At 31.5% G+C, this 52,656-nt stretch carries 49 protein-coding genes and 1 pseudogene; 22 read left to right on the forward strand and 28 right to left on the reverse strand.

Translation table 11 applies throughout. The features are described 5' to 3' along the window. Positions 1-982 (forward strand): annotated as a pseudogene (locus tag DG508_RS21320) (hypothetical protein); the annotation flags it as partial. Then, the gene (locus DG508_RS10185) at positions 982-1,650 is read left to right on the forward strand and encodes a hypothetical protein (RefSeq protein WP_108868042.1); all 669 of its coding nucleotides are present in this window, start codon (positions 982-984) and stop codon (positions 1,648-1,650) included. The pseudogene DG508_RS21320 and the gene DG508_RS10185, both read left to right, overlap by 1 nt. A gap of 57 nt (positions 1,651-1,707) precedes the next feature. Here the strand turns inward: DG508_RS10185 and DG508_RS10190 are convergent, their stop codons facing one another. Further along, a complete protein-coding gene (locus DG508_RS10190; protein ID WP_108868043.1) occupies positions 1,708-2,778 on the reverse strand; it encodes a hypothetical protein in 1,071 nt (356 codons plus the stop codon). Positions 2,779-2,996: 218 nt separating this feature from the next. Here DG508_RS10190 and DG508_RS10195 point away from each other — a divergent pair, with 218 nt between their 5' ends. The 6 genes from DG508_RS10195 to DG508_RS10220 all read left to right on the forward strand — a co-directional run bounded on the left by DG508_RS10195 (position 2,997) and on the right by DG508_RS10220 (position 8,272). Further along, the gene (locus DG508_RS10195; protein ID WP_108868044.1) at positions 2,997-3,899 is read left to right on the forward strand and encodes an ABC transporter ATP-binding protein; all 903 of its coding nucleotides are present in this window, start codon (positions 2,997-2,999) and stop codon (positions 3,897-3,899) included. Between the two features lie 5 nt (positions 3,900-3,904). Further along, the gene (locus DG508_RS10200; protein WP_108868045.1) at positions 3,905-4,738 is read left to right on the forward strand and encodes an ABC transporter permease; all 834 of its coding nucleotides are present in this window, start codon (positions 3,905-3,907) and stop codon (positions 4,736-4,738) included. Positions 4,739-4,911: 173 nt separating this feature from the next. Then, positions 4,912-6,918 carry an excinuclease ABC subunit UvrB gene (gene uvrB, locus DG508_RS10205; RefSeq protein WP_108868046.1) on the forward strand — a complete coding sequence of 669 codons (2,007 nt, stop codon included), beginning with the start codon at positions 4,912-4,914 and terminating at the stop codon, positions 6,916-6,918. Positions 6,919-6,968: 50 nt separating this feature from the next. Further along, positions 6,969-7,313: a 5-carboxymethyl-2-hydroxymuconate Delta-isomerase gene (locus DG508_RS10210; protein ID WP_108868047.1), complete on the forward strand. Its 345-nt coding sequence runs from the start codon at positions 6,969-6,971 to the stop codon at positions 7,311-7,313. Positions 7,314-7,345: 32 nt separating this feature from the next. After that, complete coding sequence (locus tag DG508_RS10215; RefSeq protein WP_108868048.1) at positions 7,346-7,669, forward strand: winged helix-turn-helix transcriptional regulator; 324 nt, start codon at positions 7,346-7,348, stop codon at positions 7,667-7,669. 81 nt (positions 7,670-7,750) lie between these two features. Next, a complete protein-coding gene (locus DG508_RS10220) occupies positions 7,751-8,272 on the forward strand; it encodes a flavodoxin family protein (RefSeq protein WP_108868049.1) in 522 nt (173 codons plus the stop codon). 118 nt (positions 8,273-8,390) lie between these two features. On the opposite strand, the gene DG508_RS10225 is transcribed toward DG508_RS10220, so the two are convergent. Then, entirely contained in the window at positions 8,391-10,775 is a 2,385-nt protein-coding gene (locus DG508_RS10225) for a TonB-dependent receptor (RefSeq protein ID WP_108868050.1), read from the reverse strand. Positions 10,776-11,038: 263 nt separating this feature from the next. Here DG508_RS10225 and DG508_RS10230 point away from each other — a divergent pair, with 263 nt between their 5' ends. Together DG508_RS10230 and DG508_RS10235 are read left to right on the forward strand one after the other, a co-directional pair. After that, a complete protein-coding gene (locus DG508_RS10230) occupies positions 11,039-12,124 on the forward strand; it encodes a sensor histidine kinase (protein WP_108868051.1) in 1,086 nt (361 codons plus the stop codon). Then, positions 12,121-12,879 carry a LytR/AlgR family response regulator transcription factor gene (locus tag DG508_RS10235; protein WP_108868052.1) on the forward strand — a complete coding sequence of 253 codons (759 nt, stop codon included), beginning with the start codon at positions 12,121-12,123 and terminating at the stop codon, positions 12,877-12,879. Before DG508_RS10230 ends, DG508_RS10235 begins: the two co-directional genes overlap by 4 nt. Before the next feature lie 46 nt (positions 12,880-12,925). On the opposite strand, the gene DG508_RS10240 is transcribed toward DG508_RS10235, so the two are convergent. From DG508_RS10240 to DG508_RS10255, 4 genes are all read right to left on the reverse strand, one after another. Then, positions 12,926-13,108, reverse strand: coding sequence for a type II toxin-antitoxin system antitoxin (locus DG508_RS10240; RefSeq protein ID WP_103867112.1), 183 nt, complete (start codon positions 13,106-13,108; stop codon positions 12,926-12,928). A gap of 3 nt (positions 13,109-13,111) precedes the next feature. Next, positions 13,112-13,966 (reverse strand): SPFH domain-containing protein, encoded by an 855-nt coding sequence (locus DG508_RS10245; RefSeq protein WP_108868053.1) that lies wholly within the window; start codon positions 13,964-13,966, stop codon positions 13,112-13,114. Between the two features lie 194 nt (positions 13,967-14,160). Then, on the reverse strand, positions 14,161-14,595 hold the full coding sequence (locus DG508_RS10250) for an Hsp20/alpha crystallin family protein (RefSeq protein WP_108868054.1): 435 nt from the start codon (positions 14,593-14,595) through the stop codon (positions 14,161-14,163). 306 nt (positions 14,596-14,901) lie between these two features. Beyond that, positions 14,902-15,303, reverse strand: coding sequence for a TerB family tellurite resistance protein (locus DG508_RS10255; protein WP_108868055.1), 402 nt, complete (start codon positions 15,301-15,303; stop codon positions 14,902-14,904). Positions 15,304-15,417: 114 nt separating this feature from the next. Here DG508_RS10255 and DG508_RS10260 point away from each other — a divergent pair, with 114 nt between their 5' ends. Both DG508_RS10260 and DG508_RS10265 read left to right on the forward strand, forming a co-directional pair. After that, positions 15,418-15,684: a DUF1456 family protein gene (locus DG508_RS10260; RefSeq protein ID WP_103867311.1), complete on the forward strand. Its 267-nt coding sequence runs from the start codon at positions 15,418-15,420 to the stop codon at positions 15,682-15,684. A gap of 81 nt (positions 15,685-15,765) precedes the next feature. Beyond that, positions 15,766-17,364, forward strand: coding sequence for a class I SAM-dependent methyltransferase (locus DG508_RS10265; RefSeq protein ID WP_108868056.1), 1,599 nt, complete (start codon positions 15,766-15,768; stop codon positions 17,362-17,364). Between the two features lie 168 nt (positions 17,365-17,532). Here DG508_RS10265 and DG508_RS10270 read toward each other — a convergent pair whose 3' ends face one another. The 4 genes from DG508_RS10270 to DG508_RS10285 form a co-directional block, all read right to left on the reverse strand. Next, on the reverse strand, positions 17,533-17,868 hold the full coding sequence (locus DG508_RS10270) for a hypothetical protein (RefSeq protein ID WP_108868057.1): 336 nt from the start codon (positions 17,866-17,868) through the stop codon (positions 17,533-17,535). A 135-nt stretch (positions 17,869-18,003) separates the two neighbouring features. After that, the gene (locus tag DG508_RS10275) at positions 18,004-18,510 is read right to left on the reverse strand and encodes a cupin domain-containing protein (RefSeq protein WP_108868058.1); all 507 of its coding nucleotides are present in this window, start codon (positions 18,508-18,510) and stop codon (positions 18,004-18,006) included. A gap of 80 nt (positions 18,511-18,590) precedes the next feature. After that, entirely contained in the window at positions 18,591-19,784 is a 1,194-nt protein-coding gene (sucC, locus tag DG508_RS10280; RefSeq protein WP_108868059.1) for an ADP-forming succinate--CoA ligase subunit beta, read from the reverse strand. 152 nt (positions 19,785-19,936) lie between these two features. Beyond that, the gene (locus DG508_RS10285; protein ID WP_108868060.1) at positions 19,937-20,572 is read right to left on the reverse strand and encodes an LON peptidase substrate-binding domain-containing protein; all 636 of its coding nucleotides are present in this window, start codon (positions 20,570-20,572) and stop codon (positions 19,937-19,939) included. A gap of 154 nt (positions 20,573-20,726) precedes the next feature. On the opposite strand from DG508_RS10285, the gene lysA reads away from it, so the two are divergent. Continuing rightward, positions 20,727-21,956 carry a diaminopimelate decarboxylase gene (lysA, locus tag DG508_RS10290; protein WP_108868061.1) on the forward strand — a complete coding sequence of 410 codons (1,230 nt, stop codon included), beginning with the start codon at positions 20,727-20,729 and terminating at the stop codon, positions 21,954-21,956. A gap of 146 nt (positions 21,957-22,102) precedes the next feature. On the opposite strand, the gene DG508_RS10295 is transcribed toward lysA, so the two are convergent. The 4 genes from DG508_RS10295 to guaA all read right to left on the reverse strand — a co-directional run bounded on the left by DG508_RS10295 (position 22,103) and on the right by guaA (position 27,025). Then, positions 22,103-22,330 (reverse strand): DUF3820 family protein, encoded by a 228-nt coding sequence (locus DG508_RS10295; protein ID WP_103866827.1) that lies wholly within the window; start codon positions 22,328-22,330, stop codon positions 22,103-22,105. Between the two features lie 18 nt (positions 22,331-22,348). Further along, positions 22,349-22,885, reverse strand: coding sequence for a DUF922 domain-containing protein (locus tag DG508_RS10300; RefSeq protein ID WP_108868062.1), 537 nt, complete (start codon positions 22,883-22,885; stop codon positions 22,349-22,351). Between the two features lie 401 nt (positions 22,886-23,286). Further along, on the reverse strand, positions 23,287-25,443 hold the full coding sequence (locus DG508_RS10305) for a LysM peptidoglycan-binding domain-containing protein (protein WP_108868063.1): 2,157 nt from the start codon (positions 25,441-25,443) through the stop codon (positions 23,287-23,289). Positions 25,444-25,495: 52 nt separating this feature from the next. Then, entirely contained in the window at positions 25,496-27,025 is a 1,530-nt protein-coding gene (gene guaA, locus DG508_RS10310) for a glutamine-hydrolyzing GMP synthase (protein WP_108868064.1), read from the reverse strand. Between the two features lie 197 nt (positions 27,026-27,222). Between guaA and DG508_RS10315 the strand changes: the two genes are divergently transcribed. Then, complete coding sequence (locus DG508_RS10315) at positions 27,223-27,768, forward strand: pyridoxamine 5'-phosphate oxidase family protein (RefSeq protein ID WP_108868065.1); 546 nt, start codon at positions 27,223-27,225, stop codon at positions 27,766-27,768. A 41-nt stretch (positions 27,769-27,809) separates the two neighbouring features. Here DG508_RS10315 and bshC read toward each other — a convergent pair whose 3' ends face one another. After that, positions 27,810-29,405: a bacillithiol biosynthesis cysteine-adding enzyme BshC gene (bshC, locus tag DG508_RS10320; RefSeq protein ID WP_108868066.1), complete on the reverse strand. Its 1,596-nt coding sequence runs from the start codon at positions 29,403-29,405 to the stop codon at positions 27,810-27,812. A 213-nt stretch (positions 29,406-29,618) separates the two neighbouring features. On the opposite strand from bshC, the gene DG508_RS10325 reads away from it, so the two are divergent. Both DG508_RS10325 and DG508_RS10330 read left to right on the forward strand, forming a co-directional pair. After that, positions 29,619-32,108 (forward strand): M14 family metallopeptidase, encoded by a 2,490-nt coding sequence (locus DG508_RS10325; RefSeq protein ID WP_108868067.1) that lies wholly within the window; start codon positions 29,619-29,621, stop codon positions 32,106-32,108. An 11-nt stretch (positions 32,109-32,119) separates the two neighbouring features. After that, positions 32,120-34,300 carry a M3 family metallopeptidase gene (locus DG508_RS10330; protein ID WP_234418215.1) on the forward strand — a complete coding sequence of 727 codons (2,181 nt, stop codon included), beginning with the start codon at positions 32,120-32,122 and terminating at the stop codon, positions 34,298-34,300. Positions 34,301-34,400: 100 nt separating this feature from the next. On the opposite strand, the gene DG508_RS10335 is transcribed toward DG508_RS10330, so the two are convergent. Beyond that, on the reverse strand, positions 34,401-35,015 hold the full coding sequence (locus tag DG508_RS10335; RefSeq protein WP_108868068.1) for an FMN-dependent NADH-azoreductase: 615 nt from the start codon (positions 35,013-35,015) through the stop codon (positions 34,401-34,403). Between the two features lie 161 nt (positions 35,016-35,176). Here DG508_RS10335 and DG508_RS10340 point away from each other — a divergent pair, with 161 nt between their 5' ends. Then, positions 35,177-35,539, forward strand: coding sequence for a winged helix-turn-helix transcriptional regulator (locus tag DG508_RS10340; RefSeq protein WP_108868069.1), 363 nt, complete (start codon positions 35,177-35,179; stop codon positions 35,537-35,539). Between the two features lie 642 nt (positions 35,540-36,181). Here the strand turns inward: DG508_RS10340 and DG508_RS10345 are convergent. From DG508_RS10345 to DG508_RS10360, 4 genes are all read right to left on the reverse strand, one after another. Further along, the gene (locus DG508_RS10345; protein WP_103866845.1) at positions 36,182-36,592 is read right to left on the reverse strand and encodes a hypothetical protein; all 411 of its coding nucleotides are present in this window, start codon (positions 36,590-36,592) and stop codon (positions 36,182-36,184) included. 330 nt (positions 36,593-36,922) lie between these two features. Next, the gene (locus tag DG508_RS10350) at positions 36,923-37,264 is read right to left on the reverse strand and encodes a hypothetical protein (RefSeq protein WP_159090789.1); all 342 of its coding nucleotides are present in this window, start codon (positions 37,262-37,264) and stop codon (positions 36,923-36,925) included. Positions 37,265-37,623: 359 nt separating this feature from the next. Next, a complete protein-coding gene (locus DG508_RS10355; RefSeq protein ID WP_108868071.1) occupies positions 37,624-38,388 on the reverse strand; it encodes an SH3 domain-containing protein in 765 nt (254 codons plus the stop codon). Positions 38,389-38,595: 207 nt separating this feature from the next. After that, positions 38,596-39,066 carry a hypothetical protein gene (locus DG508_RS10360; protein ID WP_108868072.1) on the reverse strand — a complete coding sequence of 157 codons (471 nt, stop codon included), beginning with the start codon at positions 39,064-39,066 and terminating at the stop codon, positions 38,596-38,598. Between the two features lie 244 nt (positions 39,067-39,310). On the opposite strand from DG508_RS10360, the gene DG508_RS10365 reads away from it, so the two are divergent. The 3 genes from DG508_RS10365 (at position 39,311) to DG508_RS10375 (ending at position 42,199) form a co-directional block, all read left to right on the forward strand. Continuing rightward, the gene (locus DG508_RS10365; protein ID WP_108868073.1) at positions 39,311-40,066 is read left to right on the forward strand and encodes a CPBP family intramembrane metalloprotease; all 756 of its coding nucleotides are present in this window, start codon (positions 39,311-39,313) and stop codon (positions 40,064-40,066) included. Positions 40,067-40,370: 304 nt separating this feature from the next. Then, a complete protein-coding gene (locus DG508_RS10370) occupies positions 40,371-41,066 on the forward strand; it encodes a hypothetical protein (RefSeq protein ID WP_108868074.1) in 696 nt (231 codons plus the stop codon). Between the two features lie 134 nt (positions 41,067-41,200). Further along, positions 41,201-42,199, forward strand: coding sequence for an AraC family transcriptional regulator (locus tag DG508_RS10375; protein ID WP_234418216.1), 999 nt, complete (start codon positions 41,201-41,203; stop codon positions 42,197-42,199). An 86-nt stretch (positions 42,200-42,285) separates the two neighbouring features. Here the strand turns inward: DG508_RS10375 and DG508_RS21375 are convergent, their stop codons facing one another. The 3 genes from DG508_RS21375 to DG508_RS10390 form a co-directional block, all read right to left on the reverse strand. After that, a complete protein-coding gene (locus tag DG508_RS21375; protein ID WP_255412554.1) occupies positions 42,286-42,408 on the reverse strand; it encodes a hypothetical protein in 123 nt (40 codons plus the stop codon). A 141-nt stretch (positions 42,409-42,549) separates the two neighbouring features. Beyond that, the gene (locus DG508_RS10380; protein ID WP_108868076.1) at positions 42,550-43,263 is read right to left on the reverse strand and encodes a YARHG domain-containing protein; all 714 of its coding nucleotides are present in this window, start codon (positions 43,261-43,263) and stop codon (positions 42,550-42,552) included. Positions 43,264-43,906: 643 nt separating this feature from the next. Next, the gene (locus tag DG508_RS10390; RefSeq protein WP_108868078.1) at positions 43,907-44,407 is read right to left on the reverse strand and encodes a TlpA family protein disulfide reductase; all 501 of its coding nucleotides are present in this window, start codon (positions 44,405-44,407) and stop codon (positions 43,907-43,909) included. Between the two features lie 356 nt (positions 44,408-44,763). On the opposite strand from DG508_RS10390, the gene DG508_RS10395 reads away from it, so the two are divergent. After that, positions 44,764-45,102 (forward strand): winged helix-turn-helix transcriptional regulator, encoded by a 339-nt coding sequence (locus DG508_RS10395; protein WP_108868079.1) that lies wholly within the window; start codon positions 44,764-44,766, stop codon positions 45,100-45,102. A gap of 264 nt (positions 45,103-45,366) precedes the next feature. On the opposite strand, the gene DG508_RS10400 is transcribed toward DG508_RS10395, so the two are convergent. Further along, on the reverse strand, positions 45,367-45,855 hold the full coding sequence (locus DG508_RS10400) for a hypothetical protein (protein WP_108868080.1): 489 nt from the start codon (positions 45,853-45,855) through the stop codon (positions 45,367-45,369). A gap of 632 nt (positions 45,856-46,487) precedes the next feature. Between DG508_RS10400 and DG508_RS10405 the strand changes: the two genes are divergently transcribed. Beyond that, complete coding sequence (locus tag DG508_RS10405) at positions 46,488-47,702, forward strand: M949_RS01915 family surface polysaccharide biosynthesis protein (protein ID WP_108868081.1); 1,215 nt, start codon at positions 46,488-46,490, stop codon at positions 47,700-47,702. Positions 47,703-47,884: 182 nt separating this feature from the next. On the opposite strand, the gene DG508_RS10410 is transcribed toward DG508_RS10405, so the two are convergent. From DG508_RS10410 to DG508_RS10425, 4 genes are all read right to left on the reverse strand, one after another. Next, positions 47,885-49,318: a DUF3526 domain-containing protein gene (locus DG508_RS10410; RefSeq protein ID WP_108868082.1), complete on the reverse strand. Its 1,434-nt coding sequence runs from the start codon at positions 49,316-49,318 to the stop codon at positions 47,885-47,887. Between the two features lie 2 nt (positions 49,319-49,320). After that, positions 49,321-50,727: a DUF3526 domain-containing protein gene (locus tag DG508_RS10415; RefSeq protein ID WP_108868083.1), complete on the reverse strand. Its 1,407-nt coding sequence runs from the start codon at positions 50,725-50,727 to the stop codon at positions 49,321-49,323. Then, positions 50,724-51,491: an ABC transporter ATP-binding protein gene (locus DG508_RS10420; protein ID WP_328515274.1), complete on the reverse strand. Its 768-nt coding sequence runs from the start codon at positions 51,489-51,491 to the stop codon at positions 50,724-50,726. The genes DG508_RS10415 and DG508_RS10420 overlap by 4 nt, the downstream gene beginning before the upstream one ends. A 161-nt stretch (positions 51,492-51,652) precedes the next feature. Then, positions 51,653-51,961 carry a hypothetical protein gene (locus tag DG508_RS10425; protein ID WP_108868084.1) on the reverse strand — a complete coding sequence of 103 codons (309 nt, stop codon included), beginning with the start codon at positions 51,959-51,961 and terminating at the stop codon, positions 51,653-51,655. Positions 51,962-52,656 lie beyond the last annotated feature (695 nt).

The following is a 52,656-nucleotide window of genomic DNA, read 5'->3' on the forward strand; positions in this document are numbered from 1 at the left end:
GGATTATGCTGTACCTATACTTAGTATGAGAAAAGATCAGACTATTACCCTGCAACTAGATCATACCACCCGTAGTAGAAACGAATACAGTACTGTGCAGATAGAACCTCATCCTGATTTTGATATACACCCTACCGATATTATAGATGCCAAAGAAGTAACCATACGCTGCCTCAATAATGCTACTAATCTCTCACAAATTAAGATTACCGCAGATAACAATCCCGCAGGTATGCTAGAGATATATCACCCTAAACCCAAATCTATACAACTAAGATGGGTGTTTGTAGAGATCAAAGGGGGATTAGTAAACCCTGATAAAGATGAATTAGGAAAAAAAATTACAAAACAAAAACTAGAAAGTTATCTAAAAAAAGCCCTAATCCCTGCCTTAATTGACTTAGATATTGTTAATGAGGAAGCAGATATACTGGATATCCATAAACTAAGAGCATTAACTGCCAAAAGTAAGCTAGATCAAAAAGGAAACTATATCAAGCAATCTCTAGCTGAGTTTGATACTACATTTCAAAAAGGCGATCGTATCAAATTTACTGAGGCTGATAAAACTACATTTCTTAGAGAGTTGCATCATCTTTATAAAGCCGATACCATAGGTACCACTAATGTTGCGAATGAGATTATTCTATTTCTTACCAACCTAAAGTGTAGAATCCCTAATAACAATGATGCTTATGATTATTCTAATGGGATCAGTTTAACAGCAAGTGGGGTCTCTGCTATGTTTATAAAAAACGAAAAGATACAATCTGCTGTAGAAATCCCTCATGAGGTCTTGCATGCTATAGGACTACCCCATACCTTTATAGAAAAAGATAAAAAGGGCAAAACAATAAATAAAGGGCAAAAACATACCTTTACAAAAAAGAGTACCAAAAATTATATGGATTATAGTAGTATCAAAAAACAAACCCATAAATGGCAGTGGGATCAATTATATAACAGTAAATACACAAAGTAATGAAAACATATTGTATTACAATTATAACCATCTGTATATGTATTACTGCCTGTGATAGTACCAAACAGTTTACTACCAATGATACATTATGTAATTATGACGACCCTATATTTACGATTACCCAAGAAGAAATGACCTTTGATATAGATAGATATAAAAAGCAATTAAAAAAAGGAGGGAATATAATTATTGAAAATAATGATAGCTATACTAATATTATATATCAATGGAAAGGAGACAGTGTTATAACAAACAAACAAACAGATAAACAGGCAAACATAGAAAAAACCATAAAATATGATACTAAAGGTCAATCTTTAGTATCATATTTTATGTATCATTCAATACTTATAAATAAAGCAACCTATTACGATAATATCGGCAACATCAATAAAGTAATAGATCATAGGCAAGCAGATAAATACCCTATTTGTTATAAAGAAGCTCTAAAGATTACAGAAGGTTTAAAAAGAAAGAGAGATTCTATATTTGCTATTACCAGAGATAGCTTGGTAACTGATGTAAAAAAGACTTATGTATGGAAAGTCTTTATAGATGAGCCACAAGACCCAGAGGTTACACAACATGCCAAATCATGGTGCTATGTAATCAATGCACAAACTGGTAAAGTAATAAAAAAAGTAAAGGTTACAGCAAACCCTGGGTAAAATCAAATCCGTTCTATATAAAACTTCTAATAACTCAAGGTATATATTTAAGGAGGTTTAGTCCCCTTCTAACAAACGCTTCATGTTTACATTTTCATAATTTCGTCGCACAAAATCCATTGCTGTTTTTAGTACCTCTCCCATAGATTTACTACGTCTAAATTTTAAATCCAGAGTAAAATTGTACAAATGTTCTCTTAATTTTTTTACGTTCTCTTCTGTAGAGATAGCATCTTTACACATACATGCTACCAAAGTTTCATAACGAGATCTTGATGTAAGTACTCTTTTTGCCAAGATAGAACGCTCTTCTTTCTTATACTGTTCGATAGAGTTAGGTTGTAGTTTATTCATTACAATAGCCACCATATCATAATTTTCTTTAAAAAACTGAGGTTGATACACCTTTAATTTTCCTTCATAACACTGTTGATCAAAATCAATAGCTCTAATCTTGTATTCTACATGATCAAAATCATGAATTGGAATAATCACATAATTATAAGATCGCATATCCCCCAGTAATCGCATCTGGCAACGCTCATTAAATTTCACAAATTCTTTTGCTATCTGTGATTTGGCCTGGTCGCTCAAATCTGGCAAAAAGTCCTTGATAAATACATCTCCAGGAATTCCAGCTATGTGTTCTTCTATCAATGTATTTTTATATACCAAAAAGTTAATTCGGTTTGGAGAAAGCATATGTTCTAATTCTAAACCATAGATTCGCGATGCATCTGCCTTTTTTACATAAATATAAGTATAGTTATCATTAAGAATGTTCCTTACTTTTATTCTAAAAGGTTTTGAGTTCCCAAAAGTACAATAATCAATTGCATCAATATTCAAAAACTCTATTGCATCCTCATTACCATCAGAGTGAAGAATTGAGTATGCTTTTTTTAAGCTTGATTCTATTTCTGGGCGTTCATGTTCTTCATAATACACACGTACCCATAATGTATCCTCATCATTACTATCATATACAACTATAGACCCTGAAAACCTAAGTAGATCATCATAAAACACAGGTATTTTAATGGTACGATTGCACTCTTTTAGGTAAGCATCCAGTTTATCATTAATTGGATATGTTGGTTTTTTTTTAGACATTAATTTTTCTTCCATAACCTTCTCATTTCAACAAGCAAGTTACAATAACAAATCAAGAACTCTAAATCAAGTTTACATACTATTTTTTGAAAAATTATTTTGATTTGCAGGTAAAATTAAAACACGATTAAGGTTATTATAGCATCAAAAATCAATACATAACCTCTAGTTTTCTTGTAACAAAACCTTATACTTGTCGTCTTGTTTTATATAACCACCAAAAACAATTACAATTGGAAAATATTCTCACTATAAATAATCTCACCAAAAAATTTGGGGCACTTACTGCCGTCAAAGACTTATCTTTTACTATAAAAAAAGGAAATGTATACGGTATTCTTGGGCCAAATGGAAGTGGTAAATCTACTACCTTGGGTATTGTTCTTAATGTCGTTAATAGTACTTCTGGTAGTTTTACTTGGTTTGACGGAAACACGTCTACACACCAAGCATTAAAAAAGGTAGGAGCTATTATTGAGCGTCCTAATTTTTACCCATACATGACCGCAGAACAAAACCTTAAACTGGTATGTAAAATCAAAGAGGTATCTGATCATAAAATCGATGAAAAGCTTGAAACAGTAGGTTTATTAGATAGAAAAAACAGTAAATTCAAAACTTTCTCTTTAGGAATGAAGCAGCGTCTAGCCATCGCTTCTGCTCTGCTTAACGATCCAGAAATCCTTATTCTAGATGAACCTACCAATGGTCTAGACCCACAAGGTATACATCAGATCAGGGAAATTATTAAAAAGATTGCTGCAAAAGGCACTACCATATTATTAGCTTCTCACTTACTTGACGAAGTAGAAAAAGTATGTAGCCACGTTGTTATCATAAGAAAAGGGGTAAAATTATACTCTGGACCCGTTGATGATATGAATAAAAGTTTTGGGTTCTTTGAGTTAAAAAGTGAGCAAAAATCTGCATTACTCATATGGTTATCAAAACAAAATACTTTTAAAGATTTTAAAGAAGAGGAGGACAACAAAATCACTGCCTTTCTAGCACAAGAATTAGATGCAGAAAGCCTTAACAGGCAACTTTTTGAAGAAGGAATTGTACTTACTCACCTCGTAAAAAGAAAAGAAAGCTTAGAGGAACAATTCTTACAATTAACCAACAATTTAAACTAAAAACCATGCTACGACTCCTTCAGATAGAATTCATAAAACTTTGGAACAATAAATCAAGTAAATTCTTAATCTTATGTTACTTTGGTTTATTAGTCTCGATTGCACTATTTGCATCAATCAAATTTAATATTGGACCAATACGATTTCATCTTGCAGAGATGGGAATCTTTAGCTTTCCATACATCTGGCATTTTAACACCTTTATTGCCGCTCTTTTTAAACTCTTTTTAGCAATCATCATAGTATCTATGGTTGCCAATGAATACAGTAATAAAACTTTAAAACAGAACCTAATCGATGGATTGAGCAAAAAAGAATTTATATTATCAAAGTTTCTTACTGTATTAGCTTTTTCTGCTATCTCTACACTATTTATTTTTGTTGTATCTCTACTCTTAGGCTTATCATTTTCTGATTTTAATGAAGTAGGTATCATCTTTAGAGATTTAGAGTATTTGATCGCTTATTTTATAAAATTAGTTGGTTTTTTCTCCTTTTGCTTATTTGTAGGAATACTTATTAAGCGATCTGCGTTTGCTTTAGGTTTTTTATTTATGTGGTTTATTATAGCAGAAATTTTTCCATACATCTACTTAATGTCTAAGTATTCAAAGGAATTTGCAGATAAAGTATTTGCTTTTTCCCCTTTTGGGTCTATGTGGAATCTAATTGCAGAACCATTCACAAGATTAAATGCCGTAAAATCTATCGCCAGCCAGGTTGGCGAAGAAGTAAATCGTGACTTTGCTGTACATTGGTATGAATTGTTAATCGTATTAGGCTGGACCTCTATTTTTATATTTCTATCGTATTATCTACTCAAAAAAAGAGACTTATAATAATAACATTACGTTAGCTTCTAGAAATAGAGACAGGTTGTATACTTATTTCTAGAAGCTACTATTGCTAGTTATAAATTAATCAATAATTAGTATGGATAAAATAATTATTGATCCATTTTTTTCAAGGAATAAAATGAGTTCAGTATCTTTATTCTGAAAAAGAAAGCTACATGAAGTTCGAACTTGAATCTGAATTCAAGCCTACAGGTGATCAGCCTGAAGCCATCCGACAACTAGTTAATGGTATTGAATCCAACGATAAATACCAAACCCTTCTGGGAGTAACAGGATCAGGAAAAACCTTTACTGCCGCCAATGTCATAAAAAGTGTACAACGACCTACACTTATATTAGCACATAATAAAACACTGGCAGCACAACTCTATTCAGAGTTTAAACAGTTTTTTCCTAAAAATGCAGTAGAATACTTTGTATCCTATTATGATTATTACCAACCAGAAGCCTATATTCCTACTTCGGGAACTTATATAGAAAAAGACTTATCCATCAATGATGAGATTGAAAAATTAAGGCTTAGTGCAACATCTTCTCTTCTTTCTGGCAGAAGAGATGTGCTTGTAGTAGCTTCTGTTTCTTGCCTATACGGTATAGGGAACCCTGTAGAATTTCAGAAAAATGTAATTTCTATCGAATCAGGACAACTTGTATCTAGAACTGCATTGTTGCACCGCTTGGTACAAAGTCTCTATTCAAGAACCGAGGCCGAATTCAAACATGGAAATTTTAGAATAAAAGGAGATACCGTAGATATTTTTCCTAGCTATGCTGATGATGCTTTTAGAATTCATTTTTTTGGAGATGAAATCGAAGAAATTGAAGCCTTTGATGTGCAAACAAATGCTATTATCGAAAAATATGACCGATTGAATATCTACCCTGCTAATATGTTTGTTACCTCACCAGAGGTACTAAATGCTTCTATTGATCAGATTGCTCTTGATCTGGGTAAACAGGTAGAATATTTTAAGGAAATTGGAAAACACTTAGAAGCGAAACGCTTGGAGGAACGCACCAATTTTGATCTAGAGATGATAAAAGAGCTTGGGTATTGCTCAGGAATAGAGAACTATTCTCGATATCTAGATGGTAGAGCTCCTGGTACAAGACCATTCTGCTTATTAGACTATTTTCCCGATGATTATTTGATGATTATTGATGAAAGCCATGTTACTGTACCCCAAACACATGCTATGTATGGTGGTGACCGCTCTAGAAAAGAAAACCTTGTAGAGTATGGTTTTAGACTTCCTGCCGCTATGGATAACAGGCCTTTAAAATTTGAAGAGCTCGAAGCATTACAAAACCAAGTTATCTATATTAGTGCTACCCCCGCTGATTATGAATTACAAAAGAGTGAAGGTATCTATGTAGAACAAATTATCAGACCTACAGGATTATTAGACCCTGTTATAGAGGTTCGTCCAAGCCTTAATCAGATTGATGATTTGATCGAAGAAATGCAAAAGCGAATTGACGTAGACGAACGTATTTTGGTAACAACCCTTACCAAAAGAATGGCAGAAGAACTGGCTAAATATCTTACACGAATTGACATACGATGTAGATATATTCATAGTGATGTAGATACATTAGAACGAGTAGAAATTATGCAAGATCTACGAAAAGGTATTTTTGATGTCCTTATAGGAGTAAATCTATTACGAGAAGGATTAGATTTACCAGAGGTATCACTGGTTGCTATTCTTGATGCTGATAAAGAAGGCTTTTTAAGAAATAAAAGATCTTTGGTACAAACTGTAGGAAGAGCCGCTAGAAATGTAAACGGAAAAGCGATTATGTATGCAGATAAAATTACAGATAGTATGCAAAAAACTATGGATGATACAGAATACAGACGCCAAAAACAAATCGCTTACAATACCAAACATGGCATTACCCCTACTGCGATCAAAAAATCTATGGACAATGCTTTATATGGCAAAAAAATAGAACCATACACATTTGAGCCTGCTCCTACTCTAAAAGCTGCAGAAGAAGAGACCGCATATTACACCAAGGAACAACTTGAATCTCGCATTCGTAATGTACGTACCGCAATGGAAAAAGCTGCCAAAGAATTAGATTTTGTATCTGCTGCTCAATTACGAGATGAAATAAAAATGCTACAAGGCAAAATTCAAGATCAAAAAGTATAAGTACTATTATATACTCAACAATTATCTTTCAATATTTTATATTAAAAAATATGCCTCATTTTATCTTAGATTGCTCAGAACATATTCTTGAATTAAAAACTCCAGAGGAAATTATACAGGCAGTATATAATACAGCTCATGCTACAGGACTTTTTGCCAAAGGAGATATTAAAGTACGAATAAACCCTTATAAATATTATACTATAGGAAACACTAAAAATGATTTTATTCATGTATTCGGAAACTTGATGGAGGGCAGAAATGAAGCCCAAAAAGCCAATCTCTCTAAAAAAGTCATCCAAACTTTAAAAACAATGTTCCCCGATGTTCCTATCCTATCAATCAACCTTAGAGATTTTGAAAAATCTTCCTACTGTAATAAATCAATGGTCTAACACCATTTTATCTGTTATAAAAAATTCATAACATGAGTTCTTATCAACGTAAAACACCATTAAAAAATGATTGCTCAATAGAAAAAACGTTACTTCTTATTTCAGGAAAATGGAAACCTGCAATACTAAGTGAACTTTTAAAAAGAAATCTACGATTAAAAGATATACAGGAGGGGTTACCAGAAGCCTCAAAAAGAGCATTGACTCAGCAGCTAAAGGAGATGATAGAGGATAGTTTGATTCAAAAAAAAGATTTTAATCAATATCCTAAAAAAACCGAATACTCTATAACACCTTTAGGCAATAAACTTACCCCAGTTTTTAAAGCACTGACAGAGTTTGGTGATCAATTGTAATAGTGCAAAATTCACCCCTTATTTGATAATTGATACAAACAAAATAGTTTTGTCTTTCTATAATTATTAAATAAAAAAAAGATGAATCAAAAAGGAGTAATACTACAGGGAAGCTCAAGAAGTAGCGGAAATACCAATGTGATAGCATTATTTATACAAGAAAAAACAGGATTCGATATCATTGATTTAAAACCTAAAAACATCGGTCCTTTTGATTACGATTTAAAAAACAAAGACGATGATTTTATACCTCTCTTTAAAGAGATCGTTGATAAATACGACACACTCATTTTTGCAACCCCAGTATATTGGTACACTATGAGCGGAATAATGAAAAACTTTATGGATAGAATCACTGATTGCTTAAAAACTGAAAAAGAAATAGGGCGAAAACTAAGAGGTAAAAAAATGGGATTGATCAGTTGTGGTTCTGATTCAGAACTAAAAGAAGGTTTCACCATGCCATTTGTAGAAAGCGCAAATTATCTAGGGATGTCTTATTTAGGAGATATTCATACTTGGCTTGAAAATGGTGTAATTACAAGCTCTCTACAACATGAATTACATATTTTTATTGAGAAAAAAATAACGCCATCCAAATAAAGTAGTTAACCTTTAATAATCGTATCAATCAAAAAAAAGCATTAATCATTACAATTAATGCTTTATAAAACAACTATTTAAACAAATAGTGTTTTTCATAATACTACCATAAAAAACATTAAAACTGAAAACGATATCCAAAATCAGGAAAAAATCCAATTTGATCTACTTGATCCACTTGATTCGTCAAACGATTATATCGTCGTGTAAAAATATTCGCATTATTTGTTACATTTTGTAAGTCTATATAAAACTGATGAGAACGTTTCTTTGATGCACTATTTATTTTATATCCAAATTTCACATCCCATCTAACATAGTCATCATTTTGCTTACTAAAAGCACGTTCTTCTTGTAAAACCTCGAAACCCACTAATTGTGAGGCTTCCAAATTTACTGGTGTATAGTATCTCCCTCCAGATACTGTAACCTTAGTATCAAAAAACAAGACATTCTTCTTCGCCTTACCTATTGTAAATTCCTTTCCCGCAAGAAGATTTAACACATACCCATTATTAAAAGGAGTATTACGTTCTATCCCATCACTCCCTTTATATTTACTTTCAAACAATGAGGTAGTCAACAGCCCATAATATCCATCTCTAAAAAATTTTTCTAAAGTCAGTTCTATACCTTGATTATATCCCGTTCCTTCATTTACCAATGATACTCGATCATTTTCAAACCCAAAATCAGCTCCTTCATTTAATGAAGAATAGCTAGATAAAAAAGGCTCTACAGCGGCATTATCAATATCCTGATAATATGCCTCTATTTTACCTCTCCATCCTTTACTTATCTTCACATCATATCCTAACACATAATGAGTACTTCTCACAAAGTCTAAATCTCTATTTGTTTGCTTCAATGCTCCATTAATCTCTTCATTCAAAAACAATAGGGGTAGCGATACTGGTTGATGGTGTATCCCATACCCCAGGCTAAAACGATGATTTTTGTCTATTTTATAATTTATTCCCGCTCTTGGTTCTATCACAAATTGCTCGTTTAAGCTACTGTATTGGCTATGTACACCCGCATTTAATGTTAATTTCTTAGTAAGTCGAAATTGCCCTTGAATATATGGTTGAATAACCGTAAGCCCCTCATCTATATCTATAAAAGTAAACAGATCAGGGTCTCCATCACCATTAATATCTGGCTGTTTTTCTCTGTCTCGTTGCACCGATTCTATTCCAAAATTCTCTATCAAGATTCCTGTTCGCAGTGTACTCTTACTACTCAGTTTAGAATTAAAAAGTGTAGAAAATGTAATTCTTGATTCAGTATTATCAGATTCGGTATATTTTATAATTCGTTCTTCTGCTGTATTTTTATTAATAAAACGATCTGCCTGAAACTCATTTGCTGCAAAAGATCTGGCGATTATAGTTTTCAAAAAAGAAGAATTCCCTATACTTACTTTATGTTTTAACCCAATAACCCCAAAGCCAGAATCTGCAAATGAATTTTCATCTTCGGCAGCAAATAGATCATCCTCATCAATATCATCACCCACAAACTCAATATCAGAAAAACCTACGATTCCAAATAGTGAAAAATTACCTAATTTACTTTTACCAAAATCTATATTAAATGAAACATCGTAATAGTTAGGTATGGCAGATGTACCTCCTGCTCCTATCCCTAATATACTCGTCATAGAGTATCTTCCTGAAACTAAAAACGATCCATTGTTTTTTCCTAAAGGTCCTTCTGCCATTGCTTCTAAACCACTAAAAACTCCTACTTGTCCCGTAAACTCATAGTCATCAATGTTACCTTTGCGAAATCCAAGATCAAACACTCCCCCAATCGCATTACCATATTCTGATGGGAATGCAGATGTAATAAAATCTGAATTTTTTAAAAGATTTGGGTTTAATGCAGAAACAGGGCTTCCAGTAGTTCCCACAGTTGAAAAATGATTTGGACTAGGAATAGGTATTCCTTCTAATCGCCATAATAAACCTACAGGAGAATTACCACGTATTACAATATCATTTCTACTATCATCAGGAGCAGAAACTCCTGCGAAATTTGCAGCTAATCTACCTACATCACTTCTACCTCCAGAAAAACGAGTTACCTCTTCTACTCCAAATTGTCTCGCAGAAACAGAAGTAAGTTTATTTATAGCTTTAGCCTTACTTGTTTCTGAGGTAATAATAATCTCATCAAGCCGATCAAAGGCTTCTGTCAATGACACATTAACTGATGCATCTTTACCAGAGGTCACTACAATATTTGGTAAGGTTACAGATTCAAAACCTATAAAACTCACTCGTATTGTTTGACGCCCCAGTGGCACGTTCTCTAATACAAAATAGCCATCAATATCAGTTATTACACCTATAGCCTCTTCAACATTTAATAATTCGATTGTCGCCCCAGGTAAAGGGGCTTCTGATTGCCTATCAACAACAAACCCTTTTACAATTCCAGTTTGAGCGCTTGTAATATATCCTAGTAATAGAACAAGTATAAAAGTGATTTTTTTCATAATTTGATTACTAATTTTAATCAAAACTGTAATTTCTTTTGGAGTGGTGAAAACAGAAAATATCGAATTGGGATTTTTATGATTGAATTGCCAAAAATAAACTTGAGTGATAGGTTATAGAGTGATACATATAGAATATCTATTTAATCTTTATCTATAACAATTCAATTCTTAATTCGACAATTGAGAGTAACTATAAACAATTAGTACCTATCTGTTATGTATATTTACCGCACTATGTCTAGAAAATTACTAGTAATCAAATGATCTCAAAAACATATCTAAAGAAATTCACATTACGTTTTCTAACTATGAATGTGATTTATTTTCTTGCCAAATCAACTGTTGATCATGATGATACTATTACTGTCATTGACCCTACAAGTATATTTTATTACTGTAGTTCTTTTTTTCTTTTGATGTTGGTTTGGGAAACTAATGATTGGCTAATAAGAAAAGAGACTAAATCTTATTCAGATAAAACTCTTGATATAAATAGTGGAATTAAAATCATTACTACAAACATGGTTATTTTTATTCCGATTGCGGCTTTTATATACTACCTAGGTATTTTCCATTTCAATCATATTTGTGAAATCTATGTTGATACTCCTTGGTTATTATTCAGAATAGATATTCTTAGAGCTATTTTATTAGCTTTTGTTGTTATTATTTTTAATCTTTTTTACTATTCCTTAGAACAAAAAAAAGAGTTAGAGAATAAGATGGATCGATTAAAAAAAGAAATGATCACTTCTAAGTATAAGTCATTAAAAGAACAAATTAGTCCTCATTTTTTATTCAATAGCCTAAACACTCTTACATCTCTAATGTATGAAGACAGAGATCTTGCTTCTGATTTTGTATCAAGATTAGCAACATGTTATCGATATATTCTTGATAATCGAGAAGAAGACCTAGTGAGCCTAGAAAAAGAGCTTAATTTTTTGGATTCTTTTATATTTATGATGAATATTAGGCATGAGGGAGCGTTACGTATTAAAACCAATATATCTATCAACTCAAAAGAATATATAATACCTACATTATCCTTACAAATGCTTGTTGAGAACGCATTAAAACATAATTATTATTCTAAAGAGAAACCTTTAGAAATTAATATTGTTACCACAGATAACCATACTATTATAATTAAGAATAATCTACACATAAGAAAACAAGACAAAGAATCAACGCAACTAGGACTTAAAAACATATCAAACAGATATTCTTTTTACACTGATAAGGAGATCATAATAACGTCTGATAACACACACTTTATGGTTGCCATTCCCTTATTACCAAAAAACATAAAAGAAAGTACAATAGTAAAAGCTTTACAGAAATGACTGCAGTAATTGTTGAAGATGAAAATATTGCCTCAAGGCGTTTAGCCAATCTTATAAAAGAACTGGCTCCAGAAATAGAAATTACCGCCCAGATCACTTCTGTTGAAAACTGGGAAGATTGGTTTAAGAATAATTTATTACCTGATTTACTGTTTCTAGACATTCAATTAAATGATGGATATGGATTTGACATCTTAGATAGTATAGAGGATCACCCTCCTGTAATATTTACTACTGCATTTAATGAATATGCTATAAGAGGTTTTAAGTACAATGGATTAGATTACCTCTTGAAACCTATAGTCAAAGAAGATTTAAAAAACGCATTGGCAAAATACCAGAAAAACATTGCTCGTATTAACAAACCTAAAGTCGAAGATAAATTTGAGCACATCAAAAACTTATTCGCCAAAGAATATAAACGTCGATTTATGGTTAAAATAGGGAACCAATTTAGCACTTTTGATGTAGATGATATTGCTTATTTTAAATCGCATGAAGGGGTTATTTTCTTATATTCTCATACTGGTAAACAATATCCAATAGAATATACTATCGATCAGCTTGAGGATATTCTAAATCCTATTCATTTTTTCAGGATCAACAGGAAATTTATGATTTCTGTAAAAGCAGTAATAGAAATTCATAGTTATTTCAACAGTAGATTACTTATAAAACTACATCCAATTTGTGATGAACAAATTATTGTTTCCAGAGAACGTACTTCTAATTTTAAAAAGTGGCTGGATCTTTAATTGTATATCAAAAAAAACGCCTTTTATAAAAAGGCGTTTTTTATAATCATTCTAATTCTTCTGAACCTGAGTCTTTTTTAGATTTTAATCGTTTAGCATCTTTAAGACTTTTATGGATCATCCATTCTAATTGTCCATTAACACTACGAAACTCATCATCTGCCCATTTTTCAATTAACTTGAAAGTTTCGGGATCAATTCTTAAGACAAACGATTTTTTTTTACTCATATATTATGCATGTAATGTTCCTGCATTAATTACAGGAGTTGCTTCTTTATCTCCACACAAAACAACCATTAGATTACTTACCATAGATGCTTTTTTATCATCATCAAAATCGATAATACCATCAGAAGACAGTTTAGTTAATGCGTCTTCTACCATACCCACAGCTCCTTCTACTATCTTTTTACGAGCCGCTACAATAGCAACTGCTTGCTGTCTTTTCAGCATAGAACTTGCAATTTCAGGGGCATATGCTAAATACCCTATTCTCGCTTCCATCACTTTTATTCCCGCAATGGCAAGACGTTCAGTAATTTCATTTTCTAGAGCTTCATTTACTTCCCTCATACCAGATAACAAAGTAATTTCATGCTCGCCCTCTGCGAAATTATCATAAGGATAAGAACCCGCTAGTTTTCTTACAGCAGCATCCGTTTGTACTCTAACAAATTCTTCATATTGATCCACATCAAAAGCAGCCTTATATGTATCTTCTACCTTCCACACCAAAATTACATTAATCAAAATCGGATTACCAATTTTATCATTTACTTTTACTCGTTCACTATAAAAATTTCTTGCTCGTAATGAAATTCTCTGTTTGGTATAAAAAGGATTTGCCCAAAAGAATCCATTCTTTTTAATTGTTCCTTTATATGCTCCAAAAAGCACTAATACCTTAGAACTATTAGGATTCACAATAAAAAACCCTTTTGCAATAAAAACTACTGCAACCAGTAAAACTAAAAACAAATAATTGGTTAAGATGGTAACTCCTACTATCATCATCAGTATCAAAACTAATAATATACCTAATACTACATAACCATTATTTGCTTTTATTTCATTTTCGTTTTTCATAATAATATCATTTTGATATCACAATAATACAAAAAAAATAATTTATAAACATATTTAGATCCATAAAAATGTAATTAATCTTTAAAAGAAAAACAGTTAAATAAATTATAGGGTGATTTCATAAAAGCAAAAAACGCCTTTTATAAAAAGGCGTTTTCACAACATTAATTAACTAAATAAAATCTCAAATCCAATTATAGGATCTCAATCAACCTTTTGGGTTGTACTTTTGCTTCTTCTTTTTTAGGGAGCTTTACAAATAATACTCCATTTTCATAAGAAGCTTCAATTTGATTCACATTTACTGTTTCTGGTAAATCGAACGCTCTTTTGAATGTGCTATAGCTAAACTCTTTTCGGGTGTATTCACTAGAATCTTTTGTTTCTTTTTCTGATGTAGATTGAGATGAAATAGTTAGCACATTATTATCTAATTCTAGATTAAAACTTTCTTTAACAAGCCCTGGAGCTGCAAGCTCTACTTTGAATTCTTCTTCTGTCTCTTTGACATTGACCGCAGGAGTATTAACACCTATTTTATTGGTATTTGTTGTTCCTCCTAACCAATCCGTTGTAAAGAAATCATCAAAAAGGAAAGGTAATCTGTCTGTTCTTTTTAGTAAACTCATTGTTTTATTTTTTTAAGTTATTTAAAATCATATTTACAATGAGTACATATCAATTTGGATTCCAACACAAAATAAATGACATTTTGACCGATTCACATAACGAAAATAAGACAAAATGACATTTTTGTTTACTATATATTGACAAAAGTTCACTCAAAACCCAACTAAGTATCTCTGAATATTTTATCAAACAACAAAAAGCCTGAAAATACTACTAGATTTTCAGGCTTCTATTTTTGAATTAAAATCACAAGATCGTCACTATTTTATCTCTAATAAAATAGCCTATCAAATCCTATTATTTGTTTAATTATAAAATGTAGTAAAAATAGCTATCAACTCCTTTGGCGGGATTACTTTATTAGGATATTCATGCATCTTTTCAAGAACAGTATCTACAGCTTCTAATCGCAAGCCCATTTTTAACCCCATATCTTTAATTGCTTGAATTTCTAATGGAGAAGCCTCCTGATCTATATTCATCAATAAAACCAATCTATGAAACTGAAGAATCCTTTGTGATTCTGGTTGTAAGCTTTTTTTCTCAACCTCTCCTTTCATCAAAAAGTCTACTTCTTCTTTTTCTATTCCGAGCTGTGATGCTACTGCTACAATAAAATTATACTCTTGTTCTTTAAAATTTTTATCCGCTTTTGCAAACTGTATCATCTCAGAAAGCAAGCTTAATTTCTCATCTTTACTATGCATAAACCAATTACTTTTACTCGAAAATAATAAAATTTCCTGCAATTCAACACTTTTCTTCTAATCCTACCTTATATTTTCATCTTATTTTACATTTAAAACATATACCTTTGCCCTATGGGTTTAACAAACAATGACATTTTCAAAAAACTAAGAGTTGCACATAAATTAAGGGATGATGATATTATAAAGATATGCTCATTAGTTGATTTTAAAGTTACCAAAAGCGAACTAGGAGCTATGTTTAGAAATGAGAATCATCCTAAATACATGGAGTGTGGTGATCAGATTTTGCGTAATTTCTTAAATGGATTAGTTATCCACCTAAGAGGACCAATGCCGAAAAAAGAGAAGCCTATTCCTAAAAATAAGAAGACAGACTAACGTTTTTTACTTCAAAATAAATGCTTAATTTGGTTAGTGAGAGTATTTTTTCTCATTAACCACTTAATTCAAGTATTTATTATGCTCACTGTTTCCGAAAAACAATTATTCAGAGAAGAACTTTTCCGTCATCTGGATGGGATTGCCGTGGCTCCTGTTGCTTATTCTCTCTTAAAAAACAAGATTATTGATTTCCTTCTTTCTAACAAAGAAGCTTCAATTTCTCATATAGCAAGTCTAAACAACATCAATGAAGGCTACTTAAATGTTGCATTACGAATACTAAGCTCTCAGGGTTGGCTGGACTACAAAATAAACAACAATGAGGTTTTCATAAAACTCAACAAGCTATCTACAATAGCGTTTAGCCATATACATCTATATAAAGATGTTGTTGAGTTATTAGAATATTCCGGTAAATTTCATCCAAGAAAATTCGAGTTAGAACCGTTTCACAAACTAGAACAACTATTCAAAAAACATAAAAATCGTTTTGATCTTCCCATATCACAAAACGACACTATTACATTAATACAAAACCAAATACTTAAACATATTGAAGGCACCCTAGTTGGCCCCACAATAGTACATTTAGGCATGGGAGGTATGTTTCATAAATATTTTATGGAAGCTTCTTTTAGCCCTGAAGAATACCATAAATTCCCTAAAAGTTTCGACACCATCCTCTCTTTTTTAAGTTACTTAGGCTGGTTTAGTAAATCAAATGGAAATTACACATTTACTGATAAGGGTTTATTTTTTGCTAAAAGAGCGTCTGCTTACGGGGTTACTGTTTCCTATATCCCTATGTTTAGGCAAATGGATTCTTTATTATTTGGAAACCCCAATATACTATGGGAATCCAAATCTGGCACAGAAACACATGTAGACAGAGAGATGAATGTTTGGGGTAGCGGCGGGGCTCATGCTACATATTTTAAAAAAATTGACGAAATCATCATTAGCATATTCAATAAACCTTTGGATCAACAACCAAAAGGAATCTTGGATATGGGATGTGGTAATGGCGCTTTTTTAATTCATCTTTTTGAAGTTATTGCCTCCAAAACATTACGAGGAAAACATCTAGACGATTACCCTTTATTTCTGGTTGGTGCCGATTACAATAAAGCCGCATTAAAAGTTACAAGAGCCAATCTTATTCAGGCAGATATTTGGGCAAAAGTGATTTGGGGAGATATTAGCGACCCAGATCTGCTTCAAAAAAATCTAAAAGATGACTATGCCATTGAATTAAAAGATTTATTATCTGTAAGAACTTTCCTTGATCATAACAGGATATGGAGTGCTCCTTCTTCCCCTATAGATGCCCCTAGTGCGTCTACTGGCGCATTTGCATACCGCGGAAAACGATTAAATAACGATGATGTAGAACGCAATCTAAAGGATCATTTTACAAAATGGAAAAAACATATTACGCGCTACGGTTTAATTATTATAGAACTGCATACGATCTCTCCTACACTTACGGCAAAAAATATTGGCAAAACAGCTGCTACAGCATATGATGCTACGCATGGTTTTTCTGATCAATACATCCTAGAAATAGATGCTTTTTTGAAAGTGCTAGATGAAGTTGGCCTGCAGAGTGATAAAAAGTATTTCTCAAAATATCCCGATTCAGATTTAGCAACAGTAAGCATCAACTATATTATTTAACCTCGCTTTATCAAATACAATACTTTTTTTCGCCTATGCAAAGAAGAAAAAATAACTGATTTTCTTTTTACAGAAAACTCAAAATATAACTAGTATAAAATCTATAGTTAATAAAAAATCCCGGGTGATTACGCCGGGATTTTAATAAGTATTCATTTAGTCAACAATTTACTCCTCTACAATGCGAACTGGCATTTTAAACGTTTTGGCTTTTAGGTTAAACTGAGTTCCTACTTTTCTATAGTTTAAGCGGTATTTTATAAAATCCTTAAGAACAACACTCTTTGAATCTACAGACAACACTACAATCTCTCCTAAGTCATTTACTGTAAATGTTACATAAGCTTTTAATTCTTTTTTAATTTTAAAAGAAGGCTTTTTTAATAATGTTGAAACTTCCTTGTTAAGGTTTTCTTCTACTTTTTTTGAAGGTTCTGTATTAGCACTCGCTACACTACTTACTGCAAAGGCTACTGCCAAAAATAACACGCTTAATTTTCTCATAATCTATTCGTTTTTTTGATTTATACTTATAAGACACTCTATACTTCAAATCTGTTACAGTCAAAATCTTTTTTTAACACAGATTAACAAATAGACAAATCAAAAAAACTCTCAAAAGCCACCAAGTAAAACAAACTAAATCCTTGTAAAACAACGTATTAAATCTTCATACTCTGGATATTTATTAATCATTTTTTTTCTTTCTGCTAATTCAAAATCTTTAAAATCAAATCCTGGAGAAACGGTACAACCCACTAATGAATACCCTTCTTCATTCTTTACACCCGATGCAAACCAACATCCTGCGGGAACCACTAATTGAGGCAACTCTCCTTTATCCAAATCTAATCCTAAGGTATATTTTTTGTATTTCCCTTCTTTATCAATTACATGCACATATAAGGAAGCCCCTTCATAATAATGCCAAATCTCATCTTGATTAATTTTATGAAATGCAGAAAAATTACTCGAGGTAAGGAGGAAATAAATTGCTGTACAATAATTACGATCTCCTGTAAACTCTTTTCCTAAAATTTGTTGAGGCACAACACCTGTACTTCTATATGTTTCTTTATAAAAACCTCCTTCTGGATGTGGGTTCATACCTAGTTTCTCTACCAGTTCTTCTACTCTCTTATCCATAACGTTTTAAATTTTATTCAAAAAAAAAGAAGCGACCTTATTACAGATCGCTTCTTATACATTAAATATAATATATCTTATTATGCTAGCACAGCTTGCACTTTATCTGCTGCTTCTTGAAACTGAACTGCACTTTGTACATCTAGCCCACTACTATCTATAAGTTCTTTTGCTATATCTGCATTAGTTCCTTGTAAACGAACAATAATAGGTACATTAATAGCATCTCCCATATTCTTGTATGCATCTACTACACCTTGCGCTACACGATCACAACGAACAATACCTCCAAAAATATTAATCAATATTGCTTTTACATTTGAATCTTTAAGAATAATTCTAAAAGCAGTCTCTACACGTTTTGCATCTGCCGTACCTCCTACATCAAGAAAGTTTGCAGGCTCACCACCAGCTTGCTTAATCAAATCCATTGTAGCCATTGCAAGACCTGCTCCATTCACCATACATCCAACATTACCGTCAAGATCTACATAATTAAGTCCTACTTCTTTTGCTTCAACTTCGATCGGATTTTCCTCTCTGATATCACGCATATCTACATAGTTTTTATGTCTATATAATGCATTTTCATCTAAGGTTACCTTTGCATCTACCGCCATTATCTTATCATCACTTGTCTTAAGAACAGGATTGATTTCAAATAATGATGCATCTGATTTTACATATGCTGTATATAATGCCATTACAAATTTGGTCATTTCTTTAAAAGCACCTCCGCTAAGTCCCAAATTGAAAGCGACACGTCTTGCCTGAAAAGGAAGTAAACCTACAGCTGGATCAATTTCTTCTGTAAAGATTAAATGTGGAGTTTCTTCTGCAACCGTTTCAATATCCATTCCTCCTTCTGTAGAATACATAATCATATTACGTCCAGAAGTACGATTCAATAACACAGACATATAAAATTCGTCTGGCTCACTATCTCCAGGATAATATACATCTTCTGCTACCAATACTTGATGAACTTTCTTACCTTCTGCAGAAGTTTGCGGAGTAATTAGGTTCATTCCAATAATTTGTCCTGCAATTTCTTCTACTTCTTTAAGGTTTTTGGCCAGCTTAACTCCGCCACCTTTTCCTCGTCCACCAGCGTGAACCTGTGCTTTTATCACATGCCATTCTGTTCCTGTTTCGGCAGTAAGTTGTTTTGCTGCTGCTACGGCCTCATTTGCGTTTTGCGCTACAATACCACGCTGAATACGCACGCCAAAGCTATTCAATATCTCTTTACCCTGATACTCGTGTAAGTTCATATTATTATTTTTTTACCTTTTTTTTAGGAATTCCAAAAATAGGAAAAGTGAAATTACTGTCCCAATCTTTTACAGTAAAAAAATAAGCTTTTATAATTTTGTATAACAATATAATAAACATTAAAAATTGAATCAAAATCAAGAACACTTATTTATAACTCAAAATCCTCAAAATCTAAAGGGTCAAAATTTTTAAAATGACCATTCATTTTAATAACATTCTTCGCTCTATTCATTTCTCTAACTATAGGAATAGTCGCCTCTAAATGAGCTATCAAATACCTCAATCTCTCTTTTTCTGTGCGAAGTTTTAACAAATGATACTCTTGATCTAGCGCCAATCCTATTTTATGCGCAACTTGATAACTTGCAAAAGGAATCCCAAAAACAGGGGGATTCTCTATAGTTAGCTCAACATAAAGAATAGTTATACTCTTGAGTAATTCTTTTTGTAAATCTTCTGCCTGACTCATCTCATCATCAAAAAACTCAACTTCTCCTCCTGCATATAGCTTACCAGAGAATTGAAGATGAAAATTTTTAATTTTAAAAATTCTCATTCCAACACATAACACATCGATTTTTCCATCGGGATATTTTTTACTTATTTTTTGCAATTTTACTTCGGTTCCATACTCCAATTTCTTATTAATATATGTAGGAATCCCAAACGATATCCCTTCTCTCTCACAATCATCAATCAATTGTTTATATCGTTTTTCAAAAATATGCAATGGTAAACGTTCTCCTGGATAAATAACAGTGGGTAAAGGGAATAGAGGTAACATGCTTTTTTTACTTAAAAATACTAATTCCTAAGGCTATGTTGCTTAAACCCAAGTTAAAAATATCAAAATCACTCTTGATATTTTATTTTTTTCACACAAGACACTATTATCTATAATTTTATTGATAATTTCGTACGCTTAAATTTGTGACCCGATGGAAAATAAAAACTTATTAGCTATTGCAAAAGAGTATGGGAGTCCTATTTATGTATATGACTCTTCAAAGATTATCTCACAACATGAACGTCTTTCTAGTGCGTTTAAAAAAGTGAAACATCTGAAACTTAATTATGCAGTCAAGGCACTTTCTAATATTGCTATCCTAAAGCTAATGAATTCATTAGGAGTAGGACTAGATACTGTATCTGTACAAGAGGTAAAATTAGGATTGAAATCTGGCGTAAAACCAGAAAATATAATTTTTACACCTAATGGTGTATCTCTAGAAGAGATAGAGCAAGTTTCTGCTCTTGGTGTACCGATAAATATAGACAACCTATCTATTCTTGAACAATTTGGCACAAAACACCCTAATACTCCTGTTTGTATTCGTATGAACCCTCATGTAATGGCAGGAGGAAACAGTAATATATCTGTAGGACATATTGATAGCAAATTTGGTATATCTATTCACCAAATACCTCACATTCTCCGCATTGTAGAAAACACAGGTATGCATATCAACGGAATACATATGCACACGGGTAGTGATATCCTTGACATCGAAGTCTTTTTACGTGCTTGTGAAATACTTTTTGAAACTGCGATGCATTTTAAAAACTTAGATTTCATAGATTTTGGAAGTGGTTTTAAAGTACCTTATAAGCTTGGTGATATTGAAACTAACATTGAAGAGTTTGGTCTAAAAATGACAAAGCGATTTAATGCTTTTTGTAAGGAGTACGGAAAAGAACTCGCATTAGGTTTTGAACCTGGTAAATTTCTTGTGAGTGAATCTGGATATTTCTTAGCAAATGTAAATGTTATAAAACAAACAACCTCTACTGTATTTGCAGGCGTTGATAGTGGTTTTAACCATTTAGTAAGACCAATGTTTTACAACTCTCATCATGAGATCATCAATATATCAAATCCTAAAGGAAAAGAACGCTTTTATTCTGTGGTAGGGTATATCTGTGAGACTGATACTTTTGCTACAAACAGAAGAATTTCTGAAATCAAAGAAGGAGACATTGTTGCTTTTAAAAATGCAGGAGCATACTGCTTCTCTATGGCTAGCAACTATAACTCTAGGTACCGCCCAGCAGAAGTTCTATGGCATAAAGGAGAGGCTCATTTGATTCGTAAGAGAGAAACATTTGAAGATCTTACCAAAAATCAAGTAGACATCGATATATTTTCAAAAGCTACTGAAACGGCTTAATTAATAGATTATATAATAAAAATAAGGCAAAAGAATACAGATTCTTTTGCCTTATTTTTATTACCTCAAACCTTACTGTCTTTATTTTTAAGCTTCTTCTTAACACTCAAAATGACAATAAAAATGTGTGCGATACTGTAAAAAAATTACATCTTTTTTATATTTCGAATTAAATGCTCTAAGCCATTAAGTTTTAACTCATATACTGTTTGTAATTGCTGCCCAAGCATTCCTTTTGGAAATCCTTTATTTGCATACCATACGATATAATATTCTGGTATATCAATAAGATACCTGTCTTTATATTTACCATAAGGCATTTTGGTATGTGCTAGTTTGACTAAAAAATCTTTTTGAGACTGGGGAGTTTCCATAAATGAGAAGAAATACTATTATCTATTAAAATCTCTGTAATACCACATAAGTGTTTCTACTTTTTTCTCCCACTTTTTTTGAGCTTCGTTATTTCTAGAATGATCAGTTTCTTCATCATACCTATCTTGCATATTAATTCTCATTCTCTCTACAAGCTTATACATCTTATTAAGATCTCTTCTGATATTTTTTCCAGCTTTATACTCTTTTAGTCTCTTTCTCATTATCCTAGCATGTAATTCTGAGATATCAAAGTGAAGTTGCTCATGAGAAAGAAGATCATCAGACATATGCCCTCTTTTTACCCAAGATAATGATGGATAGCAAAAACTATCTACCTGATAATTTAATTCTATTTCTCCTTTATCTTTTCCGTATGACCATTGGTAAGTTATCCCCGTATTTACACTAGCATCATAAGTACTGGACATATTGGGTTTTCCTCTAAAATCAGACCAAGCTAATTCGCTTCTTTCTGTGTATGAGAATTTCCCAACATAACCATTATTACTGGTAATAAATAAAAATAAAATAATAGTAATAAATTTACTCATAATTGCAAACAATTATGCCCGAATATAAAGTTATACTTTACCTATTTTTATGAGATGCCAGGGGATACTAATATGGGGCAGATATTATCAGCTTCTCAATAAAACAGTTTTATTTTCTAAAAATTTATGTATTTATACAACCAAATACTGTTTTTAGGTTCTAAATCTAGGTAATTTTTTTCCTTTGTTTTCCTTAATACTTTTTCAATAGACAATTTTAGTGCCAAATTACCCCATTATACAAAAAATAAATAAAACAGGATAACCTATGCTGTATCAAATATATATAAAAAATTCTTTTTTTATACATCGATAAGTATTTTTTATTGAGTATAAATTACATTACCCGTTTATTACTAGTACTCTTTTATTATTTCTATTTTGCTTTATATCTAAAAAAATTATTCTTCTATCACTGTTAATTTCAAATCATCTTCAAACCTTATTAAATAAACCCCACTATTATGATACCCTCCTACTTCTTTTTGGGAGTAGTTAAATTTATTTTCTACATATTCTGTAGTGCCACCTAAAGAGGTTGCGTGATAGATATCATCTGCCGTTCCTAATCGCATTAGAATATCATAAGCGATATCAAACCCTCGTATTGCCCATTTATTAGGCCCAACACCATATTCCTTCTTATAACGCTTTACAAAAGGCGAATCTTCTTGTCCTTCTTCTATTTTTTTATTATCAAACTCTTTATCTACTGATGGGTAATGCATATGTAGTTTTGATAAATGGTCATTCTTGATATGATCATTTTCATAGGCACTATTTTTATCTGTAGTAAACAATGTTATTTTATGACTTTCAGCTTTTGAATTAAGTAATGGAATCACATTACTTATCATTGCTACATCACTCGATTCAAAAAACACCCAATTAGGTTTTCTTTTATCCAACACTTTATTTAACCTTACTTCATACAAATAATTTCCTTTTTCAATTCTTGCAATTTTTGCGGCAGGAAATTTAGCTACTAATTTTTCTTTGATAGCTGTATGTTTTGCTCCTTTTTGAACTATTATTACAATATTTTTATCTGTAGAATCTTTCTCTACATAAGATATAAGCTTATCCTGCAACATAATATTTGAAGGCCTTGTCTGAAAGAAATTATCATACAGATTTGATTCTTTTTTTGAAGCAGGAGAGAATATTGCTGTATTATATTTTTTGAGTTCAGCAGCTACTGTTTCTGCATTATTTTGATACAAAGGTCCTATGACAACATCTGTGTCATCAAAATTGTTTTCATCAATCAATTTCTTAAGGTATTCTTTGTTATTATTCTTTTGAGTATCAAACACATTAAGTTCTGTCGTAATTCCTCTAGTTTTTGCTGAATCTACAGCAATAAGAATCCCACTATACAAATCCAATGATATTCTAAGACTTTGTTTACTTTTCAGATATTCTTCTGTATTTTTTCTAGCATCCAAATTCAAAGCATCCAAACTCATAGGTAGCATTAATGCTACTTTTTTGGGTTTGAAATTATACAAATTATCTCCTAAATTAATAAGGTTTCCTTTTGCAAATCCTGCATCTATATTTAGTGTATCTTTTGGTATAGTAATTACCATACCTGCTTTTAAACCTTCTCTCAAATATGGGTTCATTTTAAATAATGAATCCGAAGAAATACCAGTTCTCTTAAGTATTCTAAAAATAGTTTCTTTAGGCTTAACCTCGTATAGTTCAAATCCTGGCTGTATTGAATCTTGTAACGAAACAAAAACAGTAGTAGGAACAGTAATTTGCATTCCTACAGGAAAATTAGGATCCATACCTGGATTAAGCTCATCTAGCTCCCCTACCGTAATCCCATGCCTTCTTGAGATACTATACTTTGTATCTTTTGGCTTAATGGTATATCTTGTTGTTGTAGATAATCTAGCATTAGGATCTAGATTGTTCTCTGGTACTTGACTATCTTCAGATTCTTCTGCATACACTGGGATTCGTATTTTATCCTTCTTTTTTATCTGTTCAGAATACAGTCTTTTATTATTCTTCTTTATATCCTCTACAGTAATCTTATACTTTTTGGATATCCCATACAAAGTTTCTTTTCTTTTTACCTTATGAGTTATATAACGAACGATTTTGCGTTCTACAACTTCCTTTTTTAAGCTATCCAACACAGCTTCTCCATTATCAGCTACTTCTCCTAAGGAGTCTTTTTTTATCTTCCCTACATTAAGAATCTGCCCTATATTGATCCCATTACTAGCTTCTGGATTCAGTATATAAAATGTACCTGTAGATATATTATATTTTTTAGATAAACTATATACTGTATCTCCTTTTTCTACAACATGCGTTTTATACTCTTGATCATTTGTTACAGGAATAGCCAGAATTTCTCCCTCATTAATTCCTTCTTTTGCGGCAGGATTAATCTTATAGATAGCTTCTGGTGTAGTATTATAGCGTTTTGCTATTCTATATACATTTTCTCCTTTTGCTACTTTATGACTCTTATATTGCTGTGCATATACAGAACTTGATAACACTGCCAACAAAAAGATTAACAACAACTTTTTCATGTAATTCTCCTATTTTTTAATTCCCTAACTTCAAAAAATCTATTATATACTTCTATTCCCACTCAATTGTAGCTGGAGGCTTAGAGCTAATATCATATACTACTCTATTAACGCCTTTTACCCTGTTTATTATTGCATTAGAGGTTTTTTGCAAAAACTCATAAGGAAGATTTACCCAGTCTGCCGTCATTCCATCTGTACTTTCTACTGCTCGTAATGCTACACAATTTTCATAGGTACGCTCATCTCCCATAACCCCAACACTCTGCACTGGTAATAAGATTGCACCTGCTTGCCATACTTTATCATACAACCCATCTTCTTTTAAACCATTAATAAAGATAGCATCTACTTCTTGTAATATGGCAACTTTATCAGCAGTAATATCTCCTAGTATACGAATTGCCAATCCTGGTCCTGGAAAAGGGTGTCTTCCTAATAATTCTGGATCAATTCCCATTGATGCCCCTACTCTACGCACCTCATCTTTAAACAACATTCGTAATGGTTCTACCACTTTCAATTTCATAAAATCGGGTAATCCCCCTACATTATGATGCGATTTAATGGTAGCAGAAGGTCCATTGACAGAAATTGATTCTATCACATCTGGGTATATTGTACCCTGCCCTAGCCATTTGGCATCATCAATCTTATGTGACTCATCATCAAATACTTCTATAAAAATTTTCCCAATAATCTTACGTTTTCCTTCTGGGTCACTTTCTCCTGCCAGAGCGTCCAAAAAGCGTGCCGAAGCATCTACTCCTTTTACATTAAGCCCCATACCCTCATATTGTTTTAATACATCAGAAAACTCATTTTTACGAAGTAATCCATTGTTTACAAAAATACAATGCAGGTTCTCTCCAATAGCCTTGTGCAATAATACTGCTGCTACTGTAGAATCTACTCCTCCACTTAATCCTAATACAACTTTGTCATCTCCTATTTTCTCTTTGAGTTCTGCTACTGTAGTGTCTACAAAGGAATCTGGTGTCCAATCTGGTTGCACTCCTGCTATTTTTATTAAAAAATTATCTAGCAATTGTTTTCCATCTGTCGAGTGATATACTTCTGGATGAAATTGAATTGCATATGTATCTTCATTCTCTATTTTATATGCTGCATTCTCTACATCTCCTGTACTTGCCAATCGAACTCCTCCTGTTGGAAGCTTTTTTATGGTATCACTATGACTCATCCATACCTGTGAACCTTTACCAATACTTTCAAAAAAGACTTCTCCCTCTTGCACAAAAGATAAATTAGCTCGACCATATTCTCTAGTATTAGAAGGAGCAACCTCTCCCCCGCTAAAATGAGCTAAATATTGCGCTCCGTAACAAACGGCTAATAAAGGTTTTTTTCCTCTAATCTCAGATAAATCAGGATGAGGAGCATCTTCACTTCTTACAGAAAAAGGAGAACCTGAAAGAATTACTGCTTTAAAATCTGAGACATTCTCAGGTAAATTATTGTATGGGTGAATTTCGCAGTAAATATTTAATTCTCTTACTCTTCTTGCTATAAGTTGAGTATACTGCGATCCAAAATCTAAAATAAGTACGTTGTTTTGCATAGGCAAAAATAAAATTAAATTACAACCCTCGAAATCCTTAATCGAATAATTTTCAATATTATTTTTTTTCTCGGTTTTTAACCTTCGATTTATGGTTTAATAATGCTTTATAAACTACTCTTTTACAGTATCAATTATATGGTTCTTCCCTTTGATCACTGATAAAATTTCATGTAACTTTAAGAAAACTTCAAAAAATGACAGGAATTATCTTTTCATCAATTATAAAAGACTTAAAAACAGCAACAGAATCTTCTGATCATCCTTTTAGGCATTTTACACTGGCTACTTCTTCTACAGATGGCACTCCCAGAATGCGTACTGTGGTACTTCGTGATATAGATGATACGCTAAATCTCATGATATATACTGATAAAAGATCAAAAAAAACAACCCATATACATGACCATAACTCAGTAAGTCTTTTATTTACTGATGCAAAAAGATTTTTACAAATCTCTATACTTGCCAAAGCTGAAATTATTAGTAATAACAGCATGTTACAAACTATTTGGGAGCAAATACCACAAAAATCCAGAAAGGATTATTCTACACAACTACCTCCAGGACAAGAAATAAGTAATCCTGCTGCAATTGATTATCTTGAGGGGGCTCATTTTTTTTCTGCTATAAAATTCACTCCTCATCATATTGAATACCTACGTTTAAAAAGGCCTGATCACATTCGTGTAGCTTTTAAAAAAGAATATAATGATTGGAATAGCTCTTATCTTGTACCGTAGAGAGCTAAATAATTTCAAATAAAACAAAGGTTATTAAAAAATTAGTGTTTCAAAATAACAAATTCACCTTGTAAAGGGTCTAATTGTTTTATAAGCATAGGAATTAATTGATCTCCGTATTCCAAATATAATTCTGTAAAATTTTGAGTACGTTCTTGCAAACTTTGATTAGGAAAAAGTTCATTCTGTAACATAGTCAATCGTTTTACATGATCGCTTAATTTTAGCCTTTGTGCTTTTAATAATCTTTTTTCTAGCGCATCTAATCCTTTCAATTGTTTTACTTCTTGTGCTTTTACAGCATTATAAAAAGTAACATCTGTTTTTTCTGCTACTTTATACATAGATTGAAATTGTTCCTGAAGATGCTTTCGCTGTGGATCAAAATTAATATCTATATTAGATATCTGTCGTACTTTACGGTTAATCAACTCATGCTGTTTCAAAAATAATTCGGTATCAGAAACAGTAAGGTTTTTTATTTTTTCTGCTTGCTTTTGAGTCTGAACCAAAACAGAATTACGTAGTAATAACATAGGAAAAGGAACCTGTACTGCTTCAAAATAATCTTTCAGCTCTAACCAATATGCCAATTCTCCTCCTCCTCCTATATAACAAAGATTTGGCAGAATTACTTCTTGATACAAAGGACGCATCATGACATTAGGGCTAAATCTTTCAGGAGTCTCTTTGAGGGTTTTTAGGATTTCATCTTTACTAAACTCAATATCGGTTTCGTTTACAAAATACTTTCCTTCTTTTTCTACAATGCGCTCTCTTGAATTTTGAGAAAGGTAAAACAAATTAATTTCTCTTGGGTTTACTTGCACTTTATACCCTGCTTCATCTAGTTTTTGGGCTTTTTTTGATACTGTTTTATATGCTTCTTGCGTTATTAATTCCTTTTCTACAAATGGAATAAATAATCGTTTCAATTCACGATCATCACCATCAACGATAACCAACCCATATGCACCAAATAACTCATTAGCCAGATAACGAGTAGCCTCAGTAAGACTAGTATGCTCTAAATATGCTTTTTTAAATAAAGTTTTGAGATATTCTGCATTTTTTCCTACTCCAATTTCAGAAGAAAAAACATCAAAAACCTTGTCCAATCCTTCTGTATCAAAAACTCCCACAGCACCTCCATCTTTGCGATTCCATTGTATTTTTTTTCCAAATAGATTAAAGTAATTTATCTCATCAAAATCATGATCCTCTGTTGCCATCCAGTACACAGGAACAAAATTATAATCAGGATACTTATTCTTAAGCTGTTTTGTAAGATTGATTGTCGATATAATCTTATACAAAAAGTATAACGGACCTGTAAAAAGGTTTAGTTGATGCCCTGTAACTACAGTAAATGTAGTAGAGTCTTCTAGTTGCTCAATATTTGCTGCAGTAAGATCAGATAGATCTACTCCTTTATATTGTGCTCTCAATGCTTTTACCAATACCTTTCTATGAGCATCAGAAAAAGCATCTTTCTTTTCTTCTAGTTGATTTTTGAAATTTTCTAACTCAGGAAAACGATGATAAAAAGGAGTTAATTCAGCTTTTTGATCTAAATAGTCACAAATAAGGGATGAAAAATAATTCGTATCGCGAAACGGAATACAATCACTAGGCATAAGCAAACTTTTTTTGATCGATAAATATACGGTAGATTGTCGCTTCATTTATTTTTTTATATTTTTTTTAATAATTCCCCTTAATTTACTCCCCTACTTCATCTAGTAATTAATTTATATTTGCAGGTATCTCAAATCTTAAATTTTAGTTAACATCAATATTATCCTAAATTTAACTCGGTATTTTACCATCTTAAATCAACACACCAGTCGATGAAAAAATTAACTACCATTCTTTTTATTACAATTATAAGTACCTGTTTGGGGTATTCTCAAGACAAGTTACAATCTCCCTCAGATTTTTTGGGATATGAGATAGGAGATCAATTTACACGTCATGCCGATGTGGTCAATTATTTTAAGCATGTTGCTGATCAATCTACAATGGTAAGTTATCATACCTATGGCAAAACAAATGAGCGTAGACCACTCACCTATGCTATTATTTCTTCTGAAGAGAATTTAAAGAATATTGAGAATATTCGATTGAATAATTTAAAAAACATTGGCTTAGAAAAAGGAATAGCTACTCCACAAACTGCAATTGTTTGGTTGAGCTATAATGTACATGGTAATGAGGCTTCTGGTACAGAAGCGGCTATGAAGACGGTGTATGAATTGATTTCAAAAAAAACAGCATGGTTAAAAAACACGGTTGTTATTATGGATCCTTGTGTCAATCCAGATGGGCGTGATCGATATGTAAATTGGTACAATCAGGTAAAAGCCACTCCTTATAACACAGATCAGGTGGCAACAGAACATAATGAGCCTTGGCCAGGCGGGAGAGCCAATCATTATTTATTTGATCTGAACCGTGACTGGGCATGGGCTACTCAAGTAGAGTCATCGCAACGTATACAGGTTTACAACCAATGGATGCCTCATATTCATGTAGATTTTCATGAGCAGGGTATCAATGATCCTTATTATTTTGCTCCTGCCGCAGAGCCTTTTCATGAAATCATAACACCTTGGCAAAAAGATTTTCAGACACAAATTGGAAAAAATCACGCTCGATACTTTGATTCAGAAGGGTGGCTATTTTTTACCCGAGAGCGTTTTGATCTATTATATCCTAGCTACGGAGATACGTATCCTACTTTTATGGGAGCGATAGGAATGACCTATGAGCAAGCAGGACATGGTAGAGCTGGATTAGGCATACAAACTGATGAGGGGTATGTATTGACCCTTAAAGATCGTGCGCTACATCATACTACTACTGGGTTATCTACTGTTGAAATTTCTTCTTTGCAGGCTGCAAAATTAAATACCGAATTCAAAAAATTCTTTACCAATACTAATTATACATATAAAAGTTATGTGCTTACTGGTGAAAAAGATAAAATTAATAAGCTTACAGCGCTGTTAGATATACATGATATACAATATGGATTTACTAATGCATCAAAAGTATCTGGTTTTAATTTTAAAGAAAATAAGCAAGGATCAATTAATGCCAAAGGAGCTTTGGTTGTAAGTACCAATCAAGCAAAGGGTAAGATGGTAAAAGTACTTTTTGAACCAAACACCAAATTAAATGAGCCTCTCACCTATGATATTACAGCCTGGAGTATTCCTCATGCATATGGATTAGATGCTATTGCTTCTACTTCGCTAATCTCTGCTGATTTAACTAAAAAAGCAACAACAATCAACAATACTGCAACTCCTTCTGGAGCGGGGTATATTTCTAAATGGAATAGTATTGATGATGCTGCTTTTATGGCAGACCTATTACAGAATAATATCAGAGTACGTTTTAGTGAAAAAGATTTTTCTAATACTGGCAATAATTTTAAGAAAGGAAGTCTTTTGATTACCAAAAGTGATAATCTTAACATTAAAAACTACGATACAATTGTTGTAAAAATTGCGAATAAACATAACAGAAAACTGTATGTCGCACCCACTAGTTTTTCTACCAATGGTGTAGATTTTGGATCACCAGATGTAAAACTAATCAACAAACAACGCATTGCAGTACTCAAAGGGGCACACACCTCATCTCTAAACTATGGAGAAATTTGGCATTTCTTTGAGCAACAACTTAAATTCCCTATTACTTCTATAGATACTCAGTATTTCAAAAAAATTGAACTTAGTAATTATGATGTACTCATTCTACCAGATGGTAATTATAAGGAGTACATAGATCAAAGTTTATTGATCAAATTAAAAAAATGGATTCAAAATGGAGGAAAAGTAATTGCTATTGCCGATGCAATGAACTCTTTTGTTGACCAAACAGGTTTTGGCCTCAAAAAAAACATTGCAGAAGAAAAGGATAAAGATTCTATTTCTAGTAATCTTATACCCTATGATCAAAGAGAACGAGAAAGTGTAAAAGAATTTATTACAGGAAGTATTTTTAAAACGTATGTAGACCCCTCTCACCCTATGGCTTTTGGGTATGACAACACCTACTTTAGTCTTAAACTAAACAACAAATCTTATCAATTTCTTAAAAACGGATATAATATAGCTTACATTAAACAGCCAGAAAATGTCTCTGGGTTTGCTGGTACAACCGCACTAAAAGGATTACACAATTCTCTTGTATTTGGTGAAACAAGAATAGGGCGAGGAAGTATGATTTATATGGTAGATAATCCTTTATTCAGGTCTTTTTGGGAAAACGGAAAACTGTTTTTGGTAAATGCCATTTTCTTTACTAATAACAATAAATATAGAATTTAAATTAAATAATCATGAATAACTCACATCTCTCGACAACTATAAAAACTATGGCCTTATCGGCTATGGTGCTTTTAGCGAGTTGTAATCAAAAGAAAGAAGCAGTAAAACCTACTGCAACCACAACAACTGCATCGAATACTACTACCAATGTATTATTATCAGAATGGACTGGCCCTTATCAAGGGACACCAGCATTTGATAAAATGAATGTTTCTGATATAAAATCAGCACTTGATAAAGGAATGGAACTCAATCTTAAAGAGATTGAAGCAATTGCAAATAATCCTGATGCTCCTACTTTTGACAATACTATTGTCGCTATGGAAAAAGCTGGGGCAGAACTCAATAGAGTTTTTACATATTATGGTATTTTAAGTAGTAATATGTCTTCTCCAGAGTTTAGGAATGTTCAAAAAGAAATGGCTCCTATACTATCAGAGTTCAATTCAAAAATATCGCAAAACGAGAAATTATTTGAGCGTATTAAAACCGTATACGATAACTCGCAAAAAACACCTCTAGAAGCAGATCAACAACGAGTAGCACAACTTATTTATGAATCATTTGCTATGAATGGTGCTGCGCTTGATGTTGAAAAGAAAAAACGATATGCGGCCATCAATAAAGAGTTATCAGAACTATATACTAATTTCTCTAATAATGTATTAGAGGATGAAGAAGGGTATGTAACCTATCTTACAAAAGATCAATTAAGTGGTTTATCTGAACCATTAATCAAAGCATATGCAAAAGCGGCAACCGATAGAGACCAAGAAGGTAAATATGCAATAACCAATACGAGGTCTTCTATGGATCCTTTTCTTACCTACTCAAACGAGCGAGATATACGAGAAAAGGTATGGAAAAACTATTACTCTCGCGGGGATAATGGCGATGATAAGGATAATAATGCAAACATTGCAAAGATCCTGAAATTAAGAAAAGAACGTGTAGCATTATTAGGTCATGATAACTATGCCGATTGGAGATTACAAAACCGTATGGCTAAAAAGCCAGAAAATGCAATGGAGCTTATGAATGCGGTATGGCCTGCTGCAATTGCAAGAGTAAAAGAAGAAGTAGCTGATATGCAAGCCGTGGCAGATGCCAATGGAGATAAAATAACTATAGAACCTTGGGATTATCGCTATTATGCAGAAAAAGTAAGAAAAAAGAAGTATGACCTAGATTCTGATGAAGTAAAACAATACTTACAGTTAGATAAATTAAGAGAGGCTATGTTTTTTGTAGCTGGTGAATTATTTAATTTTAAGTTTACTCCTATTGAAGAAGGAAAAGTACCTGTTTTTCATGAAGATGTTAAGGTTTGGGAAGTAACTGACAAAACTTCTGGAACGCATATTGGTCTATGGTATCTCGATCCATTTGCCAGACCAGGAAAACGATCTGGTGCATGGGCAAATACTTATAGAAGTCATACTACCTTTGATGGTAAAACAAATGTATTGTCATCCAACAATTCTAATTTTGTAAAACCTGCACCAGGAGAAGCTGTTTTGGTATCATGGTCAGATGCAACTACCTTTTTTCATGAGTTTGGTCACGCACTACACTTCTTATCCTCTGAGGTAAGATACCCAACCTTGAACGGAGGCGTGCGAGATTATACAGAATTCCAATCTCAATTATTAGAGCGATGGTTATCTACCGATAAAGTCATCAATAATTATTTGGTACACTATAAGACAGGAGAACCAATCCCTAAATCATTGGTTGATAAAATAAAGAAAGCTGCTACTTTTAATCAAGGGTTTGCAACTACAGAATACCTTGCTTCTGCTCTTATAGATATGAAACTACACTTGGCAGATCCTACAGATATTGATATAGACAAGTTTGAGAAAGAAGCTCTAGAAGCCTTACACATGCCAAAAGAATTGGTAATGCGTCACCGTACTCCTCATTTTGGGCATGTATTTTCTGGTGAAGGGTATGCGACTGCATATTATGGATATATGTGGGCAGATGTACTTACATCTGATGCTGCAGAAGCGTTTGCAGAAGCTCCTGGAGGTTTTTATGACAAAGAAGTAGCCGCAAAATTGGTAAAATACCTTTTTGCACCTCGTAATGCTATAGATCCTGCAGAAGCATATAGACTGTTTAGAGGTCGCGATGCTAAGATTGAAGCTTTGATGAAAGATAGAGGGTTTCCTATTCCTAAATCATAGGAATACCCCCTCCATAAATAAAAAAATACACATACATCGATTACGATGTATGTGTATTTTTATTTTAATACCAGTTATACTTTTCAAACTTAAGCAGGTATTAATACCACTTCTCGCTCACTACTTTAATCTCTTTTTTACACACAGCTAGCATACTCTCTACTTTATCTGGATATTGTTGCAACCCAAATGCGGTACTATTTTCTGTAGTAATCCCCATAAGCCCCAAACAAGCATTCAACAAAGGAGTGGCAAAATTCATACTTTTTAAAGGCTCTATTGTAAAATCACTACCGCTAGTCATTAACACCAATGCTTGTTTACCATCACACAATCCTCTTGGCCCATTTTCTGTTTGCTCAAAAGTTTTTCCTGCTTGTATAACTGCATCTACCCATGCTTTTACTGTGGCAGGAAGCGACATATTATACATAGGACTTGCTACTACAATCCTATCTGCATCAAGAAGCTGAGCCACCATTTTATCATTTTTGGATAATATTTTTTGCTCCTCATCATTCAATGCTACTCCGCCAAAATTACGATTCACATATAGGTTCAGATTTTTTTCTAATAACAAATCAGGAGTATCTTTGGTCAAGTCTAGAAATGTTATCTCTGTCTTATTTTGAGTATGCTCTACAAAAAAATCTACCAACTTTTTTGTATTTGATTGCTCTCTAGGGGTATAACTTACAACAAGTGTCTTTTTCATAGCGTCTATTATTATAATTTTAAATCATTTCAAATTAAATTCATGAAATTTTTCGTTCTTACAAAAGTATATTACATTGGCACACAAATTACATGACTATACTCAAGTATATTGGTATACAATAGTATAGTGATCGTATTATAATATTGATATCCAGAAAAATGAATAGCATAAAAGATACCCCCAAACATACACCAGCAGAATGCAAATCATTTATACTACCTGTTAGAGATGTAATAGATTTAATAGGAGGCAAATGGAAACTGCCCATCATTGTCACCCTCTCTTTCAAGAGTTACAGATTCAAAGAACTAGAACGTGAAATAGTAGGCATCACCCCAAGAATGCTATCTAAGGAGCTAAAAGACCTAGAAATAAATGGCCTAGTTGATAGAAAAGAATCTGCAACAACACCTATTACTGTAGCATATAGCTTGACCAATTACGGGCTATCACTAGATAAAGTGATCGAAGTGGTTAGAGATTGGGGGATTACTCATAGAAAAAAAATAATGAGCAAATAATATATAATAACTCCTAGTTGATGGTTTATGAACTTCTATATTCAGTATTGGGTATTGGGTGTTCGATATTCATTTCCTACTGTCTTGAGTGTTTTTGGATTATCAACTTCATCTGTTCTATAAAAGCGATCGGATGAAAATGATATACCTACTATTTGTAGAGAACCGCCGTAAAGGTTTCTGTATCTGAAGAGAATTGATAAAGAGACTTTAAAACCACAACACTACTGCTGTGTTTTTTTATATATTGTATTGCTTACTCATACCGCCACTAAGCACAGCTTAGCGGTAGCAGGGAAAAATTGATGATGTCTAATTCCATTTTTTTGTTCATAATACCAACTTTAGGTTATAAAAATGGTTCAAAAGAAGCACTGTATAAATTCTAAAATATCTCGATCGGACTTACATAAAATGCAGTACCACTGGAATTATCACATCAAACTCAATCTAAAGACAAGAATGATAGTACTTCGATCAGAATGTTTGCCGAGTTTACCCAAAAGTAACACCAGTTAAAAAATCGACCTATTAATGAACCAATCTAAAGATATGAAACATCTGTTTTTTACGCTTCGTTAGCTCGAGGAATTAATCGGGTTCTGATGTGGGGAATATTTGCCAACGGTTTGTGTGTGGGGTTTATTTTTCGAAATTTTCGATTACTTCATCTATTTCTCCATCATGATCATAATCATATTCTAATTTTGTAGAAAAACTTTTACCATCCAATTTTAAAATCTCCACTTTTTTTCCTTCGATTATTAATTCTTTATTTTCAAAAGAATAATTTCCTAACTTCTGAAATTCTTTTTCACAATCCCAAACATCAACTGACCATACACTTCCATCTTCTCTAAATTGCAAATAATCTCTTCCACACTTTTCATGATCGTCATAAGGAATTACATTTCCATTAACAATTTTATTTACAATATACCAATCTCCTAAAATTAAATTCTCTAGTTCATAGTTTTGATTATCATCGTCTTTATTACATGAGGTATTAAACATTAAAATTCCAAAAAAAAGTAATAACAGTTTAATTTTCATAACTTAAATTTATTTTAATTCAACTATTTATTTTTATCATTTTTAAACTGAACTCATCTTGACTTTTTCTATTTCCTAAAAAATGGCTGAAAGTCAAGATGAGTTCACTGATAAATTTTCATATTAATTATAATATTTTGTGTTCTACACAATCTTTCTTGTATGTGTTGTAACAGAGTAAAATGTTACCCTTCTTTTCAATTTTTCTGCGCATTGATTGCTAACTTTTTCTCTTAGCAAATATTGCGCCTTACCAAAAACACAATAACATTTCGATTGATCACTTAGTTGCTATGGGCCATATATCGTGTTGTAGTACGTTTTTTTTATTTATAATTCAGATAACAATTCCGAATCGACTTTTGGGTTATTCCTGATAAATTCTTTTAATTCAGTAATTGATTTTCCATCTAGAAATTCAGAATCAGTATTTTCAATTCGTTTTAGCATATTAATTCCCATATGAGATGGTTTATTCATTAAGGAATTATATAAAAACTTTTCATAGTTAAGAGTTTCTAATCCGTGTAAGATCGTCCAGAAAACACCAGACCCATCATCATTTGGATATCGTTCAAAAACTCCGAAGAGCGCATTGATTCCGAGTTTAGGTTTTCCATTTTCCCAAAGTTCATTGACAAGTTCGTCCAATTCCAGCCAATTCCCATCCACCGGTTTGAAAGATTCTATTGCGGATATTATTTCTTTAGTTGATTTCATTATTCCAATGTGCTACAAAACAAAAAAATATAGTTACTATAATAACGATACTCCTTATATATTTAGAATAAAAATACTATTATTTTTATCATATGATCTTTAGGAAACCCTCATAAAAAATTAATAAAATACTGTATGGTTGGTAGTGAGTAGTGAGTATTGAGTAGTGAGAAAACTGTATTGAGTATTAGTTATTGGGTGTTCTATAGTACTCCTTGGTTTCCATCCTGCGCTGGGAGGACAAAGCTTTCTCTATAAAACAGTGCTGGTATTTGGTTGTGGGTTTGTGTAATGGTTACCGTTGTTAGTATTTATTCTTGTTGTAACCAATTAAATTTTCCGTTTTTCCAGTAGACAAATCCACCTCCACAACTTTCAGAAGCGTGCATATATAGAGCATTATAATTTATTTTTACTTTTTTGTTTTCAGGAACATCTTTAAAGTCTACAAAATCGTCTTCATAGTTTGACCATAAGGTTTCATTTCTATTGACTTTTTTAAAAACTCCAACCCATCCGTAACTTGTCATATTAAAAGGATCATTATTATTTCCTAAAATATGGATTCTTGTTTTTTGCCCATAATCAATAAATCCAATTTTAGTTTCTCCTTTCTTGTTTTTTAATAGGACAACCATATCATTTTTTTTATCTCCAAAAAAATTACCTTTTAGATAAAAAGGTTTTATTTCAGTATTCAGAGTAAGGCCTTTGAACTCAGAATATTTACTAATTTCATTAGTAACCTCTTTTATGCTTTCATTCTTACTTTTTAAATATCCATCAAAGACATAACCAAACTCTTCATTCGAAATATAAGTCGGGAAGTTTTGGAAATTTATTTTAACCCATTTCCCTGAGATTTTTTTACCATTATCTACTATTGTCTGACTGTATTCAGTTCTTTTAATTATAGTTATTTCTGCTCCAAAATATAATTTACCAATTTTCTTTCCTTTTGAGTTTGGCTCTTGTCTTAAAATAAGTCCATTTTCTGCAGTGACAACAAACTTGTCTTGACTAAAAATTGGTATTGCCCAGAGTAATGTTATCAGTATAATTATTGTTTTTTTCATATTAAAGGTAACCTCTCGGCATGGTAAGTACGGGGATTAAAAGTAATAATCTTTTGATTAAGCACTGAGCCAAAAATTTTTATTTTGTTTTATCTTTTTTGTTCTAAAGCCAAATCAAAAGATTTGCGGTATTGTTAAATAGTATTGAATTTTCTTAAACTACCGAACGCCTTATTTGCTATATGCAGTGTTATTGCCTTTGTTTTTTTACAATCGTCCTTGGTCAAATAATTCAAATTTAAACAACTCATCAGAGTCATATCCATAAACTTTATTCAGTATTTCTAAAGCTATTTTTTTTGCTTCTGGTTTGTTATTTCCAACATTTAGAGCATAACAAGGAATTCCATCCCACTCATAGTATTCGAAATTCTTTGATAATTCAAGGTTTTTGAAAGCGTTCTCATTAGTTTTTTCATTATCAAAAGTCAAGTTGAATGAGAAATTAAATGGATTTCCTGGTTTAGCTGTTTTTTCAACTAATGCTCCGTGAACTATCTGCATAATAACAGTATTATCTTTGATTAGATTTATTAAGAAAGCATTATTTGTCTTTTCAAACCTGTGAGCTGTTAATTCCAACGTTTTGGTTAATCCAGTTTCAAGTTTATCAATTTGAGCTTTTACTCCAATATTTATTCCTAATAAAGTCAAAAGAGAAAGTATAATTTTTTTCATTCAATATTTTTAGGTTAAGTTATGATTTACTTTTTTAGTATCAATTGTAATAAAAGATAACGTGATTGTATAAGATTAGTTGCGTGGTTTAAGCATCTAATTTAGCAAATAAATCACAGATAGAAAGTCCACGAGGAATTTCGTAAGTAGGCTTGTGCTAGCAATTAATTTTATACGGGGTCAGCCAACGTTTATTCTTGTAACAAATAATTACTTCTATCGTCTTCAGGTTAAACAAAAAGACATGAATTACCCACTAATCAAACCTAAATATTACGTCTCTTTATTTAAAGAAATTCTCAACTTCATTAAAAATCCTAAAAACGAGAAAAACCGTACAAAATCAACTAAGCAAAAAAATTATGACACTATTGGTTTACTGATTTTAAAAACGCTTTTCTTGATTCCTGTTGTTTTGTTTTTTGCAGTTGTATATGATCCAGAAAACATACAAAAGGGAAATATGTCTGAACGTTTTACTCCAATGATACTTTTATTAGTAGGAGTAGTAATTCTGCCGTTTCTTGAAGAAACTCTTTTTAGACTTTCGCTAAAATTCAAACCTTTTTATTTGGCTTTGACGTCAAGTGTACTTTGCTATTATATTTTAACCAAACTTGTATTTCATACTAAACTTAGTGCTGTAGATGAAAGTTTTATAATGAGAGTAGTTATTTCAATTTCATTAGGATTAATTTTTTATCCTATCATCAATATTAAATCCTTCAAAAAATCATTAAGTAAATTTTGGGCTCAGCACTTTCGAAGTATTTATTACATCTCTTGTTTGGTTTTTGCTTGGTTACATTATTCGAAATACGAGTTAAGTTTAACTAATATTCTCTTGCTTCCCATTCTAACTTTGCCACAATTAATGAGTGCCATAATTTACGGGTATATTAGAGTGTCTTTTGGATTTCGTTATCCACTACTTTTACATATGTCAAATAACTTAATAGGATTTAGCTTGTCTTTTTTGCTATCCACAGATTTAATTTAACTAACTAGGCTAATTGTCGTTACTGTTGGCTAACAATAAAGTATAGCTACCATAGCAACTATACTTCTTAATATATTTAGAATAAAAATACTATTATTTTTTATCACACGCTTTGTAGAGAACCCCTCATAAAAATTAATAAATATTGTATGGTTAGTATTGAGTATTAGTTATTGACAAAACGTGTAGTACTTTCTTCTTTATTTAGGTACAAATACGGTATACGAACTCATCACCCCCCTATTATTTTGTATGACTAAATCGAATAGTATTGTTTTGTGGTTATAAATACAAAAAAATAATTATGACATTAAGAACATTTGCGCTCGTATTTTTTTCTTTGACCTTTTTTAATTCTAACGCACAAAGTAAAGAAGTTACTTCCTATAGTTATAAAAAAGGAGAAATCTTGGATGTTATGCTATTAACAATGGTATCAGATTCAAAAGAGAAATTTGATACATATAAAAAGACAATTTATCCAGTGGGTTATGAATATTCGTATCGACCGCAAAATGGTTTTAGAATCTCAAAACTCACACTGGGTACTCATCTTCCTTCTAACTTAATATTTGGAAAATGGGAAAACAAACAAAAAAGAGAAGCGTTTTTAGCCAATATTTCTAAAAGAGTACCCGATTTTCATAAACAACGTAGAGAACTGTTTCCTTATTTTGATCTTACTTATTATGAAATGCAAAAAGATGTAAGTTTCTCTATAAATAAAAAGAAATACAATGTAGTCACCTCTTTTTGGAAAGATAATTCTAACGAGTTCAATAAATTCGTTTCTAATTGGGAAGAAAAAATTAAAAAAGCTGGTGGCAAAATTGTCTTACAATTAAATAAAGGAAATTCACCAACTGGGTATGTTTATAATCCAGATAAATTTTATATAATTGAATGGAAAAATCAATCTGTTTTTGAAGCATTTGCTGTAGCGCACTCAATGACTAGTTATGATGATCTAAAAAATGTACATCAATTTAAAATTGATTAAGTTATATAAATATTAAGCAATTACATATGCAAGAACTACTCAATCAGCTTATTTATTTTGGTTTTTTTCAAAGTATCATTCTATTATTAGTCTATCTTTTTTCACCAAAAAAGAGAAGGCATATAAATGGATACATGGCTTTTTTAATAATTACAATTTCAATAGGTTTATTGGGTAGAACGTTGCACAGTGCTGGGTTTTGGAATAGTAATTTCAGGCTTATTTGTTTTTCAGAATTTTCAGTACTCTTATTTGGGCCAACAGTTTATTTGTTTACCTGTTATGTTCTCTTGAAAAAGAAGTATTCAAATAAAGATTTGATTCATTATGTTCCTGCCCTACTATACTCCACATTTATAGTTGTTTATTTTATGATCCCTGCAGATGCTGTTATACGTGAGAGGGTTAAAACGGGTGAACTATTTCGAGTTATACATATTTGTCTTGGGTTTGGCTTAATGGTAAACAGCATATACTTAATAATGAGTTGGAGTGTTTTGAATACATTTTCTAAAGAAATAAAAAATGAGATATCGTATGAATTGCACCTTCAGTTTATCGTAAATTTTTTAAGAGTAATAACCTGTAGTTTATTGTTTTGGATTGTTATTTATTTTATTAGCCTTTTGGGATTTCAAGATATAGAACGTTCTATTCGTCCATTTATATGGGTTTTTCTAGCATTTATCATTCTCTTTATTACTTACTACGGGATGATTTCTCCAAATGTCATGAGGGTTTTACCAGAAATTGAATTTAAAAAATATACGCAATCAAAATTAAGTCTAGAAGATTTGGAGGGTTTAAGAAAGAAGCTCGACCAAATTATGATTAATAAAAAACCTTACTTAAATAATAAGTTATTTAAAGCAGAGTTAGCTCAAATGTTGGGAGTAAATAACCCAGAACTTGCACGATTACTTAATGAAAATATTGGAATGAACTTTTTTGAATATGTGAATTATTATCGCATAAAAGAGTTTATCCTCTTGGCTAAATCAGATAAAGCTAAACAACTTACTTTTTTTGGACTTGCTCAAGAGGCAGGGTTTAATTCTAAAACTACATTCAATAAATCATTTAAAAAACTAATGGGCGTTTCTCCCTCTATTTATTTTAGTGAAAAGTTGTAATAAAATTAAAAGTTAAATAAATAACTAGAACCAACGGATTGAATAAACTATCGTTTTCATGTGCTTTATTTTGTGCTGTACAACATTTATCTTTCATCAAACTTCCAACTTGACTTCTCCATAATAACTCCCATTCTACCTTCATGTTCCTTTCCTTGATAAAAAAAGATGGCTTTGTTTTTTTTGATCAATTTTACATGAGTAATCATCCACCCCTAATGTTTTTTTTCAGAATTTAGTTTCCAAAGAGCAATAGATTCATTATCCTCAGTTTTTATATGATAAAGTTGTTCTCTCAGGGTATTGGATTTTTAATTCATAATCAAAGCCTGTATCAATCATTGCTTTTGCTATTTACTTTTTTCAACATTTCTTATTCTTATTATATTTTGCTTTTCTATTTGCGTCAAAAATGAATCTACATTTTGGTGATATCCTGTATACCATTCTTGTTTATTGAAATAACCTGACATTTTCTCTGTTTTAAACATATAATGATATCTTGCATATATTTCATTACGCATAATTTTAAGTTCTTCTACATTCATTACATTTAAGTAATCAAAACTTATAATCTCGGTTTTAGTATTAAAGTATTTACCTATTTGATTAGCCTTGGAGTAGGCTCCAATTTCATAGTCCCCGTCATTTCCTATTTGAACTGGTGGGTTATCTAATTTTAATCCTTTATATTTCTTATTAGAAAATTCAAAAGTCACAAATTCTCCATTAGATTGATCAGAATAAAACTGATTTCCTTTTATTTTTACATTCGTGAAATTTTCGTATGATAAATGCCAACCAACCATCTCTAAATTTTTAATCTCCCAATCTCCTTTTTCTAATTGAGCACAAATAATACCACCAGCAATTGATACATGTAAGGACGACTCTGCTTCTGATTCTCCAAAAGAATATGTGCCAGAATAATTATTAATATTTTCTTCCTCCCAAGTTCTTAATGATATATTTTTTTCTTCTATCATATCTTGAGTTCCAAAAAGTTGTGCTTTGGCTGTTGATATTGACAAAAACATAATCAGCATGATTGTACTTATTCTCATATCTTTTCTTTAATTCTTAACCAACGCCTTTGTAAAATCTGTATTAACTGTTATTGATAAAATATTTTGTGCAGTTAAAGGGAAAGCAGAAAAATTGATCAATTGAATCTACGACGTGTTCTATTTAGTTTGTTTTTTTCAAAATTAAGGATTTTTTTCTTCCAACTAATGAGGCAAACAAATGGGGGTTAAAAAAAGGAAATGACCTTTTGACCTAGTACTAAATTGCTATGATTTTATATATAATGTAATTGTTGTGCAACAGTTACTGATGTTATCATAAGTGCTTTTTTCAATAAATTTCATTCCACTTTATCATACAGGTAAGTTCTTAGGGAATTGTCATTTTCGTTGTTGTCCATAATATAATTACCAAATAATCCTATTCCGATACAAGTAATTAAAATTGTGCATTGAATTAGTTTTTGTTTTCGATTTGGTTCTTTCAAAATAAGGATCATAGAAAAAATTAAAAGCGTTAGAATAAATATTTTCAGAATAATACCAATTAAAGGATTCATACCAGAGAAATATCTGAAATTAAAAGCCAAATAAAGTCCAATTATAATTGAAATCAATGTTATTTTCAGTGTTTTAGATTTCATTCAGATTTTTTTATTTATAAGTTGGTATTCCCCTTTCATTATTTTATTCTCTTAATTAATTCTGCAAGACTCTCAACATTTAAATTACTTGTGTGCTTTACAATTAAATTTCCCTGAGCGTCATAAAAATAAGTCGTTGGCAAAGCTGTAATTTCATTAAGTCCATATTCAGATAGTTTTTTAGAGCTCTTCAAAAAATTAAAACTATAAGGCTTAGAATTAGAGAAATATGTGATTTTATCTATTGTTTCATCAGAAATCATTACAAAATTTACATCATCCCCAAAACGCTGTTTTACTTCTTCAAAGTATGGAAACTCTTTAAGGCAAGGAGCACACCAAGTTGCCCAATAATTAACAACAAGAGGTTTTCCTTGATATTCACTTAGCTCTATATTGTTTCCTTTTAAATCTAGCACTTCTAGCTGATTTAATGATATATCTGGTGATACGATAAACTTACTATAAACAAGTGTTGCTGTTGCAATTAAAATAATGCAACCCAATGTAAATCCTTTCCAAAACGATTTCTTAATCATAATAATCTTATTCAAATATTAATACTAGTATTAGTAGCACTAAAAGTAACCCTAAAAACCCTGTTAATAAGCCTATTAAAAAGCTTCCTTTTTTACCAATTTTCATCTTTTTTAATTAAATATACTATTCAAAGCAAAAACTATTACCTTCTAATTATTTGGAATTATTTCTTTTTGTAATCAATGTGTTTACCCCCATTTTTGAGGACTAAATTATAGTCTTATAATTTGCTTTATAAATTTGTTTTGTATAAAGGAAAGGATTTGATATATTTATTGCAAGTACGTACTATTAAGTACACTAGATACCAATAGTATACTAATACTGATTTTCAGCAATTTAAATTTTTATAAAATTGAAAAACAATAAAGAAGTCGTTCATTGCATTGTCGATTATGCTTTTAAAAGAGTTGGGGGTAAATATAAAGGACGTATATTATGGGTGCTTAGAGATGATGTTTTAAGATATGGAGAATTAAAACGAGCGATTGTAGGTGTTACTCCAAAAATGTTAACCCAAACATTGCGAGAGCTAGAAGCCGATGAGTTGGTTTCAAGAAAAGTATATTTAGAAGTACCCCCAAAAGTCGAGTATGCATTGACTACTACTGGAAAGGAATTAATTCCTTTTATAGAACAACTAAGAAGTTGGGCTAAAAACCTAATGGAGCAAAGAAATATTACAATACCTTAATTAAAGACTTATACCAGTTATACTTTGAATTTACCGCAATAAAATTCTCTATATCGTTTTTTAAGTTTCTTTATTTTCTTAAAGAACGTATCATGGGGGAGCTGTCATTATAAAGGTAACATCAAAGTAAACTCAGCTTTAGCGTCGTTCTTGATTATAAACCTTCGATATTCAGTATTTTTTTACTTTATCATTTTACATTTAGAATTTTGCGATTTTATATTTATAAGCTGGTAGTGAGTAGATTTACTGTAAAATGATCTACTATATATTTATTAAATTAATTCGTTTTGTTAATTCTTTGTCGAGAACGTACTCTTGGTTATTCTTTTTTTCTTTGAATGTATCTCTATTTATAAAAAATATTCTTGAACGTCTACCTCCACTTCTACCAGGAGTAGCAAAATCGAACCAAGCTCTTTTTCTGCGTGTGGGTTTTATTCTAGGCACCTTTATCTTATTGTTATTTATTATTTTAAACCAATATCTTTTTTTTTCTTCAAATAAGGTTGATAGATTAGTTAAGTCTGGAGCAGGGTCTCCTTTAAAAAATGTTTTAAATGATTTATATTGAATAGTTTGATTTTTCATATCTAGTTTATAAAATGACCAATGAATTTCAGGAGGGTATATTGTGTCATAAGCTATTGTATCTCTAATTGCATATATTTTAATAGTATTAATTTTGCTCTGTGCATTAATTGATATTATAGAAAACATATAAAATGTTAATGTGTATAATAGAGTTTTCATTTTTAAATAAAACTTAACGGTTTGAATATGGTTACCAAAGTAACCATATTTCTTAATTATTTAGAATAAGATTCCCTCCTACCCTATTATATATGTGGAATAAAAATACTACTGTTTTTTATCATTTGTAAATTAATATTAAATAAGTACTGTTGGTTGCTTGGTTTCTGAACTTCGATACTCCTTGGCTATCAGCCTGCGCTAGGAGAACAAAGCTTTCTCTATAAAATAAAATTATTATTTGTTTGTCATTCTAGACTTGATCTATAGTCAATTATTGGGTATTCGCTATTCTTTTTTACTTTATCATTTTACATTTAGAATTTTGCGATTTTACATGTATGAGTTGTTAGAATATTCGATATTCTGTATTAGACATTCGGTATTTTTCAACACTTTGTTATTGTAAGTTACATGATAACCTCTTGCCAGTATAGGGATCGTAAAGCTTTGTGAATAAAAACGCCTTTGATTAATTATATAGAAGAAAAAAGGTATAAAGTAAAGCTGTAAATTTGCTTTTTGAATAGCTAAAAACAAACTATTATTTATTTATTACTTTTATTGTATTGATGGTAATTATAAAACTAGTGATGTTATTAATCTAGAACAAATTGAATACCTACCCCACAATGATTCACACTAATAAAACTAATACGCTAGTACTCGTCTTATTAAGTCTTGTATTGAATACATACTCACAAAATTATATCACCAAAGATTTAGACAAGGATGAGATCAAGGATAGTATTTATATTAATCCTCAAAATTCATCTATTGTCTGCAAGCTATCTACCCAAAAATACATTCCTATTGCCAGTAAAAGGATAGAGTCTATCGCAGACAACTCTTATATCTCTGAGACAAAAAATGGATTTCAGTACAATATGAATTGGATGAGAGCGGGCTACAAAGCACAATTCAGGTTTAATCCTACAACAAAAAATATAAATCTCATTGGTATGAGTAGATATGAGTTTGGAGATGTTGCAAATGATGGCAGTGGTGAATCCAGTGTCAATCTACTAACCAATAAATACATAGGGAATTGGAAATATTTTGATCTAGAAAAAGATTCTTTGATACATATCCCAACGATATATACTAAGATGAAATTGCCTAAAACCAATCTAAAAACCTTTAGCGAAAACTCTTTTTATATCTATTCTGATAAATGTAGTACATTATACCATAAGTATAAGAAACAAACAATCTGGGCAGCTAATGAGGGCAAAGAGTATAATATATATATCAAACCACATCAAAGTGATATCGCATTTGATAAAGTTCCTTTTATTGAGATTCCTACATTTATTTCTTATGAGGGGAATGCAAAAAATGTAATCAGCTGGAAAGATGCGCATGGTGAACATTTTGTTCTTACTAGTGAAACAGGAATTTATAGTAATTCAAAATTTTCTCATGAAGAGAATCAAGGTGCAGATGCAGAATTGTTTGCGTATCATTATATCAAAAAAAACAATGTACAAAAACGAATCTGGAAAGTCTATGATTTTATTACTGACTGCCCTGTAGAGATAGTTGCTAGTTTTATAAAAAACACATTGCATGTAACCGATCTTGATAATAACGGAGTAAAAGAAATATGGCTCATGTATAAAAAGGTATGCCATGGTGATGTAAGCCCCTCGCAAATGAAAATAATCATGTATGAAGGCAAGCATAAATTTGCTATGAGAGGATATAACAAGGTGATGACTACCAGTGACTCATCTTATGGTGGTAAATATAAATTTGATACCTCTTTTATTGAGGGACCTAAAGTTTTTAGAGATTTTGGCATCTCTATGTGGGATGAAAATATACTACATAAATGGGGTGAGTAATACCTGTTCTGATTTAAATTTACTCATAAGAAAAATGATGGATTTTTGACTTATATGAAAAAGAAAATTCAAGCATAGTAGGGCTACGGTCGTGTTTTATTTATAAATATATAAAGCCCCGAATATTCGAGGCTTTATACTAATTTAACTTTCTAATGACGTATTAAAAAGACTGTGTTTAATCAACTTAATATAACGAGTCCTTTCTTTGCGTTTAATCTAAAAGCTCCCCACCCTATCATTGTAATGAGTAGCGTGAACAACACCAGTACTGCGATCTTGGTAGTGATGGTAACTTCTGCTTCTGATTGATATGTAAATTTTGGAAAATCGGCATACTGCTCTTTTGTAAATTCTTTATTCTTATACAGTAGTGGTATAAAAAAATCTTGCCACTGCTGAGCAAAAGAAGCTACTTGATTTCTATAATCCTCATAATTAGTAGAAGATGTTCCTGCCATTGCATTAAGACTTTGTTGTACTATAATTGCAGGTGAAGTATATTGAAACTGCTGAATCAATTCATGTTGTTTTCTCAATTGGCCATCATACTTATCTTGTAATAATGAGAGTTCATCATTAATAATTCTCTGTGAGGCCATATAACGATGCCAGAAGCTGGTTTTACCTTGGTCATCTTTTGAGGCATACTCTGGGTGGTCTCTAAGGAAGTTGTCTAAAATTTTATCCTGCTTCTTGGTTGTTTCTGCTTTTAGTGCTCTCATCTCATTAAGCATTTTTGTTCTAGACGGAATTGGGTAAAAAGAAGAACTTAATTGTCCCATAATTGCAGGAATCAATAATACAAAAACAATCCAAAGCCCTAATAAGCTCATAGCATTTTTGGCAGAACTTTTCCCAAATAAATTAATTGCAAATGCCAATGCAAACCAAAACATCATATAAGCAACTACCAAAATTATACAAGACACAAAAGCACCTAGGTTTTCTGAAAAAGAAAACTCATTTATTACAAATACAACAGTTAGCACCAATATAGTAATCAAGACTAACCAAAAGAAACGTAGAATTACTTTTTGCAACACCCAATTTCGTATTGATAAAGGTTGTGAGGCTAATAAACGTAAAGAACCTGATTCTTTTTCTTGCGAGAGGATATTATACGTAAATGCAATAATAATAAGTGGTAACAAATAGATAACAACAAATGCCAAATCAAAACTACCAAAGAGTAATTGCACAGGGCTTGTCATTTCTGTGTGTTTGATTGTCAAACTATTATCAACAACCTTAGGTCGTGTATAATGGGTAAACAAATCACTTTGTCCAATTGCTACAAAAGCCATATCATGAGGTTGCATGGCCGCAACTCTGGGGTGGTAATTACCAACCGCCATAGGACTTGTAGGAACCCTCCATTTACTCAGATTCACTGTATGTCCCTGCTTTATAGAATCTAATTGCAATAACATCAATTGATCTTCTTGAGATACCTTATTCGTTATATTTTCTATATCTGCATTTCTTTTATCTACTTTTTGTTTCCCATTATATCCAGCAAATAGCATATTGATAATTATAATGACAGATAGCACTTGAATCCACTTATTACGTATAAGTAGCTTTAGTTCATATTTAAAATTATATAAAAACATAATTAAAGATTTTTGGTTGAAAGAAATAAAGCTCCGCTGCTTATACCAAGCCAGAACAGTAACATTATAATAATAGAAGTATTATCATTTAAAACATCAGACAAAATAGGTGGAGAGTACTCAAAGGCTGGTAAGTTTTTCCAGGTATCTGAGTTTGCTTTATACCCCCAATCTTGATATTTAGAGTTTTTTGCATGATTATCATTCAAATATAACTGTGTATCGATTCGATAGTTTTCTGCTGCATCAGCAAAATCCCAATGTGTCTGGTAATTTGTATTAGCAATTGACATAGATAGGAACCTAACAGGCAAAAATGGAGAAATAACAGCTATTGATTGATAGATTCCTTTTTGATTTTTAAACTGTTCTTTTAGTATCTCATAATGCTTTTTATAAATCTCTGCCTGATGTTCTTCTCCTTTTTGCATTCTATATGCACTAAAATTAAAAGGTAATTGATGCAGACTATCAACTCCATACTCTTTGAGAACTTTTTTCTCTAATAGCTTTGCTTCTTCACTCCATGGATTATGCCCATCAAGTCCTTTCTTTTTTTCATATTCAACATTTTCTGTAAACTCTTGCCTTGTTGGGTATGGATATTTGAGATCTGCCAAATTACTAGCTATTTTTGGTGCTGCAAAACACCCTAAAAACCAAACTGTAAGAGAAATAACCAATGCTATCCCTGATTTTTTTGCTAGAGAAGATATCAATAAAGTAATGCTTGTAAACACCATATAGTATACTATAAACACACTGTATAATGCAAAAAGTGATATCCAACTAAATTCTCCATAATCTGATAAATTAGATAATAGAATACCTGCAATACCAAACAATATTGTTGCTAGGACTACTACAGGAAGTAATGATGCAATCCATTTACCTAGAGTCAATTTCCAATTACGAATACCTTGACTTTTAAGCAATGCTATTGTTCCTCCTTCTTTTTCTTTGGTAAATGTATTATAGCTAATCAGAATAATGATCAATGGGAATATATAGAGTAACACAAAATCTGGAGTAAGTTCTCCAAATCGAGATAAACCTGTTTGATCAGCCGCTGCACTATATTCTGCTTCGTTTCTCTTATGTGCTTCTAGAAAAACAGAAACGCCTGTATACTTATCTACCCCTTGATCTATAAGAGATAATGGATATTTAGGTTTAAAAGCATAAGTCCCGTAATGAGCCGCAGAGTGTGGTGTTTTTTCTCCTTGAGAATCCCAATTAGCACGCTCTTTGGTTTTAGCTTCTTCATATTGTATATTAGTATTTTTGTATTGATTACTACTTACAAAAATCGCAACAATAAGGAGCGACACTACAATGAATAAAGAAATTTTAAAACGATCGTCTCGTATTATTTCTTTACTTTCTTTACGTATTATTTTGCCTATCATAATGCTACTTCATTATAGTTCATAGTTTGCAAATACAATTCTTCTAATCCTTGAATTGATATATCTTGTGTTTTAAAATTATTTTTTAAAACCCCATCTTTCATTATTCCTATATGGCTTCCTATGCTTTTTGCTCTAAATAAATCATGCGTAGCCATTAATATTGCAACCCCTTTATTACTCATTTCTTTTAGTAATTCTGAAAACTCATTACTTGATTTAGGGTCTAAACCAGAAGTTGGTTCATCGAGCAACAGTACTTTTGTATCTTTTGCTATCGCTAGTGCAATTCCTACTTTTTGTCGCATTCCTTTAGAGAAAGAATGAATACGTTTATGCAATGCTTCTTTTTGAAGCCCCGCTTCTAGAAGATATGTTTCTAGTTGTGATTTACTTATTTTTTTTCCACTAATCCCTGTAAAGTAATCTAAATTTTCTACAGCAGAAAGTGTTGGGTAAAGCATTAAGTTTTCTGGTATGTACGTCAAGAACGATTTTGTTTTTATCGGATCTTTAGTTACATCAATCCCATTGATCAATGCTTCTCCAGAAGTAGGTGTAATAAAATTGAGTAAAAGATTTATAGTGGTAGACTTTCCTGCTCCATTGGCTCCTAAAAGGCATAATATTTCGCCTTCCTTAACATCCAAATCCAGGTTATTTACAGCAATGAAATCGCCATATTTTTTTGTCAAATTACGTGTTGTGATCATATATAAAATATATTCATTAGCTTTTGTTTGGATCAAACAATTACTAATCATTAATAAATGTGTTTAAGAAATGTATGCTACGTACCTAAGAATTGTACTGAATTGTAAACTTTTCCTTATTCTAAATTTTTGATCTATTACCAGAACTTTGATAAAAGCTCTAACTGGGTTAGTTATAGAAATAGATCAAAAATTTAGAATATTACAAAAAATTAAACCTCTGGTGGTGGCTTATTATGGTTATAACTAGTATGCACCATTTTTATAAATGGTGCAGTATATCTTATTATAGTATTTAATTCTGTATCAAAAAAATGAATATCAAAGTCAAACTGCGTATCATTTTTAAGTATCGTTGGAAAAGTATGATCTAATAACAGTACATCGCAAACATCACAATCAACAAAAGTTTTTTCATCATCAAAAACATGAGTATAACTATGTAGATCTACTACCTTTATAAATAAAAAAATAGCAATAAAAAATAAACTAATTTTATTTCTCTGTGAATATAGATACATCTTCTACAAAAGAAATTATTAATTAGGTATAGGTAGCCAAAAATATTGTTAATTTTTAGCCAACCGTTTCTATTCTCTTTTCAAAGGTGACTAGTTTTTCTTTTTTCATAAAAATTGACGGTATAATCCTACCAAATCATCCTATTAAATCTCTTATTTTTTGTCATTAATTATCGATCTATATGTATTATCTCATATTTGTTAAAATAACAGCACTAAGACTCTTTAAGATATTAAGTAATTATCATAATTAATACTATTTAATTAACAATTCAATAAAAATAACCTAAAATAAGCCCTTTTCATTAAAATATTGTTAATTTTTCAATTTTTCAGACATTCATAATTTCTCAATAAAATCATTTTATATCTAACAAAATCTATCTTGTTTCTTGATAGTGTTACACAATTCAAACTTCTATCATATTCTTATTAAAAACTCTTCAATTTATTTTTCGAAAAAACTTAACTATCAAATAATTGGCTAAGTAAAAAGTGAAGTTTTATATCATTTTTTTAGATACATTTGCCCTCGATTTCAAATAAAAAATTAAATCTGATGATCAAAAAACTACCATTTCTACTTGCAATTATTGCTATCCTACTTTCATGTGAAAAAGAATCATTTGACGAAAGTGTGGTTTCACCAGAAAGTACTCCTGAGGAAAATCTTCCACAAGACGATTCTCCTATTA

This window comes from Aquimarina aquimarini (genome assembly GCF_900299535.1).
In the GTDB taxonomy this organism is placed as follows: domain Bacteria; phylum Bacteroidota; class Bacteroidia; order Flavobacteriales; family Flavobacteriaceae; genus Aquimarina; species Aquimarina aquimarini.

Coding starts and splice junctions, on each gene's coding strand:
- DG508_RS10185 (WP_108868042.1), top strand. CDS start 982: ATGAAAACATATTGTATTACAATTATAACCATCTGTATATGTATTACT.
- DG508_RS10425 (WP_108868084.1), bottom strand. CDS start 51,961: ATGTATCTATATTCACAGAGAAATAAAATTAGTTTATTTTTTATTGCT.
- DG508_RS10315 (WP_108868065.1), top strand. CDS start 27,223: ATGACAGGAATTATCTTTTCATCAATTATAAAAGACTTAAAAACAGCA.
- DG508_RS10305 (WP_108868063.1), bottom strand. CDS start 25,443: ATGAAAAAGTTGTTGTTAATCTTTTTGTTGGCAGTGTTATCAAGTTCT.
- DG508_RS10335 (WP_108868068.1), bottom strand. CDS start 35,015: ATGAAAAAGACACTTGTTGTAAGTTATACCCCTAGAGAGCAATCAAAT.
- DG508_RS10405 (WP_108868081.1), top strand. CDS start 46,488: ATGATTCACACTAATAAAACTAATACGCTAGTACTCGTCTTATTAAGT.
- DG508_RS10190 (WP_108868043.1), bottom strand. CDS start 2,778: ATGGAAGAAAAATTAATGTCTAAAAAAAAACCAACATATCCAATTAAT.
- DG508_RS10410 (WP_108868082.1), bottom strand. CDS start 49,318: ATGTTTTTATATAATTTTAAATATGAACTAAAGCTACTTATACGTAAT.
- DG508_RS10420 (WP_328515274.1), bottom strand. CDS start 51,491: ATGATTAGTAATTGTTTGATCCAAACAAAAGCTAATGAATATATTTTA.
- DG508_RS10255 (WP_108868055.1), bottom strand. CDS start 15,303: ATGCATAGTAAAGATGAGAAATTAAGCTTGCTTTCTGAGATGATACAG.
- DG508_RS10285 (WP_108868060.1), bottom strand. CDS start 20,572: ATGTTACCTCTATTCCCTTTACCCACTGTTATTTATCCAGGAGAACGT.
- DG508_RS10415 (WP_108868083.1), bottom strand. CDS start 50,727: ATGATAGGCAAAATAATACGTAAAGAAAGTAAAGAAATAATACGAGAC.
- DG508_RS10380 (WP_108868076.1), bottom strand. CDS start 43,263: ATGAGAATAAGTACAATCATGCTGATTATGTTTTTGTCAATATCAACA.
- DG508_RS10215 (WP_108868048.1), top strand. CDS start 7,346: ATGAGTTCTTATCAACGTAAAACACCATTAAAAAATGATTGCTCAATA.
- DG508_RS10270 (WP_108868057.1), bottom strand. CDS start 17,868: ATGAGAAAATTAAGCGTGTTATTTTTGGCAGTAGCCTTTGCAGTAAGT.
- DG508_RS10200 (WP_108868045.1), top strand. CDS start 3,905: ATGCTACGACTCCTTCAGATAGAATTCATAAAACTTTGGAACAATAAA.
- DG508_RS10220 (WP_108868049.1), top strand. CDS start 7,751: ATGAATCAAAAAGGAGTAATACTACAGGGAAGCTCAAGAAGTAGCGGA.
- sucC (WP_108868059.1), bottom strand. CDS start 19,784: ATGAACTTACACGAGTATCAGGGTAAAGAGATATTGAATAGCTTTGGC.
- DG508_RS10230 (WP_108868051.1), top strand. CDS start 11,039: ATGATCTCAAAAACATATCTAAAGAAATTCACATTACGTTTTCTAACT.
- DG508_RS10210 (WP_108868047.1), top strand. CDS start 6,969: ATGCCTCATTTTATCTTAGATTGCTCAGAACATATTCTTGAATTAAAA.
- DG508_RS10340 (WP_108868069.1), top strand. CDS start 35,177: ATGAATAGCATAAAAGATACCCCCAAACATACACCAGCAGAATGCAAA.
- DG508_RS10225 (WP_108868050.1), bottom strand. CDS start 10,775: ATGAAAAAAATCACTTTTATACTTGTTCTATTACTAGGATATATTACA.
- DG508_RS10355 (WP_108868071.1), bottom strand. CDS start 38,388: ATGAAAAAAACAATAATTATACTGATAACATTACTCTGGGCAATACCA.
- DG508_RS10370 (WP_108868074.1), top strand. CDS start 40,371: ATGACATTAAGAACATTTGCGCTCGTATTTTTTTCTTTGACCTTTTTT.
- DG508_RS10330 (WP_234418215.1), top strand. CDS start 32,120: ATGAATAACTCACATCTCTCGACAACTATAAAAACTATGGCCTTATCG.
- DG508_RS10245 (WP_108868053.1), bottom strand. CDS start 13,966: ATGAAAAACGAAAATGAAATAAAAGCAAATAATGGTTATGTAGTATTA.
- DG508_RS10390 (WP_108868078.1), bottom strand. CDS start 44,407: ATGATTAAGAAATCGTTTTGGAAAGGATTTACATTGGGTTGCATTATT.
- lysA (WP_108868061.1), top strand. CDS start 20,727: ATGGAAAATAAAAACTTATTAGCTATTGCAAAAGAGTATGGGAGTCCT.
- uvrB (WP_108868046.1), top strand. CDS start 4,912: ATGAAGTTCGAACTTGAATCTGAATTCAAGCCTACAGGTGATCAGCCT.
- DG508_RS10325 (WP_108868067.1), top strand. CDS start 29,619: ATGAAAAAATTAACTACCATTCTTTTTATTACAATTATAAGTACCTGT.
- DG508_RS10375 (WP_234418216.1), top strand. CDS start 41,201: ATGGCTTTTTTAATAATTACAATTTCAATAGGTTTATTGGGTAGAACG.
- DG508_RS10265 (WP_108868056.1), top strand. CDS start 15,766: ATGCTCACTGTTTCCGAAAAACAATTATTCAGAGAAGAACTTTTCCGT.
- DG508_RS10360 (WP_108868072.1), bottom strand. CDS start 39,066: ATGAAAAAAATTATACTTTCTCTTTTGACTTTATTAGGAATAAATATT.
- DG508_RS10400 (WP_108868080.1), bottom strand. CDS start 45,855: ATGAAAACTCTATTATACACATTAACATTTTATATGTTTTCTATAATA.
- DG508_RS10295 (WP_103866827.1), bottom strand. CDS start 22,330: ATGGAAACTCCCCAGTCTCAAAAAGATTTTTTAGTCAAACTAGCACAT.
- DG508_RS10240 (WP_103867112.1), bottom strand. CDS start 13,108: ATGAGTAAAAAAAAATCGTTTGTCTTAAGAATTGATCCCGAAACTTTC.
- DG508_RS10300 (WP_108868062.1), bottom strand. CDS start 22,885: ATGAGTAAATTTATTACTATTATTTTATTTTTATTTATTACCAGTAAT.
- guaA (WP_108868064.1), bottom strand. CDS start 27,025: ATGCAAAACAACGTACTTATTTTAGATTTTGGATCGCAGTATACTCAA.
- DG508_RS21375 (WP_255412554.1), bottom strand. CDS start 42,408: ATGATTACTCATGTAAAATTGATCAAAAAAAACAAAGCCATCTTTTTT.
- DG508_RS10250 (WP_108868054.1), bottom strand. CDS start 14,595: ATGAGTTTACTAAAAAGAACAGACAGATTACCTTTCCTTTTTGATGAT.
- DG508_RS10365 (WP_108868073.1), top strand. CDS start 39,311: ATGAATTACCCACTAATCAAACCTAAATATTACGTCTCTTTATTTAAA.
- DG508_RS10235 (WP_108868052.1), top strand. CDS start 12,121: ATGACTGCAGTAATTGTTGAAGATGAAAATATTGCCTCAAGGCGTTTA.
- DG508_RS10345 (WP_103866845.1), bottom strand. CDS start 36,592: ATGAAAATTAAACTGTTATTACTTTTTTTTGGAATTTTAATGTTTAAT.
- DG508_RS10260 (WP_103867311.1), top strand. CDS start 15,418: ATGGGTTTAACAAACAATGACATTTTCAAAAAACTAAGAGTTGCACAT.
- bshC (WP_108868066.1), bottom strand. CDS start 29,405: ATGCCTAGTGATTGTATTCCGTTTCGCGATACGAATTATTTTTCATCC.
- DG508_RS10275 (WP_108868058.1), bottom strand. CDS start 18,510: ATGGATAAGAGAGTAGAAGAACTGGTAGAGAAACTAGGTATGAACCCA.